General features: G+C 72.1%; 55 protein-coding genes and 2 pseudogenes (2 of these 57 cut by a window edge). 28 read left to right on the top strand and 29 right to left on the bottom strand.

The genetic code is table 11. The annotated features are described in order from the left end of the window. On the top strand, positions 1-639 hold the 3' portion of the coding sequence (locus JNO44_RS33690) for a sensor histidine kinase (protein ID WP_205367698.1). 585 nt of this gene lie to the left of the window's left edge; the window shows 639 of its 1,224 coding nt (coding positions 586-1,224); its start codon lies beyond the left edge, outside the window; its stop codon occupies positions 637-639. A 7-nt stretch (positions 640-646) separates the two neighbouring features. On the opposite strand, the gene JNO44_RS33685 is transcribed toward JNO44_RS33690, so the two are convergent. Both JNO44_RS33685 and JNO44_RS33680 read right to left on the bottom strand, forming a co-directional pair. Continuing rightward, entirely contained in the window at positions 647-1,312 is a 666-nt protein-coding gene (locus JNO44_RS33685) for a response regulator transcription factor (RefSeq protein ID WP_205367697.1), read from the bottom strand. Between the two features lie 141 nt (positions 1,313-1,453). Continuing rightward, a complete protein-coding gene (locus JNO44_RS33680; RefSeq protein WP_205367696.1) occupies positions 1,454-1,669 on the bottom strand; it encodes a hypothetical protein in 216 nt (71 codons plus the stop codon). 208 nt (positions 1,670-1,877) lie between these two features. On the opposite strand from JNO44_RS33680, the gene JNO44_RS33675 reads away from it, so the two are divergent. The 4 genes from JNO44_RS33675 to JNO44_RS33660 all read left to right on the top strand — a co-directional run bounded on the left by JNO44_RS33675 (position 1,878) and on the right by JNO44_RS33660 (position 4,663). Then, positions 1,878-2,405, top strand: a complete 528-nt coding sequence (locus JNO44_RS33675; RefSeq protein WP_205367695.1) for a DUF3995 domain-containing protein — start codon at positions 1,878-1,880, stop codon at positions 2,403-2,405. 276 nt (positions 2,406-2,681) lie between these two features. Further along, a complete protein-coding gene (locus tag JNO44_RS33670) occupies positions 2,682-3,176 on the top strand; it encodes a hemerythrin domain-containing protein (RefSeq protein ID WP_240168016.1) in 495 nt (164 codons plus the stop codon). 186 nt (positions 3,177-3,362) lie between these two features. Then, entirely contained in the window at positions 3,363-4,271 is a 909-nt protein-coding gene (locus tag JNO44_RS33665; protein WP_205367692.1) for a Vgb family protein, read from the top strand. 14 nt (positions 4,272-4,285) lie between these two features. Next, complete coding sequence (locus tag JNO44_RS33660; protein ID WP_205367690.1) at positions 4,286-4,663, top strand: VOC family protein; 378 nt, start codon at positions 4,286-4,288, stop codon at positions 4,661-4,663. 252 nt (positions 4,664-4,915) lie between these two features. On the opposite strand, the gene JNO44_RS33655 is transcribed toward JNO44_RS33660, so the two are convergent. Then, positions 4,916-5,443 carry an MmyB family transcriptional regulator gene (locus JNO44_RS33655; protein WP_420882710.1) on the bottom strand — a complete coding sequence of 176 codons (528 nt, stop codon included), beginning with the start codon at positions 5,441-5,443 and terminating at the stop codon, positions 4,916-4,918. Positions 5,444-5,592: 149 nt separating this feature from the next. On the opposite strand from JNO44_RS33655, the gene JNO44_RS33650 reads away from it, so the two are divergent. Next, positions 5,593-6,885: an MFS transporter gene (locus JNO44_RS33650; RefSeq protein ID WP_240167773.1), complete on the top strand. Its 1,293-nt coding sequence runs from the start codon at positions 5,593-5,595 to the stop codon at positions 6,883-6,885. An 84-nt stretch (positions 6,886-6,969) separates the two neighbouring features. Further along, on the top strand, positions 6,970-7,899 hold the full coding sequence (locus JNO44_RS33645) for a LysR substrate-binding domain-containing protein (RefSeq protein ID WP_205367686.1): 930 nt from the start codon (positions 6,970-6,972) through the stop codon (positions 7,897-7,899). A 77-nt stretch (positions 7,900-7,976) separates the two neighbouring features. On the opposite strand, the gene JNO44_RS33640 is transcribed toward JNO44_RS33645, so the two are convergent. Both JNO44_RS33640 and JNO44_RS33635 read right to left on the bottom strand, forming a co-directional pair. Then, positions 7,977-8,321: a M24 family metallopeptidase gene (locus JNO44_RS33640; protein ID WP_205367683.1), complete on the bottom strand. Its 345-nt coding sequence runs from the start codon at positions 8,319-8,321 to the stop codon at positions 7,977-7,979. A 35-nt stretch (positions 8,322-8,356) separates the two neighbouring features. Further along, complete coding sequence (locus tag JNO44_RS33635) at positions 8,357-8,977, bottom strand: TetR/AcrR family transcriptional regulator (protein WP_205367681.1); 621 nt, start codon at positions 8,975-8,977, stop codon at positions 8,357-8,359. Between the two features lie 117 nt (positions 8,978-9,094). Between JNO44_RS33635 and JNO44_RS33630 the strand changes: the two genes are divergently transcribed. Next, positions 9,095-10,600, top strand: a complete 1,506-nt coding sequence (locus JNO44_RS33630; protein ID WP_240167772.1) for an MFS transporter — start codon at positions 9,095-9,097, stop codon at positions 10,598-10,600. Positions 10,601-10,733: 133 nt separating this feature from the next. Here JNO44_RS33630 and JNO44_RS33625 read toward each other — a convergent pair whose 3' ends face one another. The 4 genes from JNO44_RS33625 to JNO44_RS33610 all read right to left on the bottom strand — a co-directional run bounded on the left by JNO44_RS33625 (position 10,734) and on the right by JNO44_RS33610 (position 17,509). Continuing rightward, a complete protein-coding gene (locus JNO44_RS33625; RefSeq protein ID WP_205367679.1) occupies positions 10,734-11,612 on the bottom strand; it encodes a geranyl diphosphate 2-C-methyltransferase in 879 nt (292 codons plus the stop codon). Positions 11,613-11,644: 32 nt separating this feature from the next. Continuing rightward, positions 11,645-12,703, bottom strand: coding sequence for a family 2 encapsulin nanocompartment cargo protein terpene cyclase (locus JNO44_RS33620; protein WP_205367677.1), 1,059 nt, complete (start codon positions 12,701-12,703; stop codon positions 11,645-11,647). An 18-nt stretch (positions 12,704-12,721) separates the two neighbouring features. Then, on the bottom strand, positions 12,722-14,164 hold the full coding sequence (locus JNO44_RS33615; protein WP_205367675.1) for a family 2B encapsulin nanocompartment shell protein: 1,443 nt from the start codon (positions 14,162-14,164) through the stop codon (positions 12,722-12,724). A 387-nt stretch (positions 14,165-14,551) separates the two neighbouring features. Further along, the gene (locus tag JNO44_RS33610; protein WP_205367673.1) at positions 14,552-17,509 is read right to left on the bottom strand and encodes a M48 family metalloprotease; all 2,958 of its coding nucleotides are present in this window, start codon (positions 17,507-17,509) and stop codon (positions 14,552-14,554) included. 249 nt (positions 17,510-17,758) lie between these two features. Between JNO44_RS33610 and JNO44_RS33605 the strand changes: the two genes are divergently transcribed. Next, entirely contained in the window at positions 17,759-18,388 is a 630-nt protein-coding gene (locus JNO44_RS33605) for a PepSY domain-containing protein (protein ID WP_205367665.1), read from the top strand. Between the two features lie 92 nt (positions 18,389-18,480). Here the strand turns inward: JNO44_RS33605 and JNO44_RS33600 are convergent, their stop codons facing one another. Then, the gene (locus JNO44_RS33600) at positions 18,481-19,617 is read right to left on the bottom strand and encodes an MFS transporter (RefSeq protein WP_205370987.1); all 1,137 of its coding nucleotides are present in this window, start codon (positions 19,615-19,617) and stop codon (positions 18,481-18,483) included. A gap of 317 nt (positions 19,618-19,934) precedes the next feature. On the opposite strand from JNO44_RS33600, the gene JNO44_RS33595 reads away from it, so the two are divergent. Beyond that, positions 19,935-20,429: a VanZ family protein gene (locus JNO44_RS33595; protein WP_205367664.1), complete on the top strand. Its 495-nt coding sequence runs from the start codon at positions 19,935-19,937 to the stop codon at positions 20,427-20,429. Positions 20,430-20,467: 38 nt separating this feature from the next. Here the strand turns inward: JNO44_RS33595 and JNO44_RS33590 are convergent, their stop codons facing one another. Next, positions 20,468-21,064: a LysR substrate-binding domain-containing protein gene (locus JNO44_RS33590; RefSeq protein WP_420882767.1), complete on the bottom strand. Its 597-nt coding sequence runs from the start codon at positions 21,062-21,064 to the stop codon at positions 20,468-20,470. A 102-nt stretch (positions 21,065-21,166) separates the two neighbouring features. After that, positions 21,167-21,343, bottom strand: a pseudogene (locus JNO44_RS45275) (helix-turn-helix domain-containing protein); the annotation flags it as partial. 72 nt (positions 21,344-21,415) lie between these two features. Here JNO44_RS45275 and JNO44_RS33585 point away from each other — a divergent pair. Both JNO44_RS33585 and JNO44_RS33580 read left to right on the top strand, forming a co-directional pair. Beyond that, the gene (locus JNO44_RS33585) at positions 21,416-22,303 is read left to right on the top strand and encodes a 4-hydroxy-tetrahydrodipicolinate synthase family protein (RefSeq protein ID WP_240167771.1); all 888 of its coding nucleotides are present in this window, start codon (positions 21,416-21,418) and stop codon (positions 22,301-22,303) included. Between the two features lie 148 nt (positions 22,304-22,451). Beyond that, complete coding sequence (locus JNO44_RS33580; protein WP_205367661.1) at positions 22,452-22,643, top strand: hypothetical protein; 192 nt, start codon at positions 22,452-22,454, stop codon at positions 22,641-22,643. A 118-nt stretch (positions 22,644-22,761) separates the two neighbouring features. On the opposite strand, the gene JNO44_RS33575 is transcribed toward JNO44_RS33580, so the two are convergent. From JNO44_RS33575 to ppk2, 3 genes are all read right to left on the bottom strand, one after another. Next, positions 22,762-23,106, bottom strand: coding sequence for a WD40 repeat domain-containing protein (locus JNO44_RS33575; protein WP_205367660.1), 345 nt, complete (start codon positions 23,104-23,106; stop codon positions 22,762-22,764). After that, entirely contained in the window at positions 23,100-23,372 is a 273-nt protein-coding gene (locus tag JNO44_RS33570; RefSeq protein WP_205367659.1) for a WD40 repeat domain-containing protein, read from the bottom strand. Before JNO44_RS33570 ends, JNO44_RS33575 begins: the two co-directional genes overlap by 7 nt. A 180-nt stretch (positions 23,373-23,552) precedes the next feature. After that, positions 23,553-24,380 carry a polyphosphate kinase 2 gene (ppk2, locus tag JNO44_RS33565; RefSeq protein ID WP_205367657.1) on the bottom strand — a complete coding sequence of 276 codons (828 nt, stop codon included), beginning with the start codon at positions 24,378-24,380 and terminating at the stop codon, positions 23,553-23,555. 218 nt (positions 24,381-24,598) lie between these two features. Between ppk2 and JNO44_RS33560 the strand changes: the two genes are divergently transcribed. The 4 genes from JNO44_RS33560 to JNO44_RS33545 all read left to right on the top strand — a co-directional run bounded on the left by JNO44_RS33560 (position 24,599) and on the right by JNO44_RS33545 (position 29,620). Further along, entirely contained in the window at positions 24,599-25,291 is a 693-nt protein-coding gene (locus JNO44_RS33560) for a CBS domain-containing protein (protein WP_205367655.1), read from the top strand. 226 nt (positions 25,292-25,517) lie between these two features. Next, complete coding sequence (locus JNO44_RS33555) at positions 25,518-26,192, top strand: CBS domain-containing protein (RefSeq protein WP_205367653.1); 675 nt, start codon at positions 25,518-25,520, stop codon at positions 26,190-26,192. Between the two features lie 39 nt (positions 26,193-26,231). Continuing rightward, entirely contained in the window at positions 26,232-28,931 is a 2,700-nt protein-coding gene (locus JNO44_RS33550; RefSeq protein ID WP_205367651.1) for a bifunctional acetate--CoA ligase family protein/GNAT family N-acetyltransferase, read from the top strand. Between the two features lie 41 nt (positions 28,932-28,972). Then, positions 28,973-29,620 carry a CBS domain-containing protein gene (locus tag JNO44_RS33545; RefSeq protein WP_205367649.1) on the top strand — a complete coding sequence of 216 codons (648 nt, stop codon included), beginning with the start codon at positions 28,973-28,975 and terminating at the stop codon, positions 29,618-29,620. Positions 29,621-29,720: 100 nt separating this feature from the next. Here the strand turns inward: JNO44_RS33545 and JNO44_RS33540 are convergent, their stop codons facing one another. Beyond that, positions 29,721-30,296 (bottom strand): Rv1733c family protein, encoded by a 576-nt coding sequence (locus JNO44_RS33540; protein WP_240167770.1) that lies wholly within the window; start codon positions 30,294-30,296, stop codon positions 29,721-29,723. 189 nt (positions 30,297-30,485) lie between these two features. Here JNO44_RS33540 and JNO44_RS33535 point away from each other — a divergent pair, with 189 nt between their 5' ends. After that, a complete protein-coding gene (locus JNO44_RS33535) occupies positions 30,486-31,184 on the top strand; it encodes a response regulator (RefSeq protein WP_205367641.1) in 699 nt (232 codons plus the stop codon). 95 nt (positions 31,185-31,279) lie between these two features. Here the strand turns inward: JNO44_RS33535 and JNO44_RS33530 are convergent, their stop codons facing one another. Together JNO44_RS33530 and JNO44_RS33525 are read right to left on the bottom strand one after the other, a co-directional pair. Continuing rightward, complete coding sequence (locus JNO44_RS33530; RefSeq protein ID WP_205367638.1) at positions 31,280-32,989, bottom strand: sensor histidine kinase; 1,710 nt, start codon at positions 32,987-32,989, stop codon at positions 31,280-31,282. Between the two features lie 75 nt (positions 32,990-33,064). Further along, complete coding sequence (locus tag JNO44_RS33525) at positions 33,065-33,574, bottom strand: hydrogenase maturation protease (protein ID WP_205367636.1); 510 nt, start codon at positions 33,572-33,574, stop codon at positions 33,065-33,067. A gap of 181 nt (positions 33,575-33,755) precedes the next feature. On the opposite strand from JNO44_RS33525, the gene JNO44_RS33520 reads away from it, so the two are divergent. Genes JNO44_RS33520 through JNO44_RS33500 form a run of 5 tightly spaced genes read left to right on the top strand, consistent with a single transcriptional unit; the run spans position 33,756 to position 38,385 of the window. Next, complete coding sequence (locus JNO44_RS33520; RefSeq protein ID WP_205367634.1) at positions 33,756-34,910, top strand: 4Fe-4S dicluster domain-containing protein; 1,155 nt, start codon at positions 33,756-33,758, stop codon at positions 34,908-34,910. Further along, positions 34,907-35,392, top strand: coding sequence for a cyclic nucleotide-binding domain-containing protein (locus JNO44_RS33515; RefSeq protein WP_205367632.1), 486 nt, complete (start codon positions 34,907-34,909; stop codon positions 35,390-35,392). Before JNO44_RS33520 ends, JNO44_RS33515 begins: the two co-directional genes overlap by 4 nt. After that, positions 35,389-36,213, top strand: a complete 825-nt coding sequence (locus tag JNO44_RS33510; RefSeq protein WP_240167769.1) for an FAD/NAD(P)-binding protein — start codon at positions 35,389-35,391, stop codon at positions 36,211-36,213. The genes JNO44_RS33515 and JNO44_RS33510 overlap by 4 nt, the downstream gene beginning before the upstream one ends. A gap of 1 nt (position 36,214) precedes the next feature. Next, the gene (locus JNO44_RS33505) at positions 36,215-37,018 is read left to right on the top strand and encodes an NADH-quinone oxidoreductase subunit B family protein (protein ID WP_235095707.1); all 804 of its coding nucleotides are present in this window, start codon (positions 36,215-36,217) and stop codon (positions 37,016-37,018) included. After that, positions 37,015-38,385, top strand: coding sequence for a Ni/Fe hydrogenase subunit alpha (locus JNO44_RS33500; protein WP_205367630.1), 1,371 nt, complete (start codon positions 37,015-37,017; stop codon positions 38,383-38,385). Before JNO44_RS33505 ends, JNO44_RS33500 begins: the two co-directional genes overlap by 4 nt. 85 nt (positions 38,386-38,470) lie before the next feature. On the opposite strand, the gene JNO44_RS33495 is transcribed toward JNO44_RS33500, so the two are convergent. From JNO44_RS33495 to JNO44_RS33470, 6 genes and pseudogenes are all read right to left on the bottom strand, one after another. Beyond that, on the bottom strand, positions 38,471-39,313 hold the full coding sequence (locus JNO44_RS33495; protein ID WP_205367628.1) for a universal stress protein: 843 nt from the start codon (positions 39,311-39,313) through the stop codon (positions 38,471-38,473). A gap of 28 nt (positions 39,314-39,341) precedes the next feature. After that, a pseudogene (locus tag JNO44_RS33490) lies at positions 39,342-39,551 on the bottom strand (DUF1918 domain-containing protein); the annotation flags it as partial. Between the two features lie 62 nt (positions 39,552-39,613). Further along, complete coding sequence (locus JNO44_RS33485) at positions 39,614-41,050, bottom strand: nicotinate phosphoribosyltransferase (protein WP_205367624.1); 1,437 nt, start codon at positions 41,048-41,050, stop codon at positions 39,614-39,616. Between the two features lie 48 nt (positions 41,051-41,098). Continuing rightward, positions 41,099-41,824, bottom strand: a complete 726-nt coding sequence (locus JNO44_RS33480; protein ID WP_205367621.1) for a helix-turn-helix domain-containing protein — start codon at positions 41,822-41,824, stop codon at positions 41,099-41,101. Positions 41,825-41,876: 52 nt separating this feature from the next. After that, entirely contained in the window at positions 41,877-42,737 is an 861-nt protein-coding gene (locus JNO44_RS33475; protein WP_205367619.1) for a universal stress protein, read from the bottom strand. Continuing rightward, the gene (locus JNO44_RS33470) at positions 42,734-43,441 is read right to left on the bottom strand and encodes a CBS domain-containing protein (RefSeq protein ID WP_205367617.1); all 708 of its coding nucleotides are present in this window, start codon (positions 43,439-43,441) and stop codon (positions 42,734-42,736) included. Before JNO44_RS33470 ends, JNO44_RS33475 begins: the two co-directional genes overlap by 4 nt. Positions 43,442-43,692: 251 nt before the next feature. On the opposite strand from JNO44_RS33470, the gene JNO44_RS33465 reads away from it, so the two are divergent. Further along, positions 43,693-44,685, top strand: a complete 993-nt coding sequence (locus JNO44_RS33465; protein ID WP_205367615.1) for an Acg family FMN-binding oxidoreductase — start codon at positions 43,693-43,695, stop codon at positions 44,683-44,685. A gap of 27 nt (positions 44,686-44,712) precedes the next feature. On the opposite strand, the gene JNO44_RS33460 is transcribed toward JNO44_RS33465, so the two are convergent. Further along, positions 44,713-47,010: a heavy metal translocating P-type ATPase gene (locus JNO44_RS33460; RefSeq protein ID WP_240168015.1), complete on the bottom strand. Its 2,298-nt coding sequence runs from the start codon at positions 47,008-47,010 to the stop codon at positions 44,713-44,715. A gap of 426 nt (positions 47,011-47,436) precedes the next feature. Between JNO44_RS33460 and JNO44_RS33455 the strand changes: the two genes are divergently transcribed. From JNO44_RS33455 to JNO44_RS33445, 3 genes are all read left to right on the top strand, one after another. Further along, entirely contained in the window at positions 47,437-48,723 is a 1,287-nt protein-coding gene (locus JNO44_RS33455) for an ATP-binding protein (RefSeq protein WP_205367613.1), read from the top strand. 269 nt (positions 48,724-48,992) lie between these two features. Then, positions 48,993-49,961: a YncE family protein gene (locus JNO44_RS33450; RefSeq protein WP_235095714.1), complete on the top strand. Its 969-nt coding sequence runs from the start codon at positions 48,993-48,995 to the stop codon at positions 49,959-49,961. 292 nt (positions 49,962-50,253) lie between these two features. Further along, positions 50,254-50,628: a peptidase inhibitor family I36 protein gene (locus JNO44_RS33445; RefSeq protein ID WP_205367611.1), complete on the top strand. Its 375-nt coding sequence runs from the start codon at positions 50,254-50,256 to the stop codon at positions 50,626-50,628. 88 nt (positions 50,629-50,716) lie between these two features. Here JNO44_RS33445 and abc-f read toward each other — a convergent pair whose 3' ends face one another. Next, positions 50,717-52,402 carry a ribosomal protection-like ABC-F family protein gene (abc-f, locus tag JNO44_RS33440; protein WP_205367610.1) on the bottom strand — a complete coding sequence of 562 codons (1,686 nt, stop codon included), beginning with the start codon at positions 52,400-52,402 and terminating at the stop codon, positions 50,717-50,719. 850 nt (positions 52,403-53,252) lie between these two features. Then, positions 53,253-53,801: a YciI family protein gene (locus JNO44_RS33435; protein ID WP_205367609.1), complete on the bottom strand. Its 549-nt coding sequence runs from the start codon at positions 53,799-53,801 to the stop codon at positions 53,253-53,255. Positions 53,802-53,882: 81 nt separating this feature from the next. Between JNO44_RS33435 and JNO44_RS33430 the strand changes: the two genes are divergently transcribed. After that, a complete protein-coding gene (locus JNO44_RS33430; protein ID WP_205367608.1) occupies positions 53,883-54,278 on the top strand; it encodes a GNAT family N-acetyltransferase in 396 nt (131 codons plus the stop codon). A gap of 190 nt (positions 54,279-54,468) precedes the next feature. Further along, a complete protein-coding gene (locus JNO44_RS33425) occupies positions 54,469-55,353 on the top strand; it encodes a sigma-70 family RNA polymerase sigma factor (RefSeq protein ID WP_205367607.1) in 885 nt (294 codons plus the stop codon). A 259-nt stretch (positions 55,354-55,612) separates the two neighbouring features. Here the strand turns inward: JNO44_RS33425 and JNO44_RS33420 are convergent, their stop codons facing one another. Both JNO44_RS33420 and JNO44_RS33415 read right to left on the bottom strand, forming a co-directional pair. Then, positions 55,613-55,882 carry a DUF1330 domain-containing protein gene (locus JNO44_RS33420; RefSeq protein WP_235095718.1) on the bottom strand — a complete coding sequence of 90 codons (270 nt, stop codon included), beginning with the start codon at positions 55,880-55,882 and terminating at the stop codon, positions 55,613-55,615. 245 nt (positions 55,883-56,127) lie between these two features. Further along, positions 56,128-56,198 carry the 3' end of an alpha/beta fold hydrolase gene (locus tag JNO44_RS33415; protein WP_205367603.1) on the bottom strand. Its footprint extends 796 nt past the window's final position, so only the last 71 of its 867 coding nucleotides appear in the window; the start codon falls outside the window, past its right edge — the gene reads right to left on this strand; it ends in the stop codon at positions 56,128-56,130.

Here is a 56,198-nt window from a genome sequence, read left to right as displayed (position 1 = left end):
CGCGTCCGGGAACTGGAGAGCGCCCGCGCCACCCTGCTCGCGGAGAACACCGACCAGCTCCGCCGCCTGGAACGCGATCTGCACGACGGCACCCAGGCCCGGCTGGTCGCCCTGGCCATCACCCTCTCGCTGGCCGAGGACACCCTCGCCCCCGACGCCGGCCCGGACCTCGGACGGCTGCGCACCCTGGTGGAACGCGCCGTCGGCCAGACCGACGACACCATCGTCGAACTGCGGCGACTGACCCGGGGCATCAACCCGGTGGCGCTGGACGGCGGCCTCGACGAGGCGCTGCCGGGCCTCACCGCCACCTCGCCGGTGCCCGTCACCGTCCGCCTGGACCTGCGGGAACGCCCGGACCAGGTGATCGAACGAGCCGTCTACTTCTGCGCCGCCGAGCTGCTCACCAACATCGCCAAGCACAGCGGTGCCCGCTCGGCCGAACTCGCGGCGAGCGCCGCCGACGGCCGGGTGCGCCTGATCGTGCGCGACGACGGCCGGGGCGGCGCGGCGCTCGGCGTCGGCACCGGCCTGACCGGACTGGCCGAGCGGCTCGCGGCTGTCGACGGCGTCCTGGCGGTCGACAGTCCGCCCGGCGGACCCACCGTGATCACCGCCGAGCTGCCTTCGCGCCTGTGACGAACACTCAACTGCCGCTCTCCGCAAGGTAGGCGAGGACGGCCTTGACCCGCCGGTTGTCGGCGCCCGTCGCCGGCAGGTCGAACTTGGTGAAGACGGCCGCGACGTGCTTCTCCACCGCACGCTCCGACACCAGCAGCAGCGCGGCGATGGAGCGGTTGGAGTGGCCCTGTGCCATCAGTTCCAACACCTCGCGCTCGCGCGGCGTCAAGGTGGTCACCCGGCTGTGCTGCCCACCGCGCATCAGCTGGGTGACCACCTCCGGGTCGAGCGCCGTGCCCCCGTTCGCGACCCGTTGCAGCGCGTCGACGAACTCGGAAGTGCGGGCGACGCGCTCCTTCAGCAGGTATCCAACGCCCCCGGCACCGTCCGCCAACAGCCGGGAGGCCCAGGCGGTCTCCACGTGTTGGGAGAAGACCAGGATGCCGACCTCGGATGTTCGCGCACGGATCTCGACGGCGGCGCGGATGCCCTCGTCGGTGTGGGTGGGCGGCATCCGGATGTCCACCACGGCCACGTCGGGCCGGTGCTCGACCACCGCGGCGAGCAGCTCGGGTGCCGTCCCGGCGGTCGCCACCACCTCGCATCCGCGGGCGCCGAGCAGCTCGACCATCCCGTCACGGAGAACGACGGAGTCCTCGGCCAGTACCACGCGCAGGTTCCTGTTGATCACCACGCCATTATCGGGCCGACCGACGTCCGTCGCCGGCCGGTGATCCCCGCACGGGAAATCCCCACGCCGGAACGGCGAGTCACCCGAGGCCGATCCCTCCCGCCTCGACCCGCTCGCCACGCAGGCCGCCGCTCTGTCACATCATCGACGCTTCGCACGCCCGGCCACGAAGGCCACGACCCCCGCCGAGATCACCACGGCCACCTTCGCCGTCAGCAGGCCAAGACCGGGGCTCCACCACTCCAGCTTCCACGTCGCGACCCAGATCACGCCCCCGACCACCAGCGCGACGACTGTGGACAACAGGACGCGTCTGGATGCGGGCTTCTGATGCGCACCGCTGCTCTTCTCCTTCACATGCAGATGTTAAGAGCAAGTTCGCGAACCGCGCTCGGTTCTCCGCCATCTCGCATCTCCGCCATCTCGCAGTCACGCCACCTCGTATCCACCCCACCTCGCATCCACCCCACCTCGCATCCACCGGGTACAGCCAGCCTGCCGGAGCTTGCCAGTGGTATCGGAGGTGCCGGCGATTGCGCGCCATGGCAGTGGCATGCTCCTTGCCATGCATACAGACCGGCAGGACTGCAGGACGACGGCTGGGGTGTGGGGGCGGATCGCGTGTGTCTGGGCGGTCGCTTTCGCTGCGTTGCACTTCTACTGGGCGGTGGGCGGCAACTGGGGACTGAGTGTCTCGGCGGGCCCCTTGGCCGAGGAACGCCCCGCGTGGTTCGTGGCGGTGGGCTTGTGGGGTGTGGGAGCGCTGTGCCTCGTAGGCGGTCTGCTGGGGTGGCTGCTCGCCCGTCCGCGGCCCGGTGGCCTGGTCGGACGGCTGGTCAAGGCACTGGGCTGGTGTGTCTGTGCCGTGCTGCTGGTACGCGGCATCGCGGTTGAGATACTGCTGCTCGACACGGCGGGCCGTGCGGTAGGCGTCAGCCCGGAACAGCGGCTGTGGACGCTGGTGTTGTGGAATCCCTGGTTCCTGGTCGGCGGGCTTGTCTTCGGCCTGGCCGCACGGGAATTCGGACGGGTGACCGGCCGAGCAACGGAACTGCCTGGTGGGCCCGTCGGCGCACGAGAGCAGGACGGGTGAGCGGTGGATGGCGAGCCGGAGACCGGTCGGCGGAGGCGAAGGCTGCCGCCGCTGACCGGCAGCCGCGCCGGGACTCGGCGAAAGCCCACCGTGGTAGGGAGAGCGGCCCACCACGAGTCGTGCGTCCGATCAGGGCGACCGCTCGTGCCTGTGCCTGCCCGCTGAACTTGATTGACAGACCATTTTTGCCTTGGTAGGAATTTGGTCAGCGTCGCGGTGTACCCGGCAAAGAGACCGTCGAGGACATGGAGGCGCCGAACCAATGGGACAACCTTGGTGACACCCCACGGACGCCTGAAGGCTTTCGGCAATCAGTTGGTCGAAGTACATCTCTGGCTCCGCGAAGAGCTCGCCGCACTGCGTGAAGACGTCGACTCCTATCTCGCCGGCGGCACACGACTCCGCGAGTTGCGGACGCACTGCCTCACCTTCTGCTCGGCATTGAACCGACACCACACCGGCGAGGACCAGGTCGCATTCCCCGAAATGGCTGAGCTCTACCCTGAACTGCGCCCCGTTCTGGATGAGTTGCGCCGCGACCATCAACTGGTCGAGGACTCCTTGCGACGGCTCGACGCGCTGGTCGGCGAGCTGGACCAGGCGAAGGACCCGGTCGAAGTCCGGCGCGAGATGGACAGCCTCGCAGCCCTGATGGAGACGCACTTCGTCTATGAGGAGAAGCGGATCGTCGCTGCGCTCAATGCGCTGAACGTGCCGGACTGGGAGGTTTCGATGCCGGACTTCCTGCTCGCCGGCGACGCGGAGCACTGACCGGTTCAGCGGCCGTACCGCTGCCGTCCCGGGGTGCCATCCGCCCCGGACGCGCCGCCCGTCGCTCGGCGGTGTCGAGCGCTCTGCCTGGCTGGTCTGCACGCCCATACGCCCGCACGCCCGCACCGTCCTGAACGGCCACCCCGGCCGACAACGACAGCATCCCCGAATCTCCAGGAGAAGACATTGACACAGGTCGCCATCGAAGAGTACGCAGTGTCCGACCGTGACGGTGGACCGTACGCGATCACCACGGGACCGGACGGTGCGCTGTGGTTCACCTTGGTCCACAGTGGCCGGATCGGAAGGCTCGTCCCCGGCGGTGAGTTGACGAGCTATCAGCTCGACCCGTCCTGCCGGCCGACGATCATCGTCTCCGGGCCGGACGGTGCGCTGTGGTTCACCGAATACCAGGCCAACCGGATCGGAAGGATCTCGGTCGACGGAACCGTCGACGAGTTCACGCTGCCCACCCCTGACCGCGGGCCGTTCGGCATTGCCTCGGGACCGGACGGTGCGCTGTGGTTCACCGAGACCGCCGCCGACCGCATCGGCCGCATCACCCCTGATGGGCATATCACCGAGTTCCCGCTCCCGGTCAGCGGTGCGTTCCCCTCCGCGATCACCGCCGGAGCCGACGGCGGAATGTGGTTCACCCTGAACCAGGCCCATGCGATCGGCAGGATCGGCACCGACGGCTCGGTCTCGATCCACCCGCTGCCGACCGAGAGTGCCGCACCGGTGGGGATCACCGGAGGACCGGACGGCGCTCTCTGGTTCGTCGAGATCGCCGCCGGCCAGATCGGCCGCATCACCACCGACGGCCGCATTGCCGAGTTCCCGCTGCCCGACCGCAGTGCACGGCCACATGCCATCACCACGGATGGGAACGGCATCGCCTGGTTCACCGAGTGGGGCGGAAACCGCGTCGGCCGGATCACTCCGGACGGCGCCATCACGGTCCACGACCTGCCCACGCCCGGCAGCGAGCCGCACGGCATCGCCCTCGGACCGGACAACGCACTGTGGACCGCCTTGGAGACCGGCGCACTGGCCCGTATCGTCCCCGGCCGCACACCGACGAACAACGCCTGAGAGGAGACCCTTGCGTGACCGTCACCTTCAGTCACACCATCATCGTCTCCGAGGACCGCAACGAGTCCGCGCGCTTCTTCCGCGAGCTGTTCGAGCGCCCCCAGGCACCGTCCCGGGACCCGTTCGTCAACGTCCAACTCGACGAGGGCGTGCTGCTGCAGTTCGCCGAACCACCCGTCACCGAGATCCAGGCGCAGCACTACGCGTTCCTCGTCGACGACGACCTGTTCGACCGGGCCTACGCGCGGATCCAGGCACAGGGCATCGAGCACCGGGCCGACCCCCGGATGAGTCAACCCGGCCGGACCAACACCGAGCACGGCGGACGGGGTGTCTACTTCAGGGATCCGTCCCGGCACTTCATCGAAATGACCACCCGGCCGTATCTGTGACACCGGCCGCACGGCGAGATCGCCGGCCCGCCCTTCCGCGCGGTCATCCGGATGTGGGCGGGGCCGGCGGTGTCGTCGAGCGCCGGACCTCAGCGGGCACAGTTTGAGCACCCCGGTCCACCGCAGCGTCCGCGCCCTCTACCGCGCCGGAACGGATCAACACCCCGACATCCGCAACGTCCTGGAACGCCTGACCGACGCGGTGGCCCGCCACGGCGACTGAGCCGGGCGCCTGCATCCGGCGGGCGGCCGCTACCGCTCGACCTGCGAGGGGAGTGCTGCTTCGCTGGGGTCGGCCATGTCCAGTAGCAGCATCGCGTCGTGGTCCGGGGTGCCGGGCAGTGCCTGGTAGGTGATCAGGCCCTGGTCGTCGGTGCGGAAGATCGCCATCACCTCGTAGTGGAGGCGCATCGAGCCGACCTCCGGGTGGTTGAAGTGCTTCTGGCCGCCGCCGCGCACCCGCACCTCGTACCGCTCCCACAGGCGGGCGAACTCCGGGCTCCTGACGACGAGTTCACCGACGAGCTGGGCCAGTTCCGGCATGTCCGGGTCAGCGCCCGCCATCGCACGCAGGTGGGCCGCGCTGTGGCCGGCCATCTTCTCCCAGTCGCGGTAGAGCCTGTGCCCCATGGGGTGCAGGAACATATAGCGGGTGAGGTTGCGGCGCTCCGGTGGCCAGTCCGTGATGCCGGCGAAGAGGCGCAGGCCGGGTCGGTTGGCGGCCAGCAGGTCGTTGGTGCGGCTGACCACGCATGCCGGGGAGGGACGCAGCGACTCCAACAGCGCGAGGATCTGCCCCCGGCGGGCGCGGAACCGGAACGGGCGGAGGAACAGACGCAGGACCAGATACAGACATCGGCGCGCAGGCGGCTCTCCGCGATGCGCCGGAGCCGCGACCGGGTGCGGCCGTAGCGGCTCTGGTTGCCGCGGTGCTCGGATTCTTCGTGATCACGGTCGACGTCTCCGGCGTCAACGTCGCCTTGCCCGCCGTGGGGAGAGAATTCGGCGGTTCCTTGGCCGGGCTCCAGTGGGTCGCTGACACCTACACGCTGATGTTCGCGGCGCTGATGCTCTCAGCCGGTGCGCTCTCCGACGCGGTGGGCGCGCGGTGCGCGTACGGCTGGGGGTTGGGCGTCTTCACCGTCGCCTCGCTGGCCTGCGCGGCGGCGCCGACGCTGGGTGCCCTGACGGCGGCGCGCGTGGTGCAGGGGAGCGCGGCGGCGGTGATGGTGCCCGCCTCGCTGGCGTTGATCCGGCAGGCGTTCCCCGATCGGGTCGCGCGAGCGCGGGGCATCGCCCTGTGGACGCTCGGCGGCGCGGTGGCCATCGCCGCTGGGCCCGTCCTGGGCGGGCTGCTGACCACGACGTGGACCTGGCGGGCGGTGTTCTTCCTCAACGCGCCCGCGGGGATCGCCGCGTGTTTGACGCTGCTGCGGGCGGCGCCCTCACCGCGCCACCGTGCGCCGTTCGACCTCCCGGGCCAGGTGACGGCGGTACTCGCGCTGGCCGGCCTGACCTTCGCCGTGATCGAGGGCGGTCACCGCGGATTGACGGGAACGGTGCTGACGGCGGTCGGGGTCGCGGTGGCGTCCGGGGTCGGGTTCGTGGTCGTCGAGGCGCGGCGGCGCACGCCGATGCTGCCGCCGAAGCTGTTCCGACAGCGCGGCGTCACCGTGCCGGTCGTCGCGGGCTTCGCCGTCAACGCGGCCTTCTACGGCGGGGTGTTCGTACTGAGCCTCTTCTTCCAGCAGCAGCGGGGACAGTCGGCGTTCTCGGCCGGGTTGATGTTCGTGCCGATGGCGGCGATCACCGCGGTTTTCAACTACCTCTCGCCGCGGGCGGTTTCCCGCTACGGCCCGCGGGCCGTCATCGTCGTGGGGCTGCTGACCGTGGCGCTGGGCTGCGGCGCGTTGCTCGCCGTCGACAAGGGCACGCCCGCCTGGCTGACCGCGTTGTCGATGACCCCGCTGGGCTTCGGCGGCGCGCTGGCCATGCCGGCGATGACCTCCCTGCTGCTCGACAGCGTCGCCGCCGCGCGGGCGGGCACGGCGGCAGCGCTGCTCAACACCAGTCGCCAGACGGGCGGAGCGCTCAGCATCGCCGTCTTCGGTGCCCTCATCGCCCAGGACTTCGCGACGGGTATGCGCCAAAGCCTGCTGCTCGCCGCCTGCCTGTTGGTGGCCACGGCGTTGGGCACAACGGCACTGCTGCCACGGCGGTGAGGGCGACCGGGGGACTGGCACCCCCGCCGACCAGGTAGATTTCCCCAGCAGACCACGGCTGACGCAACGAGAGCGGAGCGGAGAGTGGACGCACAGTCGCTGCCCAACCTCGCGTCCCTACGGTCCCTCGAAGCCGCCGCGCGGCTGCGCAGCTACACCCTGGCCGCCCGCGAACTGCACGTCACGCACAGCGCGGTCAGCCATCAGATCCGCCAGCTCGAAGCGCAGCTCGGGGTGGCCCTCTTCGCCCGGTCCGGGACGCAGATGCTGCCGACCCCGGTCTGCGCACGCCTCGCGGCCCGGCTGCGCCGCAGTCTCGGGGACCTCGTGGAGGCCCTGGGGGAGGCCATGGGCGAGGCCGGCGCGTCGTCCATGCCGTTGGAACTGAGCGTGATGGCCGACTTCGCCAATGTGTGGCTCATCCCGCGCCTGGCGGACCTGGCCCGGGCGCACCCGCAGATCGAGTTGTCGGTGCGGCTCCACACGGGGATGGCCCCGCCCGATCCCCGCTCGGTGGACCGGGGCATCTGGCACCGTCCGGTCGAGGCTCACGACCGCCGCTCCGTGCGCCTGTTGGAGGACCAGGTCATCGCCGTCTGCAGCCCCGGGCTGACGGCCCGACACCCGGGGCTGACCCTCGGGACACTGCCCCAGGCACCGCTGCTCCGCTTCGCCCTGCGCTCCTGGAAGGAGTTCTTCGCCGCGGCCGGGATCGACGCGGACGAACCCGCGCACGGGGTGATCTACTCCGATGCGGAGGCGCTGCTGCGGGCGGCGCTGGCCGGGCAGGGCGTGGCCATGGTGCGCCGGCAGATGGCCGACGCTTACCTGGGCCGCGGGGACCTGGTGCGGATCGGGGACGTCGAGATCCGCGCCCAACTCGACTACTTCCTCAGCTGGCGCGAGGGCCATCCGCGCGCATCCACCATCCACACGTTCCACGACTGGTTACGGCAGCAGCTCACCGCGGCACCGGAACCCCTCGGGACAGGCGACGATGGTCGTAGAACGTGACGTCCTCGCCCTCGCGCAGATCCAGCACCTCGCAACCGGAGTCGGTGACGGCCGCACATCCGCTGTGTGTCACCGCATCAGCCGTTCTTCTTGATGCTCACATCGACGCCGAAGAGATCTCCCTTCCTCAGGGGAATTCCGTTCGGCTCGCCACTGAATGCGACCTCATTGTGTGCGATGGATATGGCGGCGTATGCGCTGGAGTCGTAGCCGGACAGGTCTTCGCGATCGATCTCCGCGCCGTACTTGTCGACGATGAGGTCATGGGCGATGTCATTGATGCGCCGGGAGGTGGCTCCCGGCTTGATGTACGGCGTTGGTGAGGGGAATTCAACGGGCGTAGAGGGCGCGCCGCGCCGTGCACTCCGCGTCCCGATCACCCGCGCCGTGCGAACTCCCGGCCCGGGACGCGGCGGCACCACGGGTGAGCGCGGGCTCCGGAAGGGGCAGTAAGTCCTCAGGCGGAGCAGGTGAGTGCGTCGGGGATCTTGGCGAAGGTCTCCTCGACCAGTTTCGTCAGGCCGTCGCGGCCTCCCCGGCCGCCCTGTGCCGTCCAGTGCAGGGAAGCCGTGTGCCAGGCGGCCACGAAGATCTCCACGGTCAGGCGGAGGCGCACCCCGTCGACGTCGGCACCGGAACGCTCGGTGACCGTCCGGACGATGGCGCCAGTGGTGTCGTGGCAGTACCCCAGGCTGTGTGCCTGCAGTGCGGGAACGCCGTCCGACAGCTCACGGGTGGCCAGGAAGCGGCGGTCCCAGTCCGGGTCCATCGCGCCCAGGGTGGTGTCCAGGGCCGTGCGGAGAACCGCCAGCAGCGGGCCGTCCAACTTCAGGGCGGCCACGTGGTCCAGATAGGTCGACCACAGGTCGCTGTCGGAGGCGAGCGCGACGTCCTCCTTGGACCGGTAGTTCCGGAAGAAGGTGCGCTTGGACACCTCCACCGCGTCGCACAGGTCGTCGAGCGTGGTGGCGTCGTATCCGCGCTCGGTGAACAGGCGCAGCGCGGTCTCGGCGAGGGTTCGGCGAGTGCGCAGCTTCTTGCGTTCGCGCAGCGGCAGGGCGCGCAGGTCATCACTCACACCCAGGAGATTACCACCAGGAAGCTTTTGCCCTTTGACAGCTAATGCCACTCAGTGGCACTGTCCCCTGAGTGGCCGACTGTGGCCGTTGAACGTCCCCTGAAGGAGTCTCAACTCGTGACTACCGTCCCTACGGGCCGCTCCCGTCCGACGATTGCCCTGCTGGTGGTGCTGCTGGCCTTCGTCACCGTGCCGATGTCCATCTCCGGGGCAGCCGTCGCCCTGCCCGACATCGGCGAGGACCTGCACGCCGCTGGCGCATCCCTGCAGTGGGTCATGAACGCCTACAACCTCACCTTCGCCTCGTTCATGCTCGTCGCCGGATCCACGGCCGACCTGGTGGGGCGTCGTCGGACCTTCGCGACCGGTGCGACCGTGTTCGCCGTCGGCTCGCTCGCCGCGGCAGTCGCACCCGGCATCGTCCTGTTGGACATCGCCCGTGCCCTGTCGGGCATCGGTGCGGCGGGGGTGTTCGCCAGCGGAGGCGCGATCCTGGCCACGACGTTCGACGGCGCCGCGCGCACCCGGGCGTTCGCGGCGCTCGGCAGTGCCGCCGGCCTCGGTCTGGCGGCCGGGCCGACCCTGGCGGGCTGGTTGGTCGGCGCACTCGGTTGGCGCGCCACCTTCGGACTGCACGCGGTGTTGGTGGTCGTGGCACTGGCCGGTGTCGGTTTCGTCGCCGAGTCCCGCGCCGAACAGCGACCCCGGCTGGATGTGACCGGTGCCGTGGTGTTCGTCGCCGGCCTGGGCCTGCTCGTCCTGGGTGCGGTCCAGGGCCCGGAGCGGGGTTGGGCGAGCCCTGGTGTGCTGGCATTGCTCGTCGTCGGCGTGGGGCTGCTGGTGCTCTTCGTCGTCCTGCAGGCGCGCTCGACGGCGCCGGTCCTGGATCTGACGCTGGTGAAGAACCGCCGGTTCCTGGCGTTGTGCATGGTGCCGGTGGTGTCGACCTTCGGCTTCGTGACGCTGCTGACGTACCTGCCCACCTATCTGGTGGGCGCGAGCGGCTTCTCGCCCCAGCGCGCGGGAACGGTGTTGCTGCTGATGACCGCGCCGGTACTCCTGGCCCCACCGCTGGCCGGGGGGCTCGTCAACCGGGGGGTGTCGCCCCGAACGCTCATCACGCTCTCGTTGGTGATGTTCGCCGGCGGAAACGCCTGGCTCAGCGTGATCGGGCCGTCCTCCTCCGTCGCGGTGATCGCCGGTCCGCTGCTGACGAGCGGACTGGGAGCCGGACTGTCGTTCGGTGTGGGCGACGGCGCGGCGATGAGCCTCGTCGAGCCCGAGCGGGCCGGCATGGCCACCGGATTCCTCAACACCCTGCGGATCGGCAGCGAAGCCATCGTCATCGCCGTGTACGGCGCGGTGCTGGTCAGCCTCATCGGCACCCGCGTCGGCTCGCAGGAACTGGCCGCGCGGGTCGCCGCGGGCGACCTGTCCGGCAGCGACCCCGGTGTGCTGGCGGACGGGTTCACCCATGCCCTGCACATCGCGCTGTACGGAACGGCCGCCGTCTGCGCGATCGGCGCGGTGGTCATCGCCGCCGCACTGGCCCCACCGCGCCGAGCCGCCGCCGCGACGCCCTCCGTCCCCCAGGACGCCCAACTGACCACGAAGGCAGGCTGATCCGGCGCCGTCGGCGGACCCCGTCCGGAACGAAAGCGTCAATCCCCACGATCACGACCGGATCGTGGGGACCGACGTCATACGAGGGGCCGAACAGACCAACGGCATCCGTCAGAGGTGCGGCCCCGGCACCTCACACGCGGTCAGCGGCGATCAGCAGGTACTGGAAGCTCCCGTTGCGGTAGGCGTTCAAGAACGTGTCCTCGATGCCGGTGACCAGGTGGTCGGCCTTCCGGCGCAGCTCCCAGTACGGCAGCGCGGTCTCCGTCAGGTCCTCGACGTGCACGGGGACGAGTCGGTTGCGGGCCATGGCGTTGAAGTACGCCGAACGGGGGTGGATGTCGCAGATGTAGTGGGCGTTGATGAGGGACACCTCGCGGGAGGCGCGGCCGTAGGCGTCGTTGTAGCAGCCGGTGATCGTGACGTAGCGCCCGCCCCGCCGCAGCAGCCGCGCGTGCTCCGCGAACAGCAGGTCCAGTTCGACGTACATCGTCGACTCGTTGTTCCAGGACGCCGCGTACGCACCGGAGGTGAAGCCGGTGTCGAGCATGTTGCCGTGGTGGTAGCGGACCTTGTCGTCGATACCCCGTTTGCGGGCCTGCTCGTTGGCGAATTCGGCCTGCTTGGCGGAGATGGTGGCCCCGTCGGCGTGGCAGCCGTAGCGCAGGTTCGCCACCACGCTGCCGCCGCCGCGTCCGCAGCCGGCGTCGAAGACGCGGTCGGACGGGGTGAGGTCACCGAGGTGGGAGGCGAGCAGCTCGGCCTGGGCGTGCTCCAGGCGGTGCAGTTCGCCGGCGACCCGTTCCCGACGGCGGTCGGGATCCGGCTCGTCCAGCACCGACCAGTCGGCGTCCCCGATGCCGTAGTGGTGGTGGTACAGGTCGTCGATCTTTCCGAGTTCGAGGTTGACCGGGTTCTCCTCGGCGTTCCAGTAGTCCGCGACCCGTGACTGGTACGTGGACTGGGTCGGCACCGGCGTGCGGGCGGCGGTGTCGGCGTGTGTGATGGTCAACGGTGACTCCTTGGGACGATGCGTGCGCGGGTCTACCAGTAGTTGGGCAGCTGGTAGCGGTCGGTGTTGGTGGCGTGCCACTCGTGGTTGCCGGAGACCCAGTCGGTCAGCCCCCGGACGTACTTTTCGAGGAGGGGCGAGAGGGCGGCCAGCGGGGCCGACTCCGCCTCGAACGCCTCGTAGACCTCGTTGTGGATCTCGACGCTCTTCAGGTAGGCGGCCTTCAGGCCGCGTTTGTCGTTGGCGGCCACCACCTGCGGCAGGTTGAGGTGGGTCGGGTCACTGGCCAGTTCCTTGGTGAAGGAGTACAGGTCGTTGACGATGGTCGTGGCGTTGCACGCCAGCGCGGTGACCCGCTGGACCTCGGGACGGGCGTAGAGCGCCTCGGGCAGCTCGTAGCCGTCCACGGTGTCCACGAGGGACAGACAGGGGCGGAAGTTGTTGAACTGCCGCATGACCAGGTACTCCCAGACCTGCGGTGCGTGTCGCGTCTCGGCCCAGGACGCCTCGGCGAGATAGCCGAGGTGCAGCCGTGCCATGTCGTGGACGAAACGGTCCGCCTGGCTGGGCGTCGAGACGGCCGCGAGGTCCTTCATCGCCCAGTAGTACGAGCGCAGCGGTCCGTCGGCCTGCATGCCCTCGTGCCACTCCTCCTCCAGGGCCGGGGTGCCGTGGAAGGGGTCGAGGGCCGACTGGGCCAGGATCAGCCGGCCGGCGAGGCCGCTGCGCGACGCACCCCGACCCTCGTCCTCTTCGCAGTAGCAACTGTCGACGACGTTCTCCGCCAGCAGGAACTTCCCCGCGACGGTGAGGCGTTCGAGATCGACCGCGCCGGGGTGCTGCAGGACGACGGCCCGGCCGCACTGGAACTCCGCGAAGTCCCCGGTCCACTGCGCGGGGAAGAGGTCCAGGCCGCGGGCCCACTCCTCCAACCTGCGGTCGATCTCCTTGGCCTTCTCCGGGTCGGCGGGGACGGCCGGCCGGTACTTCAGGCCGGGGACGGCTCCGCCGTTGCGGGCCCGCAGGTCCCGGACGAGGTTCGGCGGTCCGGGCATGGTGAACCCGGAGTCGGTGCTGGGGGGCGTGCTCATGGTTGGTACTCCACCGGGTCAGTCGGCGCTCCGGCCGAGCTGGACGTTCTCCAGGATGCCGACGGCGTCGGGCACGAGGATGGCCTGCGAGTAGTAGGCGGTGACGAGGTACTTGATGATGGCGGCCTGGTCGATGCCCATGAAGCGGACGTTCAGACCCGGTTGGAACTCCTCGGGGATGCCTGTCTGGTACAGGCCGACCACGCCCTGGTCCGCCTCCCCGGTCCGCAGCGCGACGATGCTGCTGGTGTGCGTACCGCTGATCGGGATCTTGCCGCACGGGAAGATCGGGACGCCGCGCCAGGCCGGGACCTCGTGCCCGTCGACGTCGGCCGTGCCCGGCACCAGACCGCGCTTGTTGCACTGCCGGAAGAAGGCGGCGATCGCCTTCGGATGGGCCAGGAACAGGCGTGTCTTGCGGCGCATGGACAACAGCTCGTCCATGTCGTCGGGGGTCGGCGGACCGGTGTAGGTGCTGATGCGCTGGCCGTAGTCGGCGTTGTGCAGCAGCCCGAACTCCCGGTTGTTGACCAGCTCCCACTCCTGGCGCTCGCGGATCTCCTCCACGGTGAGCCGGAGTTGCTGCTGGGTCTGGTCCATGGGTTCGTTGTAGAGGTCGGCGACCCGGCTGTGGACCCGGAGCACGGTCTGGGTCAGGGAGAGTTCGTACTCGCGCGGGGCGAGTTCGTAGTCGACGAAGCCGCCGGACAGCATCGGCTCGCCGACATGCCCCGCCTGTACCGGCACATCCGCTTCGCCCTTGCGGTTCATGGGGAGCCGCTGCTGCTCCGCGTACGCCGACAGGTGCGCGGCCAGGCTCGGCACGCGGCCGGTGAACTCCTCGACCACGTCCCAGGGCAGCACCATCACCACGCCCTCGGTATCCGCCCGGACGGAGCTCAGCCACCGCGGTTCGGGCTGGCCGATCGCCTCGTCCCCCATCTGGTCGCCGTCCGTGACGACACCGATGATCTCCTCCTCGCCGTACTTGCCTGGCTTGTAGCGGGAGAACCGGCCGTGGACGACGAGGAACGCCTCGGTGGCGGGCTGCCCCGCTTCGAAGAGGACCTGGCCGGCCCGGACCTCCCGGACGCGGAAGCGGCCGGCGATCTCCTTGAGGACCTCGATGTCGTCGTAGCCGCGCAGGACCGGGAGTTCGGTGAGGGTCTGGGGGATCACCTTGATGTCGTCCGCGCCGTTCTGCTCGAACTGGACACGTCCCCGGCCGACTCGGAGCTGCAGCCGTCGGTTGACCCGGTAGGTACCACCCCTGACGTCCACCCACGGCAGCATCTTCAGCAGCCACCGCGACGTGATGGCCTGCATCTGGGGCACGGTCTTGGTGGTGGTGGCCAGTTGGCGTGCGGCCTGCGTGCTGAGGCTGGTGCGTGCGCTGTCTGCGGCTGGATCGAGTACGGGCTCATCGGTGACGGAACCGGTGACGCTGTCCGGTGTGGACACATTCCCTCCCGGGACGTGAACAGAGGTGAGCGGAACGGCCGTTGATGGGCAGGGGGCCGTGCGCAGGGACAAGCGAAACAGGCTGGAGATCATCTCGATACGGCGTGAAGGAGGGCGCCTTCGCACTCAGGGGGCGCAAACATCAAGATGGCGCACGCGGATCAAGATCACGATTCCGTGCGCCCCTGGGTTACCACGCTTCCCCGAGAAGCATGCGTCGCGACCAGCGCCAATCGTGTCGCTCGTTGGTGATCGCCTTCGCACAATGATGCGAGACGGACCGAAAGGCCCGGAGTCCCCTGACACTACCTGGCGTCACTGGCCGGACGTCCCGATGCCCCGTGCCGTTCACGTCGACCCCAATCACCCCTCGGCAGGCCCGAGTTCCTACTTGGTGGTCTTCGACGTGGCCGCCTTCGTGATGTCCTGAAGCGTGGTGGAGAGACTGCGCATCCCCTTGGCGATCTCGTTCAGGGAGGTGGTGAAGAGTGCCCCGCGTTGTTCTTCGGCCTTGCGGGTCTCGCCCGTGGGCGGAACCGTCGCCTGCTGGCACTTCTGGGCCCCCCGCCGCAGTTGGCCGAGCGTGTCGGACCACGACGTCTGCAGGTCCGGGTCGGGAACCCGGAAGTAGCCCTGTGCCTCCTCGACCCGCTTGCCCAGCGTGCCGCAAGGGCCGTGGAACCGCTTCTCGTCCACCCAGACCTGCCCGTTCTTGTCCCTGCTCTGGGCGGAGAGCAGCAGGATCCGGTGGGCCAGGGCTGCCCAGGCGGTCTCGATCTGCTGCGCGTGCAGCGCCCCGCCGTGGTACATCCACGACCAGACCTGCCATGTGTGGAGCTTGGCCGCCTGGCCCGGAGAGAGCCGGTCCGGCTTCTTGTCGCCCGTGGCCGCCGTGTCCCCCGAGGAGCCGGCCACGACGGACGAGGGCGAGGAGGTCGTCTGCAGGATCGTCACGACGGTCAGCAACAGGGCGGGAACACCGAGCGCAAGGACCGTGCCCGTGGTGAGGAGTGCCCAGCGCCGCCGGCGGGGCGCGGTGGGCGCCGGGACCGCGGGCAGGTCCGACGTCGCCGGCCGCCTGCGCAGTCGGCGGGCGGCCCAGGCCGCGCCCGCGCCCATCAGGGCCGCGCAGGCCGCGCCGACGACGGCGCCGGTCAGCGTGAGGTGGGTGACCCCCTTGTCGACGGTCAGGCCGTTGTGCGGGCGCCACTGGCAGGCGTCCAGGACGGTGTTCAGCGGTCCGAGGCAGCCGTCGGCGGAGTAGAGCACGAACACCCCGGCATACGCCATCAGTTGGGTGATCTGTGCGGCGATGAGTGCCCGCAGCAGCCAGTGGTGTCGGGAGTACGCCGCCACCAGTGCGGCGGTCAGCCCGCAGGCCGCCAACACCGTCACGATCATCCACCACGCGTGCACGACGAGGAAGGGTCCCGCGCGCTCCTTCAGCGTGGCCGGCCGCTGCAGGTACATCGCGTACATCGCCGCGGCCAGTCCGGCCCACGACACCAGCCCGCCGGCCACGCCCGCGCCGAGCGTCCGGCGCATCCGCAGTCCCGGCCCCCGCACAAGCAGGAGAACCAGTGGAACGAACCACATCAGGAAGGCCGTGGCATCGGCCAGGCGCTCCTCGGACAGCGGCGTGAGAAGCGGCATGCCGACCGTGAGGGTGGACAGATCCAGGCCGTAGTCCCGCCAGTTGCCCGGCACCATCCGGGCGTACATCGCGGCCAACCCCTCGCCGGCATCGCCGTACCCCATGGCGATCCGCTCGCCTCCCAGGCGCCACCACAGCAGTCCGGTGAGCAGCACCGCCGCGGTCACCAGCGCGCAGACCACGGCTGCCGCCCACCGCTGCCCCCGCCGCGGCAGGCCGAGGGCCAGCTGCAGGCTGTGGGACCACCACAGTGCCGGCACCGCCCCGATGAACAGGAACGCGAGCAGGTACTCGGGCTGCGACACCAGCACGTCGAGCCGGTACTGGCCACTGGCCGTCACCTCGCCCACCAACAGGCCGCAGCCCAACCAGAGGCCCGATGCCACAGTGGACCTGACGTAACCCCGTGCCGGGTCCGAGGCACGCACCAGCGGCAGGCCCAGGCCGGCACAGAGTACCGGCGTCACCACCGCGACCGTGGCCGCCAGGGCGTACGACCACCCCACGGTTTCCGGGAGCAGAGCGGAAGACGTCAACCCCAGCGCTGAGTACAGGAGCGACGCCGAGGCGCCGGTCAGGAACATCTCCAACGGGCTGACCCGGAAACCACGGCCGGCATCGGCAAGGACGCCACGACGCTCCGCCCAACTGGGGTGGGTCCGCAGCAGCGTGGTGAGCCGGCGCAGCGCGGGGGCCACGGCACCCGCCGGGTCGGACCGGTCCCAACTGCCGGGATGCGCGCCCCAGGCAACCGCCTGGAGGTCGGCGTGGAGTTCGCGTCGGCGCAGCAGATCGGCCCGGGCGAGGTGCAGCAGCGCGGTCAGCAGCAGCCCGACGAAGACCTCGGCCAACAGCGTGGGCGCGGCCCCGGGCCACCATGGCGAGTCGGTGCCGGAGAACGCGAGGAGGAAGATCCAGCCGATCCCCGCGAAGTGCGGCAGGAGGGCGAGCAGGACGTAGACCCGCCACAGTGCGGTACTGGCGTAGGCGTAGTCCACATCCCGGTGGTGGACGTGGGCGAGCTCGTGCAGCACGACCGCACGGAAGCCCTCGGGGTCGGTGCCGCGCCGGGCGAGCAGACCGACATGCAGGCACACGGTGTAGTTCCCGGTGCGGCCGTAGGCGCTGGCGCCCGAGGTCATCCGGGCCGGATCGACGCGGAAGCGCAGGCTCGACCGGACGCCGGTGCGCTCGCACAGGGCGGCCAGTTCGGCTCGCAGTGTGCCGTCGGCATCAACGGCTTCGACCGGCACCATCCTGCGCCGCCAGTCGCGTGCTTTCGGCATCCACCAGTAGACCAGTGCCGCGACCGCGAGCAGCACCGCGGTCGCGATCAACGCCCGGTAGCCGACCGGCCGGTCGCCCAGGCACTTCAGCAGGGCGTCCGGACGGCTCATGGTCGCCCGGAGATTGCCCAGATCGCTGCTGGAGGGGTCGAACCCGGCGGCGTACAGACAGCTCGGTGTGCCGTACAGGCCCGCGCCGGGGCGCCCCGACTCGGACAGCACCGAGAGCTGGTCGAGCACGCTGGTCAGCGTCGCGAAGCTCGACGCCGTCACGAGGATGATCAGGAGCGCGAACCGGGGTCCGGTGCCGCTGGAATTCCTGAGCGCCGCGAAAGCCCTCGCGAGGCGGCCCCGGGTGTTCCCGGCGCCCGTCGCCCCGTGTACCGGATCGCGTACGTATGCCATCAGCAACCCCCATACGTAGCAGTCAAGTTGAGCGTAGGTTCGGCGCCTTCGGAGGAGAAGAGGAGCGACACCGGGTACGGGCGGAAATCCCGATCCCGCCGGCTCGTCGGCTCGCCGGCCCCCGCCTACCTGAAGAGACCTTCAGGTGGCTTCAGCTCCGCTTCAGGTCCGTTCGACCACTGTGGTGGCACAGCGTTCGACAGCGCGAACCCGGACGACCGGGCCCGAGCAACCACGTGAGGAGAGCACATGAAACGCCACCTCGTCATCGCCGCCGCCGCGGCCGCCGTGCTGGCGGTCGGTACGGTCACCGCCGTCGCGGTCAGTGGGAGCGGAGCCGGCGGCAGCGCACCGACCGCGGCGCCGGCCGCCGGGAACGGCCGACAGGACACCGAGGACCTCCGGGAGGCCCGCGCCGCCCGGGTGACCGCACCCCAGGCGGCAGCCGCCGCCCTCAAGGCCGTCCCTGGCAAGGTGTCCGGCCTGGACCTGGACCAGGACCGCCCCGGCCTGGTCTGGGACGTGGACGTGTTGGGCAAGGACGGCAGGTGGCACGAGATCACCCTCGACGCGCGCACCGCACGAGTGCTGGAGCAGCGCATCGACGGGGGGAATGACGACGATCACGGTCAGGAGCGAGCCGCCCTGGACACCGCGCGGGCCGACGCCGCCGGCGTTGCCAGGACGGCCGCCGCCGGACACGGCACGGTGACCTCCGTCGAACTGGACGATGACCACCGTGCGCAGGCGGTCTGGGAGGTCGAGACCATCACCGAGGACGGCATGGAGCACAAGCTCCTCGTGGACCCGCGCACCGGCGCCCTGCGCACCGCCCCGACCCATGACGCGTACGACGACAACGAGGGTGGCGACGACTGAGTCGGTCGGTCGTCGGGGCTGCCACACGGCGATTCTGCTGCCGCCGGTGGCCGGCCTGTACAGCCCTCAGGGCACGGTCCGGAAGGCCGAGTTCAGCCCCGACGGCCGCACCCCGGCCCCCATCGGCGAAGACGCCACCGGCCGCCCAGCAGCACCGCGCAGGCCAGCACGGTCAGCAGCCCGCCGGCGAGGAACGTGCCCCGCACGCCGGCGAGCGGAAGGACCAGCCCACCGAGCGCGGCGCCCGCCGCGATACCGGCGTTGTACGAACCGGAGTTCGCCGCGAGCGCGATGTCCGTGCGTCCGGGCGCGCAATGCAGCATCGCGTTCTGAGTGGTCATGAACACCGGCCCGAGCGCACCGCCCGTCAGGACCAGGAACACCACGGCCGCCACCTGATGGGTGCCGGCCGCGAACAGGCCGAGCATGCCCACCGCCTGGGTGGCCACGGCCGTGACCGGCGCCGCGTGAGGGAAGCGGTCCAGCAGCGCCCCGGTGATGCCGACCCCGGCCAGACACGCCACACCGAAGACCACGAGCCAGACGCCGACCGTGTTCGGGGCGAAGCCGCTCACGTCGAGAAGGAACGTCACGATGTAGGTGTATCCCGCGAACGCCCCCGTGGCGGACAGCGCGCCGGCCGCCAGTACGGTCCCGAACCGCCGGGTGTCGGGACTGGTTCCGTAGGCGGCGGGTTCCGCCTCCGGCGGTGAGGTCGGCAGCACGGCGGCGATCGTGACGAGCGAGCAGAGCCCCGGTCCTGCGAGCAGCGCGACGGGCACCTGCCAGTCACTGTGCTGGCCCAGCCAGGTCCCGAGGGGAACACCGAGAACGAGGGCGAGCGAACCGGCGACGGACAGCGCCCCGACCACACGCCCACGGACCTCGGGCGCGAACAGGCCCACCGCGACCGGCCCCGTCACGGCCCAGAACAGTGCCTGGGCGAGAGCCGTCAGCAGCCGTGCCACGAGGAGCAGCCAGTAGGAGGTCGCCTGCGCCGCGACCAGACTGGACACGACGAGCGCGGCCAGCAGTCCGGTGAGCACATGGCGCCTGGGCACGGTCCGCGTGGCGTGGGCGAGCGGCAAGGATGCCGCGGCCACCGTCACCCCATAGCCGGTGACCAGGAGGCCGACCGCCGCCACCGGAACCCGGAGGCTTTTCGAGATGAGCTCCAGGAGGCCGATCGGCAGGTTCTCCGCCGTGTTGAAGGTGAACGCGGCCAGCATCAGGGCCGCGAGAACCGTCGTCGCGCGCCATGGAGCCGGGTGCGTGGCGCCCCTACGACTGCCTTCCACCCGCACGCCTTGCGCCCGTTCCATGGCACCGTCCATGGACGTACCTCACCGAGCCCACCCGCCCCGCCGCAACCGAATTCGCTCTTCGTCCGATGCCGGTTCGGCCGAGGGGCGGGCGGCAGCGTCGCCAGTCACCAGGCCGTGAAGTAAGTCACCAAATGCGCGAGAACCGGACTTTTCGCTCGGTCGTCTCTCCCATCGATATCCGTTGGCCAACCCGCTGGACAGAAAACCGAAGGAGAGCCCCTGTGTCCTTTCCCCTCGCCCTGAGCACCGGTGTCCTCGGCTGTGGTGTCATCGCCGTGGTGACGTTCCTGATCGGCCGTCCCCGGCGGACGTCCCATCGCGTGTGCAGCGCGCTGGGATGGTTGTGGGTGGCCGGGGTCGTGGGCCTGACGTTCGGCACGCGCTCCGGAGGCGGACAGGCGATGAACCTCAAGCTGCTCGACCTCTCGAACCCCGCCGACACCTGGGACTTCTTCCTCAACGTGCTCATGTTCGTCCCCGGCGGGCTGCTCCTGGCGAGCGCAGGCGTGAGTCTTCTGACCGCGACGACCGTGGGATTCCTGGGTTCCCTCGCCATCGAGACGACGCAGTACCTCACCGCCTCGGGGCGGACGGCCGACGTCAACGACCTGTTGGCCAACACGCTGGGCTGCGTCGCCGGATACGCCTGCGCCGCAGCCGTCCGGGCCGCGTTCCGCAGGACCACGGCGACCGCCGGACCGCGCCTGCGGGCCTGACGCCGGACCGCGCGGCCGGGCGTGCTGTCCGGAGCCGATCACAGGAGTTCCGGTGGGACAGCCATGCGGAGGGCGGCGGTGACGGTGGTGACGGCCGGGTGGTCGGCCGCGCCCGCGCGGTGGACCGTACGCGTGCGTCGGGACATCGGGAGTCGCGTGAGGCTCAGGCCCGGGGGTGGTGCGGTGGCGCCGAGATGGGGGATCAGGGCGACGCCCTGGCCGAGCGCGACCAGGGCCAGGACGGTGGCGAAGTCGTCGACCTCGTGGCGCACGTGCGGGGCGAAGCCGGCTGCCTGGCAGGCCCGCATGGCCATCGTGCGGCAGAGCCTGCCGGGCGGGGCCATGATCCACGGGCTGGTGCTGTGGTCGTTCAACGAACTGGGCGTCCGGGCCGCCAGGTACATCGGTTCGGTGAACAGTTCCTCGCCGGTCAGGCCGGGCTGCGGCTCGGCGGGGACGACGTCGTATTCGTGCACCAGGGCCAGGTCGAGTTCTCCGGCGCGCAGCGCCGCGGCCACGCCGACCGGATCGACGTCGAGGACTCTCGCCTCCAGCATCGGGTGTTCGCGGGCCAGCGCGGCCAGGGCGGCCGGGATGATCGCACGGGTCGCGGACGGGTAGCTTCCGATGCGCACCGGTCCGGCCAACCCGGAGCGTACGGCTGCGAGTTCGGCTTCTGCGTGTTCCAGGCGTTCGAGTATGTCCTCGGCGTGTCGGACCAGGTTCTGTCCGGTCGGGGTGAGTGCGACCCGGCGCCCCGTCCGCTTGAGCAAGGGCACTCCTGTCTCGCGTTCCAGCAGGGACAGTTGTTGGGAGACCGCGGATGGGCTGAACGACAGTGCCTCGGCGACGGCGGCGATGGTGCCCCGGTGTGCGAGTTCCCTGAGCAGACGCAGGCGACGAACATCTAGCATCAGCTCAGCTTACGAGCACCATCGAGAGTGTGAACTGGACCTGTGCGACAACGGGTCGCCATGCTCAAGGGTATGGAACTGCATGGCATTTACGTACCGTTGGTGACGCCGTTCGCGCAGGACGGGGAGGTCGCGTTGGGGGCGTTGGAGTCACTGGCGCGCTCGGTGCTGGCGGAGGGTGCGGCTGGGTTGGTTGCACTGGGGACGACGGGGGAGCCTGCCACGCTTTCGCCGGAGGAGAGGCGGCAGGTGGTGGAGGTCTGCGCCCGGGTGTGCCGGGAGCGCGGGGCGAGGCTGATCGTGGGCGCCGGCGGCAGCGACACCGGACGGAGCGCGCTGGCGCTGGAGGAACTGGCGCAGGTCGCGGACGCCGCGCTGGTCCCGGTACCGCCGTTCGTCCGGCCCTCGCCCGGCGGGGTGCTCGCGCACTTCGCACACCTGACGGAGCACAGCCCGGTACCGCTGGTGGTCTATCACATCCCCTACCGGACCGGGCAGGCACTGGGCGCCGGCACGCTGCGTCGACTGTGCCGGATGCCTGGGATCGTCGGGGTCAAGCTGGCGACCGGCTCGGTGGACGAGGACACCATCGAGCTGATGGGCGACCTGCCACCCGACTTCGCCGTGCTGGCCGGGGAAGACGCCTTCCTGGCCCCGCTGCTCGCTCTTGGGGCCACGGGCGGGATTCTTGCTTCGGCTCACCTGGCCACCGCGCATTTCGTCGAACTGCTCAATGACTGGGACAAGGGGAATCTGGTGCACGCTCGTGCACTTGGTCACCGTCTGGCGGCGCTGGCCCGGGCGGTCTTCGCCGAGCCCAATCCGGCGGTCGTGAAGGCGGTGCTGGCGGCTGAGGGTCGGATTCCGACGCCGGCGGTACGGCTGCCGTTGCTGCCCGCGAGCCAGACCGCAGCAGCACGGGCGTCGGCCTGCCTCGATGCGCTTTCCGAGGGGCCCTGAACGGCCCCGCCCGGGGCGTCGGCCACGGAGCGGAGAGCGATCCGATCCTCGGGTCCATAGGGGTGGATTCGCCCAGACACACGCGTCACCGGGGGCCAGAGGCGGCAGCGTTACACAACACCCAGTCGCCCGTCCTAGGAGGAACGCCATGCACCGTGGGACTCGTCGAATCGTCGCCGTCGTCATCGGGGCTGTCGCACTCGTCGGACTCATGTCCCCCCAAGCCAGCGCCGGCGGAGGCAGCCCGGTCAAGAGGGCGATCATGAAGTTGGGACTGCCGCCCGACGGCATCGGCACCCTCCTCATCGACGCCGCCGGCGCCGCCGCTGCGATCGTCTAGCGGCCGCGAAGAGGTGACACTGCCGTAGGCGGGGGCCAGGTCGTGTCCGCAGAGTCCCGCCTGTCGTCCGGTGTCCGGCACGCCCTCCGGGCGAACGACGGGACTTCGCGGACACGACCTAGCAGGGTGGGCGGCAGGGGAGTGCGGAGAAGAAGTGGTCCCAGTCGGAGCGGGTGAGCGATGGGTGGGCGGTGGCGCAGATCCGAGCGGCGGCGCGGGTGGGGTCCGTCTCCCACAGGCGGGCGGTGGTGTCGGCGCTGGCGAGGACGTGGCCGTCGTGGTTGAAGGCCACGCCGTAGACGGCGTTGGTGTGGCCGGTGAGGACGGCGAGGGTGGTGTGGGGGTGTCGGCGGTCGGAGACGTCCCACAGACGGACGGTACGGTCCTGACTGGTCGTCGCCAGGACGCGGCCGTCGGGGGCGAACGCCGCCCCTTCGGTGTTGTTGCGATGTCCGGTCAGCACAGCGGCGAGGGGGTGGGGTGGTGCGGCTCCGCCACGTCCCACAGACGGACGGTGGCGTCCTCGCTGGTGGTGGCCAGGGTGCGCCCGTCCGGGCTGAACGCGGCGGCGTCGGCGCTGCCGGTCAGCCGGTGGGCGTAGGGCGTGGCGAACGTGCTGAGCACGGCGCCCAGCGCCTCGGCGGTGGGCGCCAGCCGGTAGGCGGCCAGACCGGGTTGGGCCGCCAGGGCGGGTGTGGTGGCCCGCTGGGCCGTGGCCTCGATCGCCACCTGCCGCCCCCGTCGCGGACCATCGGCCCAACGACGTCGCGTGGTGGCACTGGAACTCGACGACTCCGGGCGCCCACTACACGACCATCTTCTGCTGACCCGACCTCGAAGTCGGCAGCGTCCGTCGGACGGATGAGCACGCCCGTCCGACGCGTGCCAAGCGGCTGGTACGTCCCGGCGTCACCGCTCCAGCTGGGCCGCGTGGTCCGGCACGCGGTTCTGCAGGGCGCGCGGCGGTCGCCGGTAGCCGGTGCTCGGCGGGCGGGGCGGCAACTCCAGGACGGGCGGGGCGACGTCGTGGTAAGGCACCGTCGACAGCAGGTGGGCGATCATGTTGAGCCGGGCCCGGCGTTTGTCGTCGCTCTCGACGACGTACCACGGTGACTCGGGGGTGTCGGTGTGGACGAACATGTCGTCCTTGGCGCGGGAGTAGTCCTCCCAGCGGGTCAGTGATTCGAGGTCGACGGGGGAGAGTTTCCACCGGCGGGTCGGGTCGTCCAGGCGCTGGCGGAGCCGCTGTTCCTGTACGTCGTCGCTGACCGAGAACCAGTACTTGCGCAGCAGGATGCCGTCCTCGATCAGCATGCGCTCGAAGACCGGGCACTGGTGGAGGAAGCGCTGGTACTCGGTGGGCGTGCAGAACCCCATGACCCGTTCGACGCCGGCCCGGTTGTACCAGCTGCGGTCGAACAGCACGATCTCACCGGCCGCGGGCAGGTGCTCCGCATAGCGTTGGAAGTACCACTGGGTGCGCTCGCGCTCGGTGGGCCGGGGGAGGGCGACGATGCGCGCCACCCGGGGGTTGAGGTAGGCGGTGACGCGTTTGATGGTGCTGCCCTTGCCTGCCGCGTCGCGCCCCTCGAAGATCACGACGAGCCGGGCGCCCTCGGCGCGCACCCACTCCTGGAGCTTCACCAGCTCCGCCTGCAGGCGGTACAGCTCGCGTTCGTAGTGGCCCTTGGACAGCTTCCTCGGCCCGTGGCTCCTGTCTTCCTGGTCGTCGGCCATGCCTCGACGGTACGGAGCGCCGGGCCGGCGCGGGCGGGCACGGCGGCCAAATGGGCGCCGGCCCGGAACTGCCGTGCCCGCGGTGAGCGGGGAAGGGGCCGGACGGCCCTGTCCGGCCGAGGCGGCACGTCGCAGGCTGGGAGTGATGCCGGACCGCACGCGCCGGACGGCCGGACGGTGACCGTGCGGCGCGGAGCCGCTTCCGAGGAGGCGCCACCATGCCGAACACTCCGCGCAGGGTCAGCGACGTCATGACGCAGCCCGTGGCGGCCGTCGACCGCGAGGCCGGTTTCAAGAAGATCGTCGAGACCCTGCGGCAGTGGCGGGTGAGCGCGCTGCCGGTGGTCTCCGCCGAGCGGCGGGTGGTCGGTGTGGTGTCCGAGGCGGACCTGCTGCCCAAGGAAGGGTTCCGGGAGGCGGACGCGGAGCGACTGGCGCGGCTGCGGCTGTCCGACGACGTACGACGCGCCGAGGCGGTGACGGCGGGCGAGCTGATGACCAGTCCCGCGGTGACCGTGCACGGCGACGCGACCCTGGCCCAGGCGGCGCGCACGATGGCCCGGGCGTCGGTCAAACGCCTGCCGGTCGTGGACGCCAAGGGCCTGCTGGTGGGCATCGTCAGCCGGGCCGATCTGCTGAAGGTGTTCCTCCGGTCCGACGACGACCTCGCGCAGGAGGTGCGGCAGCTGCTGGCGAAGTTCTTCGCCGCGCCGACGAAGGACCTGCATGTCGAGGTCGCCGACGGGGTGGTCACGCTGAGCGGGCATATGCGGGACCGGTCCCTGGTGCCCGTGGTGGCGCGTCTGGTGCGCGGCATCGAGGGGGTGGTGGACGTGGCGTACGACGTGACCGGCGTCGCGCCGGTGCACATCGGTCCACCGGGGGCGGGCTCGCAGGGCTCGTATCCATGAGCGCGCCCGCGGCGAAGCCGGGCCCGCGGGCGAGCCGTCCACACCGAACGACACGGGGCGTCATGGCCGCCTCCCCGGCGGCGGACGGGCGCGCCGGGTCCCCCGACTGCGCGGTGCGCCCCGGCCGATCGGCGGGAGGTAGGGCCGGACGGCCCCTGCCGGGGGCGGGCGGGCCATCGCACGCTGAAGATGTCGCAGCCCGGGGGAGAGCGGAGGAGACGGCGTCATGGCGCACAGCCCGCACACGGTCAGCGACGTGATGACCCAGACGGTGGTCGCCGTCGGTCAGGGGGCCAGCTTCAAGGAGATCGTCGAAACCATGGAGCAGTGGAAGGTGAGCGCCCTTCCGGTGCTCGCGGGCGAGGGGCGGGTCATCGGCGTGGTCTCCGAGGCCGATCTGCTGCCGAAGGAGGAGTTCCGGGACGCGGACCCGGACCGCATGGAACAGCGGCGGCGGCTGGACGACCTGCGCAAGGCCGGCGGCCGCACGGCGGGCGAGTTGATGAGCGCACCGGCGCTGACCGTGCACGCCGACGACACCATCGCCCAGGCGGCGCGGACCATGGCCCGCAAGTCCGTCAAGCGGCTGCCCGTGGTCGACGCGCACGGCATGTTGCAGGGCATCGTCAGCCGCGCGGACCTGCTGAAGGTCTTCCTGCGCCCCGATGCGGACCTGGCCGCGGAAGTGCGGACGGAAGTCGTCGACCGGCTCTTCCCCGGGACTGCGCGGCGGGTCGAAGTGAGCGTCGAGGACGGCGTGGTGACGCTGCACGGGCCGCTCCGGGACAGCCCGCTGCTACCCATCGCGGCGCGACTCGTTCGCGCGGTGGAGGGCGTGGTGGAGGTGACGTTCGACGACCACACCGTTGCGACGACGAACCGGCGCACGGTGGCCGGCTGAGCCGATAGGCGGGCCCTGCCCGTGGAGGGACGAGGTGCGATGACGGAACTGGTGTCCGAGGCCGGCACGGTGTCCGCGCTGCTCGCCGACGGGAGCACGGTCAGCCTGCGCCCGGCGGGCCCGGCGGACCGCGAACGGGTGCTGCGGCTCTACGACGAGATGTCCGTCGACAGCCTGCGCAACCGCTTCTTCATGGCCAGCCGGCGCTCGGGCGAACGGGCCGCCGACCGGCTGTGCACGCCCGACGGCCCCGGCCACCGCACCCTGGTCGCCCTGCACGGCGACCGGCTGATCGGCGTCGCCGAGTACGACACCGGCGACGACCCGGCCACCGGGGAGATCGCCCTGGCCGTCGCCGACGACTTCCACCACCGCGGCGTGGGCACCCTTTTGCTGGAGCACCTCGTGCACGCCGCCCGCGAGAACGGCGTCACCGCCTTCACGGCCGACGTCCTCGCGGACAACCACCCCATCCACCGCGTCCTGGCACACCTCGGGCTGCACGTCACCCGGCGGTACGACGGCACCACGGTGCACGGCGTGATCCGCCTCGAACCGGACGAGGCGTACCTCGCCGCCGTGGACCTCCGGGGCCGCACCGCCGGAACCGCGAGTCTGTGGCCGCTGCTGCGGCCCCGCTCGGTCGCCGTCATCGGCGCCGGGACCAAGCCGGGGTCGGTGGGGCGGGTCATCCTGCACAACCTGCGCGAGGACCACTTCCACGGTCTTCTGCACGCCGTCAACCCGCATGCCCACGCCGTGCTGCACACCCCGGCGTTCGCGTCCGTCGGCGACCTTCCCCAGCCGCCGGAACTCGCCGTCCTGGCGGTGCCGGCCGCCGCCGTCCCGGGCGTCGCCGACGAGTGCGGCCGGGCCGGGGTGAAGGCACTCGTGGTGGTCACCGCCGGCCTCGATGCCGCACGCACCGCCGAGTTGACGGCGACCTGTCGCCGCTGGGGCATGCGGATGGTGGGGCCGAACTGCCTGGGTATCGCCAACACGGAGCCCGACGTCCGCCTCGACGCGACCTTCGCCGTCGGCCGGCCACTGCCCGGCACCGCGGGGGTCGCCGTCCAGTCGGGCGGCGTCGGGATGGCCCTCCTCGACGGTCTCTCCCGCCTGGGCATCGGCGTCTCCAGCTTCGTCTCGCTCGGGGACAAGCGCGACGTGAGCGGCAACGACCTCCTCCAGTGGTGGGAGTGCGACGACCACACCGACCTGGCCCTGCTGCACCTGGAGTCGTTCGGCAACCCCCGTGCGTTCTCCCGCACCGCCCGGCGGGTCACCCGGCGGATGCCGGTGCTCACCGTCGACGCGGGGCGCTCGACGGCCGGGCGCCGCGCCGCCGCCTCCCACACCGCGGCCTCGGCGACCCCGACGATGACCCGGCGGGCGCTGTTCCGACAGGCCGGCATCACGGCCACCGAAACCCTCGGCGAACTGCTGGAGACCGCGGCGCTGCTGCACTCCCAGCCGCTGCCCGACGGCGGCCGGGTCGCGGTGATCTCCAACGCGGGCGGGGTCGGCGTCCTGGCCGCCGACGCCTGTGCGGACGCCGGACTGGTCGTCCCGGAACTTCCCACGGCACTCCGAGCGGAACTGCTCGCCCTGCTCCCGCCGGGCGCCGGCGCCGGGAACCCGATCGACACCACGCCGGCGGTGGACGCGCCCGCGTTGAGCGCGGCCGTCGACCGGATCGCGGCCTCGGGAGCGGTGAGCGCCGTGCTGGTCGCCCTGGTGCCGACGGCCCTGACCACCGCGGTGGGCACCGACCTGGTCACCGCACTCACCACCTCGCCGCACCCGGAGCGCGCCCACTGCCCGGTCGTCGCGGTCCTGCTCGACCAGCCCGAACGCGTCCGGCTGCTCCCCACGGACGACGGCCGGGCCGTCCCCGCGTACGACGAAGCCCAGTCGGCGGCCCGCGCCCTGCGCCACGCCACGGAGCGCGCCTACTGGCTGGCCCGGCCGCCGGGGACACCGGTGGCACCGGCCGGCGCCGACTCCGCGGGAGCCCGCGCGCTGGTCGCCCGGTTCCTCGCCCAGGACCCGGCCGGCGGCTGGCTGGACGCCCGGCAGACCGCGCGGCTCCTGGGCTGTTACGGCATTCCCCGGTTGCCGCAGGCGTACGTCACCACCGAACAGGAAGCCGTCGACGCCGCCGCACGCCTGGCGAGCCGCGCCGGGGTGGTGGCCCTCAAGGCGCAGGGACCCGACCTGCTCCACAAGACCGAGCGGGGCGGCGTGCTCCTGGACCTGCGTGGCGCGCACGCCGTGCGGACCGCCTACCGCGACCTGACCGCACGCCTGGGCCCGGCGATGACCGGGGCACTGGTCCAGCCCATGGCACGGCGGGGCACCGAACTGCTGGCCGGCGTGGTCCAGGACGAGGTGTTCGGCGCCCTGGTCGTCTTCGGCTCCGGCGGCACCACCAGCGAACTGCTGGCCGACCACGCGGCCCGACTCGCCCCCCTCACCGACACCGACGTCCACGAACTGCTCACCGCTCCCCGCTGCGCCCCCCTGCTGTTCGGCTACCGCGGCGCCGAGCCGGCCGATCTGGCGTCCCTGAAAGACCTGTTGGCCCGCCTCTCGCAGATGGCCGACGACCTTCCGGAGCTGGCCGAGGCCGAGTGCAACCCGGTGATCGCGCGGCCCGACGGCAGCACCGTCGTGGACGCCCGGGTCCGCTTGTTGCCGCGCAGGGCGACCGACCCGTATCTGCGCCGGCTCCCGTGAGCCGGCAGCGCACGGCGGAAGGCGGGGAGGAGGGAAACGAGATGAAGCGGCGACGGGTCGGGGCGGTGATGACCGGTGACGTGGTCCGCGCGCACGGCGGCACGTCGGCCGCTGAACTGACCCGGTGGATGGCCGAGTTCGGCATCAACGGCGTACCGGTGGTCGACGGCGACGACAAGGTGATCGGGGTCGTCTCGGCGACGGACCTGGAACGCGCGCGCCGTACGGGCGACAGCTCCCCGGACCGCTCCGCGCGGACCCTGATGTCCGCCCCGGCCCATACCGTACGCGCCGACGACTCGGTCGTCAGGGCCGCCCGCCTGATGTCCTCGTACGGCGTCGAACGACTCCCGGTCGTGGACGAGGAGGCCCGCCTCATCGGCATGCTGACCCGGCGCGACGTCCTCAAGGTCTTCGCCCGTTCCGACGAGGAGATCCGGGAGGAGGTGATCGACGAGGTCGTGCTCCGCACCCTGTGGTTGAACCCGGCCGGCGTCGACGTCTCCGTCCGTGACGGCGTGGTGACCGTGGCGGGATCCCTGGAGAGCAGCGGCCAGGCCGCCGCCCTGGTCCGGATGACGCGGCAGATCGACGGCGTCACCGGGGTGGTGGACCGGCTCACCCACCGGCGTGCGGGTCCCTGGCGGGGGCCGGAGTGGGACGCGGCGGGCGATGCCCTTCCGCCGTGACGCCCTCATGGCGTCATGTGATCTCCCGTGACGTCAGGAGCCGCGCTGCGGGAGAGGCCGGGGCGGCAGTCGGCAGTGGACGGTCACGGGCGGTGAACGGTCACGGATGGTCGCGGCGCGGTCGCGCGTCGAGTTCCGCCCACTCCTTTTCCCACTGCGCGTACCGGCGGCGGTCGAGCAGCCGGACGCCGCCCTTGTGCACGGCGAAGAGCGCCAGACCGGTGCCGGAGGCGGCCACGATGCCGACCGCCACACTCTCCACCACGACGTCCTCCGGCGAGCCCGGGTCCCGTATCAGCGCTCCGCGACCGTCCAGCCAGACGGTCGTGCGGTCCCCGGTGTGGGCACCGGGGGGTACGACCGTCTCACCCGTGCGCACGGTGCCGTTCGACGCGGTCCACCGTACGGCCGTGTAGGCACGCCCCACCGTCCCGTCGCCGGCGGCGACGCCGAGGGCGGCGGGCGGGGTCTTCGCCACCACGGCGACCGTCGCGTGCCGGTCGGCCCGTTGCCCGTGGACGGCGGTGTCCACCGCGTTGCCGGCCAGCACTCCGGCCGCGGGCGCGGCCACGGTGATCAGCAGACCGCTGACCAGTGCCATCCAGGACTGCACCACGTCCGTGCGGCGCCGGAGTGGACCGTGCCGCCACGGCTGGTGGAGCGTCCCCGGAGCCATCGCGCACCCCTTTCACCCGATGGTTCGAGCCTCTCACCAGGGGACGTCCGGGGGAGAGGGCCGAACGGTCCCGGTGCGGGGCCCGGAAGTGCGGGCGGTGCGTGCGCGCCGGGACCGTTCGGCCCTGGCAGGCCCCCTCGGGCGGAGCCACGATGGAGCAGGGACGCGGATTCGTGGACGGAGGTCCTCATGAGCGAGACGGGCACGTTCTCACCACAGCGGCCGATCCGGGTGTTCCTGGTCGACGACCACGAGGTCGTCCGGCGCGGCGTGCAGGACCTGCTCGACGCCGAGCCGGACATCGAGGTGGTGGGCGATGCCGGGACGGCCGGCCAGGCGCTGGCCCGGGGGCCGGCGCTACGGCCCGACGTGGCGGTGCTCGACGTCCGGCTGCCGGACGGCGACGGCGTCACCGTCTGCCGTGAGCTGCGCTCACGGATGCCGCACGTGGCCTGCCTGATCCTGACCTCGTTCGACGATGACGACGCCCTCCTCGACGCGATCATGTCCGGGGCCTCCGGCTACGTCCTCAAGGAGATCAAGGGCACGGACCTGGTCGCCGCGGTGCGCACCGTCGCGTCCGGGCGCTCGATGCTCGACCCGGCGACCACGGCGCGGCTGATGCGCCGCCTGCGCGGCCAGGAGGCCGACACCCGTCCCGAGGAGGATGCCCTGTCCGGTCTGTCGGGCCGGGAGCGGGAGATCCTCGAACTGATCGGGGAAGGGCTGACTAACCGTCAGATCGGTGCGCGCCTCTACCTGTCCGAGAAGACCGTCAAGAACCACATCTCCCGCTTGCTGGCCAAACTCGGCGTCGAGCGCCGTATCCAGGCGGCGGTGCTCGCCACACAGCGCGGGGCGGCGGTCGGCACGGAACGGGGCGTCTAATTAGACGCCGCTGGACACTGCTGAACGCCGCGGAGCGCGGCACCGACCCGCTGCCCGCCTTCGGAACGCGGCCTTCCGCGGCGTGGACGGCGGTGCTACGCGGGCAGCGGCGCCGACCACACCAGGCGGGTGCCGCCCTCCGGCGCGGCCTCCACGGTCATCTCCCCGCCCGCGCTCTCGGCACGTCTGGCGAGGTTGAGCAGCCCGCTCCGTCGGCCGTGCTCGGCGATCCCCACCCCGTTGTCCTGCACGGCCAGGGTGAGCCGGCCGGCGCGGGCGGCCAGGAAGACGTCGGCTGCGGTCGCCCGGGCGTGCCGGGCGACGTTGCTGAGGGCTTCGGCGAGCGCCGCCAGGGCGTGTGCGGCCAGTGCCTCCGGTACGTCGGTGTCCAGCAGCCCCTCCATGTGGAGTGACGGCGTGAAGCCCAGCGCGTGCGCGGCGTCCTCCAGAGTGGCGACCGTCCGGGCCCTGAGGCTCTGCCGTCCGCTGGCCACGTCGCGGGTCCGCAACCCGAAGATGGTGGACCGGATGATCTTGATGGTTTCGTCCAGGCCGTCCACCGCGCGCAGCAGCCGCTCGTGTGCCTCGGGGTGATCCACGAACCGCACCGCGCTCTGCAGCGTCATCCCGATGGCGAAGAGCCGCTGGATGGCCAGATCGTGCAGGTCACGGGCGATGCGGTCGCGGTCCTTGAGCAGGGTCACCTGATCCGCGGCCGCCCGTTGTTCGGAGAGCTCCATGGCGAGCGCGGCCTGACCGGCGAACGTCAGCAACGGCGCGGTCTCGGACTCGGTGAACGGGCGGCGCCCGCGCAGCCGCGCCAACAGCAGGACCCCGTGGACCTGCTCACCGGTCGCCATGGGCACCGCGACGGCCGGCCCGAGCCCCCACCAGCGGGGCGGACCCGTGGTGATTCTCGGGTCGTGTTCGATGTCCTCGCTGATCAGCGGACGGCCGGCGGCCAGGGCGGCGCCCGCGAACGATCCCTGGCGGGGGAGGACCAGGCCGCGGTGCGCTTCGGAGTCGACCCCGGAGGCCAGTTCCATGCGCAGACGGCCGTCCTCCGTCGGCAGGGCCAGGACCCCGAGGTCGGCGGAGAGGATGCGCACCGCGTGGTCGACGATGGTCGGCAGGATGTCCTCTTCCTCAGCCGCCGGCAGCAGGCCGGCCACGATCTCGTGGATCGCCTCCAGCCACTCCTGGCGGTACCGGGCCTCCTCGAAGAGCCGGGCGTGCTCGATCGCCACCCCGGCGGCCACCGCCAGCGTCGCCAGCAGCGTCTCGTCGTCGCTGGTGAACGACCCGCCACCACGTTTCTCGGTCAGGTACAGATTGCCGAAGACCTCGTCCCCGACCCGGATCGGCACCCCGAGGAAGGAGCGCATCGCCGGGTGGTGCGGCGGGAATCCGTAGGACGCCGGGTGCGCGCCCAGTTCGCTCAGGCGCAGCGGAGCGGGATGCCGGATCAGCTCGCCGAGGATTCCGTGGCCGGCCGGCAGCGGGCCGATGGCCTTGAACTGATCGTCGGTGAGCCCGACCGGAAGGAACTGGCTGAGCCTGCCGTCCGCGCCGATCACCCCGAGCGCGCCGTACCGCGCGTCCGCGACCACCACGGCGGCCTCGATGATGTGCCGCAGCACCTGGGGCAGCTCCAGCCCGGCACCCACCGACAGCACTGCTTCCAGCAGCAGATGCTGCGAGCGGCCGCTCGCCTTCTCCACCGCGCGCAACCGCTCCTGGAGATCGTCCGACAGCGCGTGCAACTGCGGACGAGCCTCGTCCGTCCGACAGCCGTCCTCGCCCACGGCACGCCTCCGTCGCGGCCGGTATCACGTGGCCCGGCCACACCACCACCGTAGTGCGCGCGGCCGACGGGCACCTCACGCGCGAAGCGCCCCGCCCCGGCCGCCGCGGGGCGCGAGGTCCTGCTCGATCCGCGCGACGAGCGGGGCGACGGCGGCGGCGACCGCCGGTGACAGGGCGGTGCCCGGGCCGGTGTCCGCGGCTTCCACGGCGTAGACGAGGAGTTCCCCGGGCAGCCGGCCCAGCACACGGGCCAGCTCCACGGCATCGCCCAGGGCGAAACCATGCGAACTGGTCTCGCCGCACGGACTGCGGGAGAGCGCGCCGTGCACGCGGTACCGGTGGACGCGGCCGGGCCGGGCCGGACGGGAGCGGGCCGCGTCCACCACGATCGCCCGGCGCGTACCCTCCCAGGCGCCGATGAGCCGCGCGGGCTCCCCGTCGGAGCGGAACAGCACGACGCCGCGGGGGAGCGGGCGCCGCGCGAGCGCGGCCAGCACCGCCCACGCCACGCCGTCATCGCGACGGTGGTCGTTGCCGATGCCGATCACTGCGGTCCGGGCCGGGGAACCGGAGGAACCATCCATGGCGTCGGTCCTTCCCCGCCAGGGCCGCCGCGGAGCCGTCCCGAGGCGTCGCCGGCGGCCGTCCGAGGTATCGGCAGCGCTGTATGGAGCACACCCCGGACCTGTCGGCCGGGGCGGCGACGGTGACCGATCGCATACTGACCGCGCTGGAGTGAGAGTGGTCTGCACCGGAAGGCGGCCGATGACGGGCGAGGCACCCACCGCGGTGATCGGGACCGAGGGGATGGCAGAGCTGATCCGGGTCCTCGCGGCGCGCGGTAGGACCGTCATCGGCCCCACCGTGCGCGACGGCGCGATCGTGCTGGACGAACTCACCGACGGCGACGAACTGCCGTACGGCCGGGGCGTGGAGCTGGAGGCCGGGCACTACCGGGTGCGGCCCCGCGCGGACGGCGCGGCGTTCGCGCACAGCGCCGGCCCGCAGTCGTGGAAGACCTACCTCCATCCGCAGCGCGAGCGGCAGTGGAACGCCGACCGCGGATCCGACGGCGCCTGGGTCGTGACCGAGGACGACACCCCACCGCCGTCGTACGCGTTCCTCGGCGTCCGGCCCTGCGACCTTCGCGCGATCGCCGTGCAGGACCGGGTGTTGGCCGGCGGGCCGCACAGTGACAACCGCTACCGCGCCCGTCGCGAACGGACCTTCCTGGTGGCCGTGGAGTGCACCGAACCGGGAGCCACCTGCTTCTGCACCTCCATGGGCGCCGGCCCCGCCGTGGACGGCGGCTACGACCTGGCGCTCACCGAGGTCGTCGACGGCGGCGGTCACCGCTTCTGGGCCCGGGCCGGCAGCGACGAGGGCGCGTCGGTGCTGGCGGAGCTGCCGCACCTGCCGGCCGACGCGTCGCTCGCCACCGTGGCACACGAGAAGGTCTCCGCGGCGGCCGACCGGATGGGCCGCACCATGCCCGAGGTGGACCTTCAGGCACTGATGCGCGAGACGCTGCACGCCGACCGCTGGAACGACGTCGCCGCACGCTGCCTGACCTGCGGCAACTGCACCATGGCGTGTCCGACCTGCTTCTGCACCTCCGCCGAGGACGTCACCGACCTGACCGGCGACCACGCCGAGCGGTGGCGGCGCTGGGAATCCTGCTTCGACCTGGAGTTCAGCCATCTGCCGGGCGGACCGGTCCGCGCCTCCGGCCGCAGCCGCTACCGGCAGTGGGCCACCCACAAACTCGGCACCTGGTACGACCAGTTCGACAGCTCCGGCTGCGTCGGCTGCGGACGGTGCATCGTGTGGTGCCCGGTCGGCATCGACCTCACCGAGGAGGCCCACGCGCTGAACGCGGAGCGCGCGGCGGGCGGCCCGCCGGGGGAGGGCGCCGCATGACCGCCGACCGGCCCGACTTCTTCGGCGCGCTGCCGCCCGCACACCGCGACCGCCTGCGCACCCTCGCCCGCGAGGTCTCCTTCCCGGCGGAACTACGGATCTTCGACGAGGGCGGCCCGGCCGACCGGTTCTGGGTCATCCGCTCCGGGACCGTCGCCCTCGACGTGTACGAGCCGGGCCGCGGCGCGGCCGTCGTCGAAACCCTCGGCGACGGTGAACTCCTCGGCTGGTCCTGGCTGTTCGAGCCCTACCACTGGCATCTGGGCGCACGGACCCGGGCCCCGGTGACGGCGTACGAGTTCGACGCCGAGCAGGTCCGCGGGGCGATCGACGCGGACCCCGCCTTCGGACTGGCGGTCACCCGGTGCGTCGCCGCGGTGGCGATCGGCCGCAGGCTGCGGGCCGCCCGTCTGCGCCTGCTGGACCTGTACGGCGCGCCCGGCCGCGAGCCGTGGACCGGGGCGGCGGGAGCGGCGCCGTGACCGCGGCCCGCCCGGACCTGGTGCCGGTTCCCTACCGGGTGGCGGCGCGTACCGCCCGGACCCCCGACACGGCGGACCTCGTGCTCGATCCGGTGGCCGACGCACTCCCGCCGTTCGCTCCGGGCCAGTTCGCCATGGTGTATGCCTTCGGCGTCGGGGACATCCCGCTCTCGCTGAGCGCCCAGGACGGCCATCGGCTGACCCACACGATCCGCGCTGTCGGTGCGGTCTCCCGGGCGCTGCACGGCCTGTGGCCCGGCACGACGGTGGGGGTCCGCGGCCCGTTCGGCATCGGTTGGGAGCCGCCGGCCGTCGAAGGGACCGACCTTCTGGTGGTGGCCGGCGGACTCGGGCTCGCCCCGCTGCGCCCGCTGGTCCGCGCCGTGCTGGCCGCGCGGCCGCGGTACGGCCGGGTCGCGGTCCTCATCGGCACCCGCACCCCCGGCGACCTGCTCTGCACCCAGGACATCGAGGACTGGCGCGCCGCCGGGGCGCGGGTCGAAGTGACCGTCGACCGGCCCGACAACGCCTGGCAGGGGGACGTCGGAGTCGTCACGGACCTGCTCGACCGGGCGGAGTTCGCCCCCCGGAACGCCGCCGCCTTCCTCTGCGGACCCGAGGTGATGATGCGGGCCACCGCCCGCGAACTCGTCCGTCGCGGACTGGCCCCCGACCGGATCCAGCTCTCGTTGGAACGCACCATGCACTGCGGCACCGGCCACTGCGGGCACTGCCAGCTCGGCCCGCTGCTGCTGTGCCGCGACGGCCCGGTCGTCTCCTGGAGCCATGCCGAACCCCTGCTCCTGGTAAGGGAGTTGTGAGGTGAAGGCCACCCCTGACACGGCCACGAGCGGCCGGCGGCCGGAGCTGGCGGTGTGGAAGTTCGCCTCGTGCGACGGCTGCCAGCTCACCCTGCTGGACTGCGAGGACGAACTCCTCGGCATCGCCGACCGGCTCCGGATCAGCTACTTCCTGGAAGCCTCCAGCGCCCCGGGGCCGGGGCCCTACGACCTCTCCCTGGTCGAGGGATCGATCACCACACCGCAGGACGCCGAACGGATCCGACACATCCGCGCCGCCTCCCGCCGGCTGGTCACCATCGGTGCCTGCGCCACCGCAGGCGGCATCCAGGCACTGCGCAACTACGCCGACGTCGCGGAATACCAGGCAGTGGTCTACGCCCGGCCCGACTACGTGGAGACCCTCGCCACCTCCACGCCCATCAGCGCCCACGTACCCGTCGACTTCGAGCTGCGCGGGTGCCCCATCGACCGCGGCCAGCTGGTGGAGGTCATCACCGCCCACCTCGCCGGCCGGAACCCCGACGTACCCGCCCACAGCGTGTGCTTCGAGTGCAAGCGCCGCGGCACGGTCTGTGTCACCGTCGCCCATGGCACCCCCTGCCTGGGACCGGTCACGCACGCCGGATGCGGCGCGCTCTGCCCCGCCTACGACCGCGGCTGCTACGGCTGTTTCGGCCCGTCCAACTCGGTCAACTTCCCCTCCTTCGTCCCCCTGCTGCGGCGCGACGGCATGGCGACCCTCGACGTGGTGCGGGTGCTGCGCACCTTTAACACCGGCTCGCCGGAGTTCGACGCGGAGTCCAGGAGGGAAGCCGAACGGTGACGCACGAGGACGTCAAGGTCCTGCGGGTGGACTCGCTGGCCCGCGTCGAGGGCGAAGGGGCGCTGCACCTGCGCCTCGAAGGGGGCCGGGTCGCCGAGGCACGGCTGAAGATCTACGAACCGCCGCGCTTCTTCGAGGCGTTCCTGCGCGGCCGCGCCCACACCGAGCCGCCCGACCTCACCTCCCGGGTCTGCGGGATCTGCCCCGTCGCCTACCAGATGAGCGCCTGCCGCGCCGTCGAGGACGCCTGCGGCGTCACCGTTGACGGACAACTCGCCGCCCTGCGCCGGCTCCTGTACTGCGGCGAATGGATCGAGAGCCAGACCCTCCACATCTACCTCCTGCACGCTCCGGACTTCCTCGGCCACGACAGCGTCATCGACCTCGCCCGCACCCACCCCGGACACGTCGAGCGCGGGCTCGCCCTCAAGCAGACCGGCAACGCGGTGATCGAACTCCTCGGCGGCCGCGCCATCCACCCCGTCAACGTCCGCCTCGGCGGCTTCCACCGTCTCCCCACGCAACGGGAACTGCGTCCGCTGGCGGAACGGCTGCGACGCGCCCGCGACGCCGCGGAGGCCACCGTGCGCTGGGTGGCCGGCTTCGACTTCCCCGACGCCGGAGGCGACCACGACCTCCTCGCGCTGGCCGAACCCGGCACCTACGCCATCGGCTCCGGCACCCCCACCGTCATGCCCGCCCCGAGCACCGCCGGCCTGCCACCGGACAGCGACCGCGCCCTGCCCACCCGCACCTTTCCGGTCCACGCCTTCCCCACGCACGTCGTCGAGACCCAGGTGCCGCACTCCACCGCCCTGCACGCACGGCTCGACGGCCGCCGCCACCTGACCGGGACACTCGCCCGCTACGCCATCAGCGGCCGTTGGCTGCCACCCGACGTGCTGCGCACGGCACGCGAGGCCGGGCTCGGCGACCCCCGTGAGGGCACGGTGTGCCGCAATCCCTTCCGCAGCATCGTCGTCCGCGCGGTCGAGGTGCTCTACGCCGTCGACGAGGCGTTGCGCCTCATCGACGCCTACGCACCCCCGCCCCGTCCCCACCTCGACGTTCCGGCGCGGGCCGGCACCGGCCACGGCGCCACCGAGGCGCCCCGCGGCCTGCTCTACCACCGCTACACCCTCGACGCCGACGGGACCGTCACCGACGCCTCCCTGGTCCCGCCCACCGCCCAGAACCAGGCAGCGATCGAACACGACCTGCGGCGCGCCGTGCAGCACCGCCTGGACTCCGGACGCCCGGCCACCGACGCGGAGCTGACCACCCTGTGCGAACGGGTCATCCGCAGCCACGACCCGTGCATCTCCTGCTCCACGCACTTCCTCGACCTGACCGTCGCGAGGGACTGATCTGCGGACATCGCCTCCCCCGGGCGGGCACAGCCGGCGGGATGGCGCTGCCCCGCGCCGCCGTACGCGGTCCGGTCGGCGGAGATCACGCACCGCGGGGAACGACCGCGACCGGACAGCGCGAGTGGTGCAGCACGGCGAGCACCGACGGCCCGAGGGGCAGCGGTGTGCGCTGCGGCCGGCGCCCGATGACGAGCAGCCCGGCCCGGGAACAGGCCGCCAGCAGCACGGGCACGGCCCTGCCCACGGCGACCTGCTCGACCACCCGGACATCGGGGAACTTCTCCCGCCACGGGGCGACGCTCGCGGACAGCGACTCCCGTGCGCCCGCGGCGCCTGCCGCCTCGTCCGACGCTCGGGCGGGGTCCGCGGCGGGTGCCCAGGCGCGCACCGCACGCAGGCCCGCACGGTGCGCCGAGGCCGTGGTGAACGCGTAGTCGAGCACGGCTTCCCCTTCGGTGCCCGTCTCCTGCACACCGACGACGACTTCGGGCGCCGGGCCGACGGACGACTCCTCCTCGCGGACGGTGACCACCGGGCACGCGGCGCGTCCCAGGACCCGCAGGCTCACCGAGCCCAACAGGAAACCCGAGATCCTGTCATGCCCACGCGATCCGAGCACCAACAGCGTGGCCGTGCCGCTGCGTTCCGCCAGGGCGTCGGCGGCCTCCTCGCCCACCTGCTGCGCCGTCACCGCGACCGCGGGGCGAAGTTCCCCGACGAGGGCTGCGGCCCGCCCCAGCACTTCGGCTCCGTACCTGCGCCGGTCGGCCTCCCCCGGCGCACAGGACACCGGCCACGGCTGGGAGACCCAGGAATGCAGGAGATGGAGGGGGAGATTGCGGACCGCGGCCTCCTCGGCACCCCAGCGCACCGCCGGCACGCTGTTCCCGGTGCCGTCCAGCCCGACCAGGACCGGTCCGCCCATGTCACACCTCCGCCGCGGCGACGGCGCCGGGCGAGGTGGCGTCCGGAGGGCGGTCGACATGCCGGATACGGGTGTCGGGGCCGGGGAAGAAGAGCCAGATCTGATCGGTGTCCGCCCAGCGGACGTCGTAGGGCGGGGTGCCGTCCTCGTGGTGCAGCCCGACGATCTCGCCGTCGCGCCGGGTGGCGCCCGTGGCCGCGCACGCGACCATGAGCTTGTCGCCGATGTGTGCCTGCACCGAACTCACCTCTTGTCCCACCGGTGCCTGTGCCGAACGTGCCACAGGGGAGGCCGGGCCGGTCATGGGGCGAGTCGCCCGGATGCGGGACCGTTCGGCCCATGCGGCGGGGGCCAACCGGAACCTGCCTGCACGGTCTCGACGCGCTTCTCCGGAGACGACGGGGAGGACGGGCCGAACACCTCCCGCTCGATCTGCTGCCGCACCCGGTTCGTCAGCCGCGCGAGCGGTTTCGACACGGTCGGCCGTACCGGCACCGGCGACCTGATCTCCCTGGCCGCGGCCGGGAGTTGAGCCACTTCCGCGGCGAGCCGCCGCCGGGCGTCCTCCAGCGGCAGCGGTGAGGTGCACCGTGTTCCGCCGTGCATCATGGTCCGTAGCAGCGGCACACTGCCGGGGGGTGGTTCCTCGTCGGCCAGGCCGATCACGTCGATGCAGCCGGGGCGCCGGAAGACCTGCTTGCGGCCGGGCGCCGTCGCCTTCGCCGTGGACAGCTTCATCACCGGACGCCCGGCGTACTCGACGAGCTTGTACGCGGTGTCCAGGTACGGGGCGTCGGTGCTGACCCCGACCCGGGTGCCGACGGCGTAGACGTCGATCGGCGCCCGCGCAGAGACCAGGTCGTGTACGGCGAACTCGTCCAGGCCGCCACTGGCCACGATGCGGACCTGCGGGAGTCCGGCGGCGTCGAGGAGGGCGCGGGCGCGGAAGGACAGTTCCTTGAGGTCGCCGCTGTCGAGGCGGATTGCGGAGCCGTCGGCGCGGTCCAGTGCGCGCAGTACGCGGGCGGCGGTTGCGACGCCCGACTCGGTGTCGTAGGTGTCCACCAGGAGCGTGACCGGGCCGGGGTGGCAGCGGGCGAAGGCGGTGAAGGCCGCCTCCTCGTTCTGGAAGGCTTCGACGTAGGAGTGGGCCATCGTCCCGACCGCGGGGAAGTTCAGGGCCCGGGCCGTGGCGACGTTGCTGGTGCCCGCGAACCCGGTCAGGGCGGCCAGTCGGGCCGTCTGCAGGCCGGCGGCCATCCCGTGGGTTCGGCGCAGCGAGAAGTCCACCACCGCATGTCCCCGGGCGGCGAGGACGCACCGGACGCACTTGGAGGCCACCAGGGTCTGGTGGCTGAGGTGGTTGAGCACGCTCGTCTCGACGAGCTGTGCCTGCGGCAGGGGTGCTGTGACCTCCAGCAACGGCTCCCCGGCCAGCACCACGCGGCCTTCGGGCACCGCGCGCACGGTACCGGTGAAACGCATCCCCACCAGTGGCATCAGGTCGTGGACCGGGCGTCGCAACGCCTCCGCGAAGGCTCTGGCGTCGTCGAGGCCGACGCGGTACCGGGACAGGTAGTTCAGTGCGGACTCGATGCCGGCGCATACCAAGAAGCCCCGATCGGGCGGGAGTTGACGGACGAAGCAGCTGAACGTGGCCGACTCCGTCATCCGCTCGCGCAGATAGGACAGCGCCATCGTCACTTCGTACAGGTCGGTGGTCGTGGTCTCGGACATGACGGCCGTTCCTTCCACGCTTCCGCCCGGCGGGCCCCGCCGCGGCGCTCATGTGCCCGAGCCGTGCTCGGCTTCTCCGGTCGGTGGGGCGGGTGCCCCGGTGACGCGGATGCGCCGTCCGCTGAGGTGCGTCGGCCGGATGGCGATCCACTGGTACCGGCCGCCGCCCACCCAGGGAGGTGAGTAGGCGTGTTCTTCGAATTTGCGGGTCTCGTAGAAGCCGGTGACGATCTCGGCGGGTCCCACGGCCAGGACGCTCCAGCCCTGGCTGAACGCTTCGTCGATGTGGTCCACTTCCAGCGCGGCTTCGTGGCCGGCTGCCGCGGCGGGACCGGAGCCCGCCTGGGTGCGGTAGGCGATCACGTCGTCGATGACGGTGTAGTTGACGGGGAAGACGGCAGGGGTGTCGTTGAGGGTGACGGCCACCCTGCCGATGCCGTGGGTGGAGAGCAGCTCCCGGCATGCGGCGGGGCCGAGCGTCAGCACCTCGGGATGGGCGCCGGCCTTGCCCAGGCCCGTGGGAAGGTCGGTGGTGCCGCCGGTCAGCTCGGCGACCGTGGTGTTGAGCGCACCGGCGAGGCACAGCAGGAAGCCGATGCTCGGCTCGGCCGCGTGTTCTTCGACGTACTGGATGTAGCCGGGTGAGGCGGCGGCCCGGGCCGCGACCTCCTCGCGGGTCAGCCCCAACTGCTCACGGCGCAGTGCGGTGCGCCGTCCCAGATCGCTGCGGGGCCGCCCCGGCTCACCGGATCCGGTTGCTCGGTCGGTCGTCATCGCGCACGTTTCCTTTCTGCCGGCGGTTCCTGCTCCGCCCCTATGGAGCGGGTCACTCGTGCGGCACGATCGCCACGGGGCACGGCGCGTGATGGACGGCCGCATGGACGACATGGCCGATGCGCGGGACCGCGTGGCCGAGGTGCCGGCGGCCGACGATGAGCAGCTGCGCTCCCGCCGCGCCGTGCAGGAGGGCGGGCGCCGGACTCTCCATGACCACCTGCTCCTCGACGCGTACGTCCCCGAACTTCTCCCGCCACGGGCGCAGCGCCTGGGACAGTTCCTCACGGGCGAAGAGTTCCGCCTGTTCGGCAGCGGCCCGCTCCACGGCACCGCCGCGGTCGTCGGCGAACGGGGGCAGGTTTCTGCCGTGCACGGCCCGGAGCGGGACGGCTCGCCGGGCGGCGGTCTCGAAGGCGAAGGCCAAGAGGTTTTCGCACGCCGCGTGGAGGCTGACACCGACCGCGATGCTGCTGCCCTCCTCGGTCGTCGGGCGATCGTGCCTGGCTCGCACCAGGACGACGGGGACGGCGACCCGCGGCACCAGGTCCAGGCCGGTCGCGCCCAGGGTGAAGCGGGCGGCGGGGCCCAGCCCCCGCGACCCCAGGGCCAGCAGGTCCGCTTGCTCGGCGGCCTCGATGAGGGCCTCCAGCGGTGGTTCGCGCACCAGGCGCACCTCGATGGCCACCCCCGGCTCCGCCGACTCGACCGTGGCCCTGGCCTCCTGGGCGATCCGGTCCGGCCAGTGTGGCGGCTCCGCTGCCCAGGGGGTCCGCGGTCTGGCCGTGAGCGGTTGCCAGGCGGTCAGCAGTCGCAGCCGGGACTGCCGCAGCCGCGCCTCGTGCGCCGCCCACTGTGCCGCCGCCAAGGCCTGGGGCGTACCGTCCACACCGACGGTGACGACGTCCTTCATGACGGCAACCGGCTTTCCTGCGCGCGGTCTGCCGGAGGATTGCTCGACGCGTCGGCGGCGGCTGGCGCCTGCTTGACGTCCTCGGAGACCGACACCACGCCGTCGACGCTCGCGCACATCCGCACCAGTACGGGGATGAGCAGTGGATCTGTCACCGTGCCGTGCAGGGCGACCTGCCCCCGATTGACCTCGGCGGTCACCCCCGACGCACCAAGGCGTGCGGTGCGGCCGATGACTTCCCGGGCGATCTCCTCCCGGATCGCCTGGTCCTTGCGCAGGAAGACGCGCAGCAGGTCGCTGCGGCTGACGATGCCCAACAGGACATCGGTCTCGTCGACCACGGGGAGCCGCTTGAGGCGCTGCACCTCCATCAGGCGCGCCGCCTCCACCACCGTCCAGTCCGGATGGGCACACACCGCCGGAGCGGACATCAACTCTCCGGCGGTGCGCCCCTCCGCGCGGGCCTTCTCCCACGCCTCCAGGTGAGGTAGCGGGGTCCGCCCGGACAGGTCGGACCGGTCGGCGGCCTTGCGCAACAGGTCGGCCTCCGAGACGACGCCGGCCGGTCTGCCGAGGCTGTCGAGCACCGGCACGGCGCTCACCGCGTGGTCGGCGAGCGTCTGCGCGATCTCCTTGAAGGGGGTGTCGAGCCGCACGCTCACCACTTTCCGGGTCATCAGCTCACCTATCGTGCGGTGCTCCATCTCCGGCTCCTTCCGCCCCGGCGGCCGGCGGCGCGGCCGCACCTCCAGCGTGGCCGGGCCGCCGGTCGCACCGATATGAGCCACTCGGCCCTGTTGCGCGGCCGGCCGTCCCCGCCGGGCCGACCGGTCCTTCCGTCGGGGCCCTATGGCCCCTGATGCCGACGACGGCGTCCCGCGACGCTGGAGACACCTGCCGATTCCACCGACCGCTCCCCGCCCGGGCGCGGTCCGATCCGCCCGGGAGGCTCCCGGTGCTCACCCACCCCACCCTCGACGACACGGCCGTCAAGTCGCTGGTGGCCGAGGCCACGACCGCGCCGTCGATGCACAACGCCCAGCCGTGGCGCTTCGAGTACGCGCGGGCGTCGCGCACCATGCTGCTCTCCGCCGACCTGGACCGCGCGATGCCGCTGGCCGACCCCACCACGCGCGGACTCCACCTCGGCTGCGGCGCGGCCCTGCTCAACCTCCGGGCCGCCGCCGCACACGCCGGCCACCGCACGGTGACCACCCTGCTGCCGGCACCCCACACCCCCACGCTCCTGGCCTCGGTGCGCCTCGACGTGCCGCACGAACCGTTGGACGTGTCCCTCTCCAGTCTCCAGCCCGCCATCGCCATCCGGCACACCAGTCGCCGCCCGTTCTCCGACCGGCGCATCGCGGACAGCCTCCGCTCCGCCCTCGTCGAGGCGGCGGCCAGGGAGGGCGCCCGCCTGGCGTTCCTGACCACGCCACACCGCGAGGCGGTCCTCGACCTCATCCTGCATGCCGAGGGCTACGACCGGATGGACGACGGCCGCGAAGTCGAACAGCGCAGATGGACCCATGACGGCTCCGCCGAAGCCCCTCCCGAGGGCATCCCGGAGTACGCCTTCGGCCCGGTCAAACGCAGCGGCGCGGCTCCCGTTCGGGACTTCGCCGGCCGGCGCGCGATCCCCGGACGCGACTACGCGGACTTCGAAAAGCAGCCGCAACTGGCCTCCCTGAGCACCACCCACGACGAACCCGCCGACTGGCTCCGCGCCGGCCAGGCACTGGAACGCGTCCTGCTCCTCGCCACCCGCCAAGGACTCGCCAGCTCCTTCGCCACCCAGGCCCTGGAATGGCCCGACCTGCGCTGGCTGCTGCGCGACCCGCTCTCCGGCAGCGGCCACGTCCAGATGATCCTCCGCCTCGGCTACGGCCCCGACGGGCCGCGCACCCCGCGCCGACCGGTCGACGAGGTCCTGACCATCACGCCCTGAGCGACGCGGCCCCGGCCCTGGCAGCCGTCAGGAGGAGAGCGAGAAGTAGCTCTCCTCCTCCTGGCTGAAGTGGAGCCGAAGGACCGTGTGGAGCCCGTACAACGACGCCCGAAGATCGTCGAGTTGCTCCGGCAGCAAGGCCCCCGCCGCGTCGGCCAGGGCGAGATGGGTGGCGATGCGCTGGGCGAGGCGCTCGATCTCGGCGTGCGCCCGGCTCATGGTCTCCGTGGCGTCCGGGCCGCCGAGCCGCTCGTTGAGCGCGGGGTACAGCTGGTGCTCCTCGGCGTGCTCGTGCGGCAGCAACCGTTCGGTGAGCAGACGGTCGACGCGTCGGACCGCTGCCAGGGCGCGCGGGCCCGGCTCGGCGGAGAGCAGGCTCGCCGCCTCCCGGATGGCCTCCAGGACGCCGCGCAGATCCTCGTGTTCGGCGGCGAACCGGTGGACGAGGCGCTCGGCCGCAGGTGCGAGAGGCGGGCCGCCGGTGCCCGGCGCCGGCAGCACGACACGGAGCGCATTGAGGATGGCGGCCACGTCGACGGCCTCCTGCAGCAGCGCACCGGCAGCCGGCGGCAGCAGCCCGAACAGCGCCGCGACCATCGCCATCAACGACAGTGCCATGCCGCCCGCCGCGCTCTGCACCGCGATCCGGCGCGCCCGCACGGCGATGTCCATCGCATCGGCGAGCCGCCCGACCCGGTCGGTACCGAGCACGATGTCGGCGGCCTCGGACGCCGAGGTCGCGCCGCGCGCACCCATGGCGACGCCGATGTCCGCGGCGGCCAGGGCAGGGGCGTCGTTGACACCGTCGCCGACCATCATGGTCACGGCGCGCTCGCACTCCTCCTGCACGGCCCGGACCTTGTCGGCGGGCAACTGCCCGGCACGGACGTCGTCCAGTCCCAGCACGGTCCCGACCTGCCGGGCCGGCTCGGGACGGTCCCCGGTGAGCAGCAGGAGCCTGGTCAGCCCGGCCGTCCGCAGCCGCCGCACGGTGTGCGGAGCGTCCCGGCGCAGGGGGTCGTGGAGCAGCACGGCACCGCTGAGCGCGCCGTCGAGGGTGACCCAGGCGACCGCGGCCCCGTCGAGCAGCGCACGGTTGTCCACGGTCCGGGCCCAGCGGGGCAGCTCCGCCGACGACAGGTCGGTCTTCCCGACGGCGACCCGGCGGCCGTCCACGGTTCCCGCGGCTCCCCGCCCCGGTTCCTCGACGACCTCCCCGGGCAGGGACAGGACCAGGCCGCGACCGCGCGCCTCCCGGGTGATCGCCTCGGCGAGGACGTGCACCGAGACCTGGTCGACCGAGGCGGCCAACCGCAGGACCTCGGTGGGGGAGGGGCCACCGGGCGCCGCCGCCACCTCCAGCACCCGCGGTCGCCCCGCCGTGAGCGTCCCGGTCTTGTCGATCACCATGGTCCGGGCCCGGCCCAGCGATTCCAGCGCCCGACCATCCCGCACCACCACGCCCCGTCGGGCCGCCCGCGACATGCCGGAGACGACGGCCACCGGCACCGCCAGCAGCAACGGGCAAGGCGTCGCCACGACCAGCACGGCCACCGCCCGAACCGGCTCCCCGCTCACTCCCCAGGCGACTCCGGCCAGCCCCAACGACAACGGCAGGAACCACGCGGCGTACCGCTCCGCGAGACGCACCGCCGGCGCCTTCTCGGCGCTCGCCTCCCGGGCCAGCCGCACGACCTGCGCATAGGTGCTCTCCCGCGCGGTCGCCGTCGCCGTCACCTCGAAGACCCCGCCGGCGTTCACCACACCGCTGCGCACCGCCTCACCGGCCCGCCGTTCCACCTGCGCCGACTCACCGGTGAGCGCCGACTCGTCCAGCACCGCCGCACCCGACGTGACGGTGCCGTCGACCGGCACCACCTCACCGGGGCCGACGACGACCACCTCGCCCACGCCGACCTCGTCCAGATCCACGGAGGCGATCTCCCCACCCCGACGGCACCGGGCCGAGCGCGGCGCACGCTCCAGCAGGGCCCGCAGGTCACGGGAGGCCCGGCGACCGGCGGCGGCCTCCAGCGTCCGGCCGGTCGCCAGCATCACGGCGATCAGCGCCCCGGCGAGGTACTCGCCGACGACCAGCGTCCCGGCGAGCGCCAGCACCGCGATCAGGTCGACCCCGACCCGCCCCCTTCGCAGTGCGTCCACCACCCAGGCCACGGCCGGGACGACGGCGATCACCGTACCGCCCGCCCAGCACGCATCGGCGAGTGCCCCGCGCCCGGCCAACCAGGCGATCCCGCCCGCTACCAGCGCCACCGTCGTCGCGCTCAGCAGTATCGGGTCGCGACGCCTCCGCCGGGCATCCACGGTCCCCCGCGCCCGGCCCCCTGCCCGGTCCTCAGCGCACCGCACGGCAGCCTCCGCTCCCTGCTGCCCGGGACCTCCTCGACGATCCCGGCGACGAGCCCGTATCCGCGTGCACAGGCCGTCCGGCTTCCAGGTCAGCACGGTGCCCGGCGGCCTGCCAGTGCCGGACGGCCCTCGCCCGGCGGTCCGGCACACCGGAGCGGACGTCTCTGGGACGCCCGCTCCGGTCAGCGGAGGACCATTCCGCGTACATGCCATGGTCGACGCGGCGGACGCCGCGGCCAAGGTCCGGACGGGCCAGCAACGGTAGGGCCATCCGGTCCCTCGCGGCGCATGGCCCGGCGAGGGACATTGGAGAGACGGAGCCCGACGCGTCGAGAGCGCGGTCCCACACCAGCAGTCCGGAGACCGGAGAGGTGACGTGCGATGTCCCCATGGCGGGTCCGTGCGCTGGAGGAGAACGACCTGGACCAGGTGGTGCGCATCTGGGAGGAGGCCCCCGACCCCGCCGTGGACCTGGCGGTGAGCCTGGCGGAGGCGGTGAGCGCGCTGCACGCCGAGGCGCCGGCCGTGGTGGCCGTGGTGGGGGAGCAGGTCATCGGCGCCGCGGTGTCCCTGACGACGCAGGAGCGCGCCTGGATCCTGCGGATGGCGGTCGGCCGGCCCTGGCAGGGGCACGGCGTCGGACAGGCGCTGCTGGCGGCCCTGGAGGAGCGGCTGGGCGGCGCCGGTGTGCGCCGCATCGGGGCGCTGCTGCCGGACGGGGAGGCCGGCCAGCGGGCGTTCGCCCGCGCCGGATACGTGAACCGGCCGGACCTCAGCTACGTCGAGAAGCAGCTGACCGCGGACTCCGCCGAAGCCACCTTGCTCGACCAACTCGGCGGCACCGTCCCGGACGACGGCCTGTGGAACAGCATCGCCGGCATGAGCGCCGAGAAGACGCTGATCGAGCGCCGACTGGTCCTCCCGCTGGAGCACCCCGAGGTCGCCGGGCAGTACCGGCTGGTGCCGCCCCGCGCGGTGGTGCTCTTCGGCCCGCCCGGCACCGGAAAGACCACCTTCGCCCGAGCGGTCGCCTCCCGCCTGCGCTGGCCGTTCATCGAGGTGTTCCCCTACCAACTCGCCGACGACGCGCACGGCGTCGCGGCCGGGCTCCGCCGGCTGTTCGCCCGCGTCGAGCACCTGGAGCAGGCCGTGCTGTTCTTCGACGAGGCCGAGGAGATCGCCTCCGAGCGGCACGACCCGACGACGCTCGCCCACCGGGTCACCAACGAACTCCTCAAACTCATCCCGCAGTTCCGGCGCGGCGACCGCCGGCTCCTGATCTGCGCCACCAACGCCGTGCGCTCCCTCGACCCGGCCTTCCTGCGCCCCGGCCGCTTCGACTACCTCATCCCGGTCGGACCGCCCGACCCTCAGGCCAGACGCGCCATCTGGACCCGCTACATCGGCCCCGACCGCGCCGCCGGCATCGAACTGGACGCGCTGGTCGAGGCCAGCGACCGCTTCACCCCGGCAGACATCGAGTACGCGGCGCGCACCGCGGCCCAGGCCGCCTTCGAACGCCACCTGGCCTCGGGCGGGCAGGAAGCCGCCGACCCGGCCCGGATCACCGGCGACTACCTTCAGGCCATCGCCCACACCAGGACGTCCCTCACCGAGGAGGACATCCGGGCCTTCGACCGCGACCTCAGGACCGCCGCCCGGGTGTGAGGAAGGGACTCACCCCGACACGGCCGGCCGCCACCTGCGGCGACGGGCTCGACACCGCTTCGCACCCCGGGGTACGGACAGGGCCGGTTGGCCTAGTGGGACTGCGGGATCGGGCGATGCCTGCTGTGGTGGAGCGTAGTGATCACTACTGCCCCAGGAGAACCATGCACTGTCGAACCCCGGCCAGTGAGCCCCCCGGCAAGAGATCCACCCGGCACCGACCGAGCGCGCCACGGTCGTCCCGGCGCCGCCGTCGGCTGTGCCGGGACGTGGCCACCGCTCTGCTGCTGTCCGGCGTGCTGGTCGGGGCCGTGGCGCAGCCGCGCCCCGCGGTCCGGCGCGCGGCCGGTTACCCCATTCGCGTCAGTGCCTATGTGGCCAACAGTGGTGCGGAGATCGTCTCGGCCTATGACACTCGTCTGGAACGCAAGTTCGGTGCCGTCCAGGTGGGTTTCGGCCCGACCGGGGTGGGAGCGTCTCCGGACGGCGAGCGGGTCTACGTCGCCAACGGCCGGTCCGACACCGTCTCCTGCATCAACACCGGCCCCCGGCTGGTCACGGCCACGGTACGGGTGGGGCACCGGCCCTTCGCGGCGATGCCGACCCGGGACGGCCGCAGGGTGCTGGCGGCCAACTTCGGGTCGGACACGGTCACGGTCCTCAGCGCACCCGACTGCCATGTGATCGCCACCGTGCCGGTGGGACCGCTGCCGCACAGCATCACCACGATCCCGGACGGACGCGCCTACGTGACCGACAACGGCGGTGGCGCGGTGACCGTCCTGGACCCCAGCTCGCACCCCGTCCGGCGGATCCCGGTCGGGGACTTCCCCAGCGGCATCAGCTCGCCGCCCTCCGGCCGCCTCGTCTACGTCTCCAACACCGGTTCCGGCACGGTGTCCGTCATCGACACCAGCCGCGACGCCGTGGTGGGCCGTCTGCCCGGCGGCCGGGCGCCGCTCGGCAATGCGGTCAGCCCCGACGGCAGGCTCCTCTACGTCGCCGACTCCGCCCGGGACTGTCTGCTGATCATCGACATCTCCGGCCACCGGATCATCGGCCACGTGCACGTCGGTGTCCAGCCGCAGGGGGTCGCGGTGACCCCGGACGGCCGGCGGGTGTGGGTGACCAACGAACAGTCCGACACCGTGTCGGTCATCGACCCCTACGCCCAGCGGGTCCGGGCCACCCTGCCGACCGGACACGAGCCCGAAGGCATCGCCATCACCCCGCGCTGAGCCCCGCACCCCCACGCGTCGCAGCCCGCTTCCCACCGGGCGACAGACAGGAACCTTCTCCGCGATTCTCCGCACATGCGTACAACGCTGCTCGCAAGCGTGACAGTGACTCGAACACCGGGACCGGCTCCATTTGTTGCCACACACTGGTCCCTACGACCTCGGTCTGGCCGGGGAGCCCTGGGCCGGTCCACGTGAACAGGCCGCCGGGCCGCCCCTCGTCGGGCGAAAGCCCCGGCAGACGACCCAGCTCACGGCACGTGTCGACCGTCACGCGAGATCCGGAGATCCCATGCGCATCCAGCACCTCGCCGCGGCCCTCGGCCCACTGGCCGCCGCGACCGCCCTGGCCCTGGCCGCCACCGCCCCCGCGCACGCGGGCAACGGCGCCGCGTTGCCCGCTCGGGCCCGCGCCGCGGCGGCCTGCCCCGAAGGTTCCGTCTGCTTCTGGTCGAAGCCCGAGTTCGACGGACAGATGAGGGCCGCGCAGTACCCCGAACACGACTGCGAGGCCACGCCGTTCCAACCCGCCCGATCGGTGTACAACAACAGCGACGAGACCAGGTCGTTCTTCGCCGGACCCCGTTGCACGGTACGCGTCGGCACCCTGCAGCCGGGCGGGTCGGCGCGGTCGGTCTCCCTCGCCAGCTGGGGCAGCGTCTACTGACCGAGGGTTTTGCGCGGGGGTCCCGGGGTGCGCGTGCTCGGGGCGTCGGCTGCGGCGGCGGACCGACCGCCCGCCGCCGCGGCGCCGGTCAGCGCCGGCGGCCGTCGCACAGCTCCAACCGCTCGCCCGGGAACCGCTGGCGGAAGCCGCGGTCGTGCGAAACCGCGACGACCGCCCCCGGATACGCCGCGAGCGCGGTCTCCAGGTCCTCGACCAGGTCGAGCGCGATGTGATTGGTCGGCTCGTCCAGGACGAGCAGGTCCGCGGGCCGGGAGACCAGGATCGCGAGCTGCAGCCGCCGTTGCTGCCCCGCGGACAGCGCCGCGACCGGGACGTGCAGATCCTCCTCACGGAACAGGCCCAGTGCCAGCAGCCGTTCGGCGTGCTCCTCCGGCGGCCCCGGCCGTCCGGCCGCGAACGCGGCGAGCAGCGGGCGGCGCGTGAAGCGCGCGGGAAGCTCCTGCGGCAGATAGCCGATCCGGGCAGGGCGGCGCACCGAGCCGGCATCCGGCTCCAGGTCGCCCGCCAGGACACGCAGCAGCGTGGTCTTGCCCGCCCCGTTCTCGCCCGTGACCAGGAGTCGCTGCCCGGGCATGAGCGCCAGCAGCCCGTCCAGGCGCAGCCGTTCGCCCACCGCTATCCCGTCGAGCTCGGCAATGGGGTGTTCCCCGCTCGAACGAAGCCGAGGGTGCGGGGAGGGACGGTCGGCGGAACACGCGCCGTCCGCCGTCGACAGCGCGGCCGTGAACCGCAGTGGTTCCGGCGGCGCCGCCACCGGATGGCGCCGCAGATAGGCCAGCCGCTCCCGGACCGCCCGCACCTGCCCGCCCAGCTTCGCCTCGTGCGAGCGGCGGTGCTTGCCGAACCCCTGCCGCGGGTCCTTGCCGGTGCCGGCCAGCCGCTTCCCCGCGGCGTCGAGCAACTCCTCACTACGGGCCACCTCGTGGAGCCACTCCGCGTACTCCTGCTCCGCGCGGCGCCGGGCGGATGCCTTCGCGGCGCGGTAGCCCGCCCACCCGTCGCCGTACCGGCGAACCGTGCGGGCATCCCGATCGACTTCCAGGACCGTGGTGGCGATGCGTTCGAGGAAACCGCGGTCGTGGGTGACCGCGACGACGGTGCCCCGATGCGCACGCAAGTGCTCCCCGAGCCAGTGCACGGCCGCCGCGTCGAGGTGGTTCGTCGGCTCGTCGAGGAGCAGCAGTTCGGGGTCGGCGGCCAGCACGCATGCGAGCGCGAGCCGCGACTGCTCGCCGCCGGAGAGCGAGCCGAGCGCCCGGTCGCGGGCGATCCCGGCGAGCCCGAGCCCGTGCATGGCGGCATCGACACGGGCCTCCGCCTCATATCCGCCACGCTCCTCATACGCGGTCAACAGCTCGCCGTACGCGGCGAGTTCGACTTTCGACGCCTCGCCGAGGTGTTGCTCCGCCGTGCGCAACCGGCGCTCCATGGCGCGCAGTTCGCTCAGGGCGAGGTCGACGGCGTCCTGCACGGTGCGGTCCGGACCGAGGTCGAGCGTCTGGGTGAGATGCCCGAAGCCACCGGGGAAACCGACGGTGATCTCCCCGGCATCCGGTACTTCGACTGCGGCCAGCAACCGCAGCAGGGTGGACTTCCCGGAACCGTTCTCACCGATGACGGCGGCCTTCTCGCCCGGGCGGACGGTGAAGGACACCTGGTCGAGGATGGTGCGGGTGCCATAGGACTTGGTGACGTCCTTGACGGACAGCTGCGCCACGGCAGCGGGCACAGCGGTATGGGCGCGTACGCGCATATGACTTTCCCTGGGAATGCGAAGCGTCTACGGGCAGCAGAAACGGCGGCGTCGGCCGTGCCCGGACTCAGAGGAAGTAGAAGAAAGCCATGTGCCTACCGTAACAGAACGATGCGTCTCGTCTCTCCGTGAAGGTGCTCAACGAGGCGCGGGCCGTTGAAGGCGTCGGAGGCTCGGACATCCGCGCGGAGCCGCTCGTGCCGACGTCCCGTCGCGACGGAAGGGAACGGACGTTTGGTGCAGTTGTGACGGTCCGACGACGTTCGTCGGTCTGGTCGTGGGGGAGGAGTGGAGGTGATCGGGGTTCCGGTCGAACCCCGTGGACTGCCGAGCGGGAATGGAGGGTTCGTGATGCGTACGACCACCCGGAAGATTGCCGTCACCGCTGCCGCCGCCGCTTCCAGCACGAGCGGAGGAAACGGGCCAGGAGCGTGGGGAGTGGGGAATCGACGCTCGGCAAGGATAATCCTCGGGTGGTCACCTCACTGGACGAGGCGTGCGCCCGGCCGAGGAACGCGTCCGGGTGTGCAACGACGCTGGGGCGCAGCGATCTGCGGCACCTGCTGCCCCGGGCGGGGGAGGCGCTCGCCCGGCGACCGACCTGGCCCCCAGCGCCTCCCTCGCCCGTCTGGCCAGCCGCCGACCACTGACCACCGCGGACGGACGCACGCTCACCACGCGCGGACGGGAGGCGCTGTCAGCGGTGACACGGCTGTTCAGCGTCGAGGTCGTCACACCGTAGAAGACGATCTGCCGTACCGGCGCGGTGCGTGCCGGGCAGGTCAGGCGGCCACACCAAGACGTGACTCCGCGCGCCGTGGACAGCGCCGGGCGTGCGACACGGCGAGAGCTACGACCGCCCTCCGAACTCCCAGTCGTGCACTTCGATGTCGGCGTACCGGCCCGGCGTCAGGACGGCGCGTGCCGTGTCCGGGTCCGGGGCCCGGAGCAGTGCCGCCGTGCCCAGCCAGGCGGTGCCGTCGTCGGACAACAGCGGCCCGTAGGCGATCAGTTCGTCTCGGCCGGGCGGCACCGCCAGGTCGACGGGCTGCCCCGAACCCAGGCCGAGCACCAGGTACCGGTTGCCGCCGGTCCGGCCACCGGGGAAGTCCCACATGGTGCGCCCCAGGCTGTTGCGCCACCGTCGCAGTAGTACGTCCCGGTAGACGCCGGCCTGGTAGTTCGGCTCGTCGAAGGCGAACGCACGGGCGGCAGCGGGATCGGGCAGGTCGACGATGTGCACGCTACCGGTGGGCGCGTCGCCGTCATCGGCGAACGTCGGGCCCCGGGCAATCATCTCCTTCGCGTACTGGTCCATGTAGGACCAGTGCGCCTCCAACAGTTCGTCGCGCAGTGGCAGGGAGTCGGGCCGGTCGCGGTGGTAGCAGAGAAATTCCATGCTCAAGGATCCCTTGAAGGGGGTGGCGGCGTCGAGCGAACGGGCGGCGCACCGGCATCGGTTGGAGCGTACGATCGGAGCGTGGCGATCAGATACGAGTGGCGAGGCGACGTCGACAACGCTTCCCTCAACGCACTGCACGCCGATGGCTTCGGCTCCCCAGTCGCACAGGCGGACTGGCGAACCCGACTTGAGCGCCACAGCCTCGGCTGGGTCTGTGCTCGGGAGGGCGGCTCGCTGATCGGCTTCGTCAACGTCGCCTGGGACGGCGGGGTCCATGCCTTCCTTCTGGACACGGTGGTCGCCCAGGACCGCCGGTCACATGGCATCGGTGCCGGACTCGTCGCGATCGCGGCCGAAGAAGCCCGTGCCGCGCAGTGCGCGTGGCTGCACGTCGACTTCGAGGACCACCTGCGTGCGTTCTACTTCGATGCCTGCGGCTTCACGCGGACGACGGCTGGACTGATCGCCCTGTAGCGCAGAACCCGAGGGCGTGCTGATGGTGGCGATCCGGATCCTCGCAGTGGCCGTCGCGGCGGCGGCAGCGGTGCCAGTTGCGATGTTGGCTGCGGTGCCGGCCGTGGGGTTCATTTGGTGCTCTCCTCGTGGCCGTGATCGGTTAGCGTCTGTCACTGGACCGACGGATCCCGACACGGGGGTGTGACAGGTGAGTGAAGAGAATTTTCTGGCCGACCGTTTCGAGGCGGAGCGGTCGGGACTGCGGGCGGTGGCCTACCGGATGCTGGGGTCGCTAGCCGAGGCGGAGGACGCTGTCCAGGAGACATGGCTCAAGCTCAGCCGCACCGATGTGAGCGAGGTGAAGAACCTGGGAGCATGGCTCACCACGGTCGTCGGCCGGGTGTGCCTGGACATGCTGCGCTCGCGTACCTCCCGGCGTGAGGATCCGCTGCCCGAGCAGGACGGGCCGATCCGGTTGCCGGACCCCGTGGTCACCCAACTCGGCCGCGTCGACCCTGAGCGGGAGGTTCTGGTCGCGGACGCGGTGGGTATCGCCCTCATGGTCGTACTGGAGACCCTGGCCCCGGCCGAGCGGCTCGCCTTCGTCCTGCACGACATGTTCGACGTGCCCTTCGACGAGATCGCCGCCATCCTCGGCCGCACCACCGTCTCCACCCGGCAACTCGCCAGCCGCGCCCGCCGCCGGGTCCAGGGCGCCACCCCGGCGGCCGACATGGACAACGCCCGTAAACGCGACGTCGTGGACGCCTTTCTGACCGCCTCCCGCGGCGGCGACTTCGAGGCGCTCCTGGCCGTCCTGGATCCCGCCGTGGTCGCGCGCTCCGACGGCGGCACGCTCGTCCCGAGCGTCGTGCGGCGCGGCGCTTCCGACGTGGCGTCCCAGGCGATCACCTTCGCCCGCTTCGCGGCGAACGCACATCTGGCGCTGGTCAACGGCACGCCCGGCGTGGTCTCGTTCGCCGAAGGCCGAGCGCTGTCCGTCATGTCGTTCACCATCCGGGACGGCCGCATCATCGGCCTGGACATCCTCACCGATCCGGACCGCCTGGCCGCGCTCGGCCTGACCGTCTGAGCGGGGCCGGCCGGCGAAGGCCGCGGCAGCGGGAAGCGAGCTTTGCCGGGCCTCCGCCACGTGGGACTCGACGAGGCGCGGGTGCCTCCGAGTCGCCGCACGGGCCGGCTGCGCAACCTCGTGAACAGCGTCGATGGACACGCCCCCGGCCGGGACGGGAGAGCCCGGCCGGGGGTATCCATACGCATGCCCTGAATCCCGATTCCCACACGGGTCACGTGCGATACGCCTTGCGTCCGCTACTCGTCCCTCACCCCACTCACCGGCAACACCACTGCTGCGGGAAGGAGTTGAGGCGGCACGAAGACGGGCTGGGGCCTGTCGCAGTGGGCCGGGAGGCGGAGGCCAACGGCGGTCCTGCGGCGAGGCGGACTCGGGCCGTCCGTCGATGCCGCTGCTCAGGCACACCCTGGACAAGCAACAGCCGCCGCTCCAGGGCCGACTTCCGGATCTCCAGCGCTTCCGCACACTCGGAAGGCGCGTACCACTCCTTGACCCGATCCCCATCCGGGAACTCGACGACAACCATGCGTCGAGACGACTGCATGTCGCTGCGTCAGGCGCCGGCGGAGTGCGGGCTCTTGGTCTCCTTGTCTGCCGGTGCGGGATCGTGGCGACCCGGCCATCGGCTGTGCGGCTTGCAGTGCACCGCGGCCCGCTCGCGATCGGCGTCTGTCGCGCGCAGTACCGCGTCGGCGGGAATGGCTTGGCGTGCGGGGAGAGCGCCCGGTGTTGCCTTAAGGAGGCTGTGAGACCTTCATCGTTCGGGGGGCGTCAGGCCGATCGTGCGTGTCGGTCCGGAGCGCGGTCGAGGTAGTGCCCGATCCGGTCCGCAACGATCGCCG

The sequence above is a fragment of the Streptomyces noursei genome, assembly GCF_016917755.1.
Taxonomy (GTDB): domain Bacteria; phylum Actinomycetota; class Actinomycetes; order Streptomycetales; family Streptomycetaceae; genus Streptomyces; species Streptomyces yunnanensis.
Note: the sequence above shows the minus strand (reverse complement) of the source record. Positions and strands in the feature narration are given on the sequence as shown.

Coding starts and splice junctions, on each gene's coding strand:
- JNO44_RS33435 (WP_205367609.1), bottom strand. CDS start 53,801: ATGGAATTTCTCTGCTACCACCGCGACCGGCCCGACTCCCTGCCACTG.
- JNO44_RS33475 (WP_205367619.1), bottom strand. CDS start 42,737: ATGAAGGACGTCGTCACCGTCGGTGTGGACGGTACGCCCCAGGCCTTG.
- JNO44_RS33525 (WP_205367636.1), bottom strand. CDS start 33,574: ATGGATGGTTCCTCCGGTTCCCCGGCCCGGACCGCAGTGATCGGCATC.
- JNO44_RS33470 (WP_205367617.1), bottom strand. CDS start 43,441: ATGGAGCACCGCACGATAGGTGAGCTGATGACCCGGAAAGTGGTGAGC.
- JNO44_RS33520 (WP_205367634.1), top strand. CDS start 33,756: ATGACGGGCGAGGCACCCACCGCGGTGATCGGGACCGAGGGGATGGCA.
- JNO44_RS33675 (WP_205367695.1), top strand. CDS start 1,878: ATGCATACAGACCGGCAGGACTGCAGGACGACGGCTGGGGTGTGGGGG.
- JNO44_RS33455 (WP_205367613.1), top strand. CDS start 47,437: ATGTCCCCATGGCGGGTCCGTGCGCTGGAGGAGAACGACCTGGACCAG.
- JNO44_RS33550 (WP_205367651.1), top strand. CDS start 26,232: ATGACGGAACTGGTGTCCGAGGCCGGCACGGTGTCCGCGCTGCTCGCC.
- JNO44_RS33600 (WP_205370987.1), bottom strand. CDS start 19,617: ATGCTGGCCGCGTTCACCTTCAACACGGCGGAGAACCTGCCGATCGGC.
- JNO44_RS33480 (WP_205367621.1), bottom strand. CDS start 41,824: ATGACGACCGACCGAGCAACCGGATCCGGTGAGCCGGGGCGGCCCCGC.
- JNO44_RS33610 (WP_205367673.1), bottom strand. CDS start 17,509: ATGGCATACGTACGCGATCCGGTACACGGGGCGACGGGCGCCGGGAAC.
- JNO44_RS33445 (WP_205367611.1), top strand. CDS start 50,254: ATGCGCATCCAGCACCTCGCCGCGGCCCTCGGCCCACTGGCCGCCGCG.
- JNO44_RS33495 (WP_205367628.1), bottom strand. CDS start 39,313: ATGGGCGGACCGGTCCTGGTCGGGCTGGACGGCACCGGGAACAGCGTG.
- JNO44_RS33515 (WP_205367632.1), top strand. CDS start 34,907: ATGACCGCCGACCGGCCCGACTTCTTCGGCGCGCTGCCGCCCGCACAC.
- JNO44_RS33580 (WP_205367661.1), top strand. CDS start 22,452: ATGCACCGTGGGACTCGTCGAATCGTCGCCGTCGTCATCGGGGCTGTC.
- JNO44_RS33620 (WP_205367677.1), bottom strand. CDS start 12,703: ATGAGCACGCCCCCCAGCACCGACTCCGGGTTCACCATGCCCGGACCG.
- abc-f (WP_205367610.1), bottom strand. CDS start 52,402: ATGCGCGTACGCGCCCATACCGCTGTGCCCGCTGCCGTGGCGCAGCTG.
- JNO44_RS33555 (WP_205367653.1), top strand. CDS start 25,518: ATGGCGCACAGCCCGCACACGGTCAGCGACGTGATGACCCAGACGGTG.
- ppk2 (WP_205367657.1), bottom strand. CDS start 24,380: ATGGCCGACGACCAGGAAGACAGGAGCCACGGGCCGAGGAAGCTGTCC.
- JNO44_RS33560 (WP_205367655.1), top strand. CDS start 24,599: ATGCCGAACACTCCGCGCAGGGTCAGCGACGTCATGACGCAGCCCGTG.
- JNO44_RS33535 (WP_205367641.1), top strand. CDS start 30,486: ATGAGCGAGACGGGCACGTTCTCACCACAGCGGCCGATCCGGGTGTTC.
- JNO44_RS33585 (WP_240167771.1), top strand. CDS start 21,416: ATGGAACTGCATGGCATTTACGTACCGTTGGTGACGCCGTTCGCGCAG.
- JNO44_RS33485 (WP_205367624.1), bottom strand. CDS start 41,050: ATGTCCGAGACCACGACCACCGACCTGTACGAAGTGACGATGGCGCTG.
- JNO44_RS33420 (WP_235095718.1), bottom strand. CDS start 55,882: ATGGTTGTCGTCGAGTTCCCGGATGGGGATCGGGTCAAGGAGTGGTAC.
- JNO44_RS33545 (WP_205367649.1), top strand. CDS start 28,973: ATGAAGCGGCGACGGGTCGGGGCGGTGATGACCGGTGACGTGGTCCGC.
- JNO44_RS33605 (WP_205367665.1), top strand. CDS start 17,759: ATGAAACGCCACCTCGTCATCGCCGCCGCCGCGGCCGCCGTGCTGGCG.
- JNO44_RS33540 (WP_240167770.1), bottom strand. CDS start 30,296: ATGGCTCCGGGGACGCTCCACCAGCCGTGGCGGCACGGTCCACTCCGG.